Annotated in this window: 56 protein-coding genes and 1 pseudogene (2 of these 57 only partly in view); 22 read left to right on the top strand and 35 right to left on the bottom strand. The window is 63.0% G+C overall.

All coding sequences use genetic code 11. From position 1 onward, the window contains the following. On the bottom strand, positions 1-1512 hold the 5' portion of the coding sequence (locus AC07NV_RS12080; RefSeq protein WP_495166593.1) for a M48 family metalloprotease. The gene continues 465 nt to the left of window position 1, outside the view; 1512 of the gene's 1977 nt are visible here — the first part of the coding sequence; it begins with the start codon at positions 1510-1512; the stop codon falls past the left edge of the window. A 24-nt stretch (positions 1513-1536) separates the two neighbouring features. Then, positions 1537-2121: a LemA family protein gene (locus AC07NV_RS12085; RefSeq protein ID WP_495166594.1), complete on the bottom strand. Its 585-nt coding sequence runs from the start codon at positions 2119-2121 to the stop codon at positions 1537-1539. Between the two features lie 138 nt (positions 2122-2259). Here AC07NV_RS12085 and AC07NV_RS12090 point away from each other — a divergent pair, with 138 nt between their 5' ends. The 4 genes from AC07NV_RS12090 to AC07NV_RS12105 all read left to right on the top strand — a co-directional run bounded on the left by AC07NV_RS12090 (position 2260) and on the right by AC07NV_RS12105 (position 5316). Beyond that, entirely contained in the window at positions 2260-2937 is a 678-nt protein-coding gene (locus AC07NV_RS12090) for a PspA/IM30 family protein (RefSeq protein ID WP_495166595.1), read from the top strand. A gap of 104 nt (positions 2938-3041) precedes the next feature. After that, positions 3042-3434, top strand: a complete 393-nt coding sequence (locus AC07NV_RS12095) for a hypothetical protein (protein WP_495166596.1) — start codon at positions 3042-3044, stop codon at positions 3432-3434. Continuing rightward, positions 3431-4474, top strand: a complete 1044-nt coding sequence (locus AC07NV_RS12100) for a hypothetical protein (protein WP_495166597.1) — start codon at positions 3431-3433, stop codon at positions 4472-4474. Before AC07NV_RS12095 ends, AC07NV_RS12100 begins: the two co-directional genes overlap by 4 nt. Continuing rightward, positions 4471-5316 (top strand): hypothetical protein, encoded by an 846-nt coding sequence (locus AC07NV_RS12105; RefSeq protein WP_495166598.1) that lies wholly within the window; start codon positions 4471-4473, stop codon positions 5314-5316. The genes AC07NV_RS12100 and AC07NV_RS12105 overlap by 4 nt, the downstream gene beginning before the upstream one ends. A 433-nt stretch (positions 5317-5749) precedes the next feature. On the opposite strand, the gene AC07NV_RS12110 is transcribed toward AC07NV_RS12105, so the two are convergent. Further along, the gene (locus AC07NV_RS12110; RefSeq protein ID WP_495166712.1) at positions 5750-6394 is read right to left on the bottom strand and encodes an alpha/beta hydrolase; all 645 of its coding nucleotides are present in this window, start codon (positions 6392-6394) and stop codon (positions 5750-5752) included. A 178-nt stretch (positions 6395-6572) separates the two neighbouring features. Here AC07NV_RS12110 and AC07NV_RS12115 point away from each other — a divergent pair, with 178 nt between their 5' ends. Then, the gene (locus AC07NV_RS12115; RefSeq protein ID WP_495166599.1) at positions 6573-6776 is read left to right on the top strand and encodes a hypothetical protein; all 204 of its coding nucleotides are present in this window, start codon (positions 6573-6575) and stop codon (positions 6774-6776) included. Between the two features lie 113 nt (positions 6777-6889). Here the strand turns inward: AC07NV_RS12115 and AC07NV_RS12120 are convergent, their stop codons facing one another. Further along, positions 6890-7201 carry a hypothetical protein gene (locus tag AC07NV_RS12120; protein ID WP_495166600.1) on the bottom strand — a complete coding sequence of 104 codons (312 nt, stop codon included), beginning with the start codon at positions 7199-7201 and terminating at the stop codon, positions 6890-6892. Between the two features lie 214 nt (positions 7202-7415). Here AC07NV_RS12120 and AC07NV_RS12125 point away from each other — a divergent pair, with 214 nt between their 5' ends. From AC07NV_RS12125 to AC07NV_RS12135, 3 genes are read left to right on the top strand one after another with little or no spacing between them, the layout of a single operon-like run. Continuing rightward, positions 7416-7502, top strand: coding sequence for a zinc-ribbon domain-containing protein (locus tag AC07NV_RS12125; RefSeq protein WP_495166713.1), 87 nt, complete (start codon positions 7416-7418; stop codon positions 7500-7502). Continuing rightward, on the top strand, positions 7499-8320 hold the full coding sequence (locus AC07NV_RS12130) for an SH3 domain-containing protein (protein WP_495166601.1): 822 nt from the start codon (positions 7499-7501) through the stop codon (positions 8318-8320). Before AC07NV_RS12125 ends, AC07NV_RS12130 begins: the two co-directional genes overlap by 4 nt. After that, positions 8302-8520 carry a hypothetical protein gene (locus tag AC07NV_RS12135; protein ID WP_495166602.1) on the top strand — a complete coding sequence of 73 codons (219 nt, stop codon included), beginning with the start codon at positions 8302-8304 and terminating at the stop codon, positions 8518-8520. The genes AC07NV_RS12130 and AC07NV_RS12135 overlap by 19 nt, the downstream gene beginning before the upstream one ends. A 263-nt stretch (positions 8521-8783) precedes the next feature. Here the strand turns inward: AC07NV_RS12135 and AC07NV_RS12140 are convergent, their stop codons facing one another. Then, a complete protein-coding gene (locus AC07NV_RS12140) occupies positions 8784-9272 on the bottom strand; it encodes a hypothetical protein (RefSeq protein ID WP_495166603.1) in 489 nt (162 codons plus the stop codon). Between the two features lie 423 nt (positions 9273-9695). Then, positions 9696-10739 (bottom strand): SEL1-like repeat protein, encoded by a 1044-nt coding sequence (locus tag AC07NV_RS12145; protein ID WP_495166604.1) that lies wholly within the window; start codon positions 10737-10739, stop codon positions 9696-9698. 202 nt (positions 10740-10941) lie between these two features. On the opposite strand from AC07NV_RS12145, the gene AC07NV_RS12150 reads away from it, so the two are divergent. Next, positions 10942-11163 (top strand): hypothetical protein, encoded by a 222-nt coding sequence (locus AC07NV_RS12150; RefSeq protein ID WP_495166605.1) that lies wholly within the window; start codon positions 10942-10944, stop codon positions 11161-11163. A gap of 67 nt (positions 11164-11230) precedes the next feature. After that, positions 11231-11710 (top strand): hypothetical protein, encoded by a 480-nt coding sequence (locus AC07NV_RS12155; RefSeq protein ID WP_495166606.1) that lies wholly within the window; start codon positions 11231-11233, stop codon positions 11708-11710. Positions 11711-12324: 614 nt separating this feature from the next. Here the strand turns inward: AC07NV_RS12155 and AC07NV_RS12160 are convergent. Genes AC07NV_RS12160 through AC07NV_RS12175 form a run of 4 tightly spaced genes read right to left on the bottom strand, consistent with a single transcriptional unit; the run spans position 12325 to position 15564 of the window. Next, a complete protein-coding gene (locus AC07NV_RS12160; protein WP_495166607.1) occupies positions 12325-12828 on the bottom strand; it encodes a DedA family protein in 504 nt (167 codons plus the stop codon). Next, positions 12825-13454: a class I SAM-dependent methyltransferase gene (locus AC07NV_RS12165; RefSeq protein ID WP_495166608.1), complete on the bottom strand. Its 630-nt coding sequence runs from the start codon at positions 13452-13454 to the stop codon at positions 12825-12827. Before AC07NV_RS12165 ends, AC07NV_RS12160 begins: the two co-directional genes overlap by 4 nt. A 38-nt stretch (positions 13455-13492) precedes the next feature. Continuing rightward, complete coding sequence (locus AC07NV_RS12170; protein WP_495166609.1) at positions 13493-14896, bottom strand: sensor histidine kinase; 1404 nt, start codon at positions 14894-14896, stop codon at positions 13493-13495. Beyond that, a complete protein-coding gene (locus AC07NV_RS12175) occupies positions 14893-15564 on the bottom strand; it encodes a response regulator (RefSeq protein WP_495166610.1) in 672 nt (223 codons plus the stop codon). The genes AC07NV_RS12170 and AC07NV_RS12175 overlap by 4 nt, the downstream gene beginning before the upstream one ends. A gap of 307 nt (positions 15565-15871) precedes the next feature. On the opposite strand from AC07NV_RS12175, the gene AC07NV_RS12180 reads away from it, so the two are divergent. Together AC07NV_RS12180 and AC07NV_RS12185 are read left to right on the top strand one after the other, a co-directional pair. Beyond that, the gene (locus AC07NV_RS12180) at positions 15872-16147 is read left to right on the top strand and encodes a hypothetical protein (protein WP_495166611.1); all 276 of its coding nucleotides are present in this window, start codon (positions 15872-15874) and stop codon (positions 16145-16147) included. Between the two features lie 17 nt (positions 16148-16164). After that, on the top strand, positions 16165-16773 hold the full coding sequence (locus AC07NV_RS12185) for an outer membrane protein (protein WP_495166612.1): 609 nt from the start codon (positions 16165-16167) through the stop codon (positions 16771-16773). 61 nt (positions 16774-16834) lie between these two features. On the opposite strand, the gene AC07NV_RS12190 is transcribed toward AC07NV_RS12185, so the two are convergent. The 5 genes from AC07NV_RS12190 to AC07NV_RS12210 all read right to left on the bottom strand — a co-directional run bounded on the left by AC07NV_RS12190 (position 16835) and on the right by AC07NV_RS12210 (position 22196). Further along, the gene (locus AC07NV_RS12190) at positions 16835-18289 is read right to left on the bottom strand and encodes a serine hydrolase domain-containing protein (protein ID WP_495166613.1); all 1455 of its coding nucleotides are present in this window, start codon (positions 18287-18289) and stop codon (positions 16835-16837) included. 37 nt (positions 18290-18326) lie between these two features. Continuing rightward, positions 18327-19553 carry a serine hydrolase domain-containing protein gene (locus AC07NV_RS12195; protein WP_495166614.1) on the bottom strand — a complete coding sequence of 409 codons (1227 nt, stop codon included), beginning with the start codon at positions 19551-19553 and terminating at the stop codon, positions 18327-18329. 112 nt (positions 19554-19665) lie between these two features. After that, the gene (locus AC07NV_RS12200) at positions 19666-20052 is read right to left on the bottom strand and encodes a hypothetical protein (RefSeq protein ID WP_495166615.1); all 387 of its coding nucleotides are present in this window, start codon (positions 20050-20052) and stop codon (positions 19666-19668) included. A gap of 123 nt (positions 20053-20175) precedes the next feature. Next, positions 20176-21495: a sensor histidine kinase gene (locus AC07NV_RS12205; protein WP_495166616.1), complete on the bottom strand. Its 1320-nt coding sequence runs from the start codon at positions 21493-21495 to the stop codon at positions 20176-20178. A 23-nt stretch (positions 21496-21518) separates the two neighbouring features. Beyond that, positions 21519-22196 (bottom strand): response regulator transcription factor, encoded by a 678-nt coding sequence (locus AC07NV_RS12210; RefSeq protein ID WP_495166617.1) that lies wholly within the window; start codon positions 22194-22196, stop codon positions 21519-21521. 536 nt (positions 22197-22732) lie between these two features. Here AC07NV_RS12210 and AC07NV_RS12215 point away from each other — a divergent pair. From AC07NV_RS12215 to AC07NV_RS12225, 3 genes are all read left to right on the top strand, one after another. Continuing rightward, the gene (locus AC07NV_RS12215; RefSeq protein ID WP_495166618.1) at positions 22733-24121 is read left to right on the top strand and encodes a S41 family peptidase; all 1389 of its coding nucleotides are present in this window, start codon (positions 22733-22735) and stop codon (positions 24119-24121) included. Between the two features lie 214 nt (positions 24122-24335). Further along, on the top strand, positions 24336-24974 hold the full coding sequence (locus tag AC07NV_RS12220; RefSeq protein ID WP_495166619.1) for a class I SAM-dependent methyltransferase: 639 nt from the start codon (positions 24336-24338) through the stop codon (positions 24972-24974). A 222-nt stretch (positions 24975-25196) separates the two neighbouring features. Next, positions 25197-25865 carry an HNH endonuclease gene (locus AC07NV_RS12225; RefSeq protein ID WP_495166620.1) on the top strand — a complete coding sequence of 223 codons (669 nt, stop codon included), beginning with the start codon at positions 25197-25199 and terminating at the stop codon, positions 25863-25865. Here AC07NV_RS12225 and AC07NV_RS12230 read toward each other — a convergent pair. From AC07NV_RS12230 to AC07NV_RS12305, 16 genes are all read right to left on the bottom strand, one after another. Continuing rightward, entirely contained in the window at positions 25833-26219 is a 387-nt protein-coding gene (locus tag AC07NV_RS12230; RefSeq protein WP_495166621.1) for a hypothetical protein, read from the bottom strand. The genes AC07NV_RS12225 and AC07NV_RS12230 overlap by 33 nt on opposite strands. Positions 26220-26420: 201 nt before the next feature. Further along, positions 26421-26648: a helix-turn-helix domain-containing protein gene (locus AC07NV_RS12235; RefSeq protein ID WP_495166622.1), complete on the bottom strand. Its 228-nt coding sequence runs from the start codon at positions 26646-26648 to the stop codon at positions 26421-26423. Then, on the bottom strand, positions 26645-26860 hold the full coding sequence (locus AC07NV_RS12240; RefSeq protein ID WP_495166623.1) for a DUF2274 domain-containing protein: 216 nt from the start codon (positions 26858-26860) through the stop codon (positions 26645-26647). Before AC07NV_RS12240 ends, AC07NV_RS12235 begins: the two co-directional genes overlap by 4 nt. A gap of 1 nt (position 26861) precedes the next feature. Next, positions 26862-28091 (bottom strand): TraB/TrbI/VirB10 family type IV secretion system protein, encoded by a 1230-nt coding sequence (locus AC07NV_RS12245; protein ID WP_495166624.1) that lies wholly within the window; start codon positions 28089-28091, stop codon positions 26862-26864. Next, positions 28088-28933, bottom strand: a complete 846-nt coding sequence (gene trbG / locus AC07NV_RS12250; protein WP_495166625.1) for a P-type conjugative transfer protein TrbG — start codon at positions 28931-28933, stop codon at positions 28088-28090. Before trbG ends, AC07NV_RS12245 begins: the two co-directional genes overlap by 4 nt. Continuing rightward, a complete protein-coding gene (trbF, locus tag AC07NV_RS12255; protein WP_495166626.1) occupies positions 28930-29763 on the bottom strand; it encodes a conjugal transfer protein TrbF in 834 nt (277 codons plus the stop codon). Before trbF ends, trbG begins: the two co-directional genes overlap by 4 nt. 3 nt (positions 29764-29766) lie before the next feature. Next, a complete protein-coding gene (gene trbL / locus AC07NV_RS12260; RefSeq protein ID WP_495166714.1) occupies positions 29767-31056 on the bottom strand; it encodes a P-type conjugative transfer protein TrbL in 1290 nt (429 codons plus the stop codon). 132 nt (positions 31057-31188) lie between these two features. Then, positions 31189-31908, bottom strand: a complete 720-nt coding sequence (gene trbJ / locus AC07NV_RS12265) for a P-type conjugative transfer protein TrbJ (RefSeq protein ID WP_495166627.1) — start codon at positions 31906-31908, stop codon at positions 31189-31191. Further along, positions 31905-34382: a conjugal transfer protein TrbE gene (gene trbE / locus AC07NV_RS12270; protein ID WP_495166628.1), complete on the bottom strand. Its 2478-nt coding sequence runs from the start codon at positions 34380-34382 to the stop codon at positions 31905-31907. Before trbE ends, trbJ begins: the two co-directional genes overlap by 4 nt. Beyond that, complete coding sequence (locus tag AC07NV_RS12275; RefSeq protein ID WP_495166629.1) at positions 34376-34660, bottom strand: VirB3 family type IV secretion system protein; 285 nt, start codon at positions 34658-34660, stop codon at positions 34376-34378. Before AC07NV_RS12275 ends, trbE begins: the two co-directional genes overlap by 7 nt. After that, positions 34657-34992 (bottom strand): TrbC/VirB2 family type IV secretion system protein, encoded by a 336-nt coding sequence (locus AC07NV_RS12280; protein ID WP_495166630.1) that lies wholly within the window; start codon positions 34990-34992, stop codon positions 34657-34659. The genes AC07NV_RS12275 and AC07NV_RS12280 overlap by 4 nt, the downstream gene beginning before the upstream one ends. Positions 34993-34995: 3 nt before the next feature. Continuing rightward, the gene (gene trbB / locus AC07NV_RS12285; protein WP_495166715.1) at positions 34996-35967 is read right to left on the bottom strand and encodes a P-type conjugative transfer ATPase TrbB; all 972 of its coding nucleotides are present in this window, start codon (positions 35965-35967) and stop codon (positions 34996-34998) included. A 32-nt stretch (positions 35968-35999) separates the two neighbouring features. After that, positions 36000-36404, bottom strand: a complete 405-nt coding sequence (locus AC07NV_RS12290; RefSeq protein ID WP_495166631.1) for a CopG family transcriptional regulator — start codon at positions 36402-36404, stop codon at positions 36000-36002. 2 nt (positions 36405-36406) lie between these two features. Beyond that, a complete protein-coding gene (locus tag AC07NV_RS12295) occupies positions 36407-38437 on the bottom strand; it encodes a conjugal transfer protein TraG (protein WP_495166632.1) in 2031 nt (676 codons plus the stop codon). Between the two features lie 436 nt (positions 38438-38873). Then, positions 38874-39041, bottom strand: coding sequence for a hypothetical protein (locus AC07NV_RS12300; RefSeq protein ID WP_495166633.1), 168 nt, complete (start codon positions 39039-39041; stop codon positions 38874-38876). Then, positions 39017-39682 carry a hypothetical protein gene (locus tag AC07NV_RS12305; protein WP_495166634.1) on the bottom strand — a complete coding sequence of 222 codons (666 nt, stop codon included), beginning with the start codon at positions 39680-39682 and terminating at the stop codon, positions 39017-39019. Before AC07NV_RS12305 ends, AC07NV_RS12300 begins: the two co-directional genes overlap by 25 nt. A gap of 119 nt (positions 39683-39801) precedes the next feature. Here AC07NV_RS12305 and AC07NV_RS12310 point away from each other — a divergent pair, with 119 nt between their 5' ends. Both AC07NV_RS12310 and AC07NV_RS12315 read left to right on the top strand, forming a co-directional pair. Further along, entirely contained in the window at positions 39802-45009 is a 5208-nt protein-coding gene (locus AC07NV_RS12310; RefSeq protein ID WP_495166635.1) for an NACHT domain-containing protein, read from the top strand. A 343-nt stretch (positions 45010-45352) separates the two neighbouring features. Further along, complete coding sequence (locus AC07NV_RS12315) at positions 45353-45709, top strand: hypothetical protein (protein ID WP_495166636.1); 357 nt, start codon at positions 45353-45355, stop codon at positions 45707-45709. 64 nt (positions 45710-45773) lie between these two features. Here AC07NV_RS12315 and AC07NV_RS12320 read toward each other — a convergent pair whose 3' ends face one another. Then, positions 45774-49289 carry a hypothetical protein gene (locus AC07NV_RS12320; RefSeq protein WP_495166637.1) on the bottom strand — a complete coding sequence of 1172 codons (3516 nt, stop codon included), beginning with the start codon at positions 49287-49289 and terminating at the stop codon, positions 45774-45776. A 199-nt stretch (positions 49290-49488) separates the two neighbouring features. On the opposite strand from AC07NV_RS12320, the pseudogene AC07NV_RS12325 reads away from it, so the two are divergent. After that, positions 49489-49776: pseudogene (locus AC07NV_RS12325) on the top strand (tyrosine-type recombinase/integrase); the annotation flags it as partial. Between the two features lie 195 nt (positions 49777-49971). Continuing rightward, positions 49972-50655 (top strand): type 1 glutamine amidotransferase domain-containing protein, encoded by a 684-nt coding sequence (locus AC07NV_RS12330; protein WP_495166638.1) that lies wholly within the window; start codon positions 49972-49974, stop codon positions 50653-50655. 4 nt (positions 50656-50659) lie between these two features. Here AC07NV_RS12330 and AC07NV_RS12335 read toward each other — a convergent pair whose 3' ends face one another. Next, positions 50660-51118 (bottom strand): MerR family transcriptional regulator, encoded by a 459-nt coding sequence (locus AC07NV_RS12335; RefSeq protein ID WP_495166639.1) that lies wholly within the window; start codon positions 51116-51118, stop codon positions 50660-50662. 89 nt (positions 51119-51207) lie between these two features. Between AC07NV_RS12335 and AC07NV_RS12340 the strand changes: the two genes are divergently transcribed. From AC07NV_RS12340 to AC07NV_RS12350, 3 genes are all read left to right on the top strand, one after another. After that, positions 51208-52452 (top strand): NADH:flavin oxidoreductase/NADH oxidase family protein, encoded by a 1245-nt coding sequence (locus tag AC07NV_RS12340; protein WP_495166640.1) that lies wholly within the window; start codon positions 51208-51210, stop codon positions 52450-52452. Between the two features lie 111 nt (positions 52453-52563). After that, a complete protein-coding gene (locus AC07NV_RS12345) occupies positions 52564-53472 on the top strand; it encodes a hypothetical protein (protein WP_495166641.1) in 909 nt (302 codons plus the stop codon). 35 nt (positions 53473-53507) lie between these two features. Beyond that, positions 53508-54344: an alpha/beta fold hydrolase gene (locus AC07NV_RS12350; protein ID WP_495166642.1), complete on the top strand. Its 837-nt coding sequence runs from the start codon at positions 53508-53510 to the stop codon at positions 54342-54344. Positions 54345-54380: 36 nt separating this feature from the next. Here AC07NV_RS12350 and AC07NV_RS12355 read toward each other — a convergent pair whose 3' ends face one another. Continuing rightward, the gene (locus tag AC07NV_RS12355; RefSeq protein ID WP_495166643.1) at positions 54381-55658 is read right to left on the bottom strand and encodes an alanine racemase; all 1278 of its coding nucleotides are present in this window, start codon (positions 55656-55658) and stop codon (positions 54381-54383) included. After that, on the bottom strand, positions 55651-55916 hold the final stretch of the coding sequence (locus tag AC07NV_RS12360) for a D-arabinono-1,4-lactone oxidase (RefSeq protein ID WP_495166644.1). 1150 nt of this gene lie beyond the right edge of the window; the window shows 266 of its 1416 coding nt (coding positions 1151-1416); its start codon lies beyond the right edge, outside the window — the gene reads right to left on this strand; the stop codon is at positions 55651-55653. The genes AC07NV_RS12355 and AC07NV_RS12360 overlap by 8 nt, the downstream gene beginning before the upstream one ends.

Below are 55916 nucleotides of genomic sequence, written 5' to 3' on the forward strand. Positions count from 1 at the left end.
GGTAAAGGTGCCCGGGGACGAAGCGTACATGCCATTGCCGTCAACCTCGTGATAAACGCCCTTAAGCTGGCCGCTCTGCCCCGAGTAGCGCTCGCGCGTGACACCGGGCGCGCCCATCGCGGCAATAATTCCCGGATCGGCCTCGCCGCGTTCGCGCCGACTGCGAAAGCCATCGGCAAGCCAGCCGGCCAGCGTATTCTTCTGTCCCTCGAAGGCGCGATAGGCGCCGCCACTCGTGCGCTCGTGGCACAACTTGCCGTTGTCGACGAGCGGGCCGACCTGACAGGAGATCGGGGCGCCAAGCATCAGCGCGACGGGCCGCACGTCGAACTTCGCCGCGATGACGCGCGGATTGTCCATCTCACCCCAATGGATGCCGACAAGCGCCGCGACCGTCACCGCCAGCATCGCGAGGCCCGCACGAGTCAGGCCGAACATATTCTCGTCCGATCCGACCCCGACGCGCGGGAGCACTTCGGCTGCGGGCAACTGCCGCAGCAAGGCAGCGGAGCGTGCTTCGCTCAATGTCCTTGAGGTGCTCCAGGCCGCCTCGGGCAACGCCCCCGGCGCATTGAACACCATCGATCCGGTCGTGCGCGCAAGCGCCGCGATCCGCTGCGCGACGGTCGGGTGAGTTGCGTCTTCGCCTTCGGTCTCGCCAGCGATCATCATCGCGTCGTCCTCGCCTCGCGCATTTTCGACGCGATAATTCTTCTCCACCTTGACCAGCGCGGAGGCCATCGCGGCGGGATTGCGGGTGATCTGTACCGCTTCGGCGTCGGCGATGAACTCGCGCGCCGACGAGATGATCAGGCGCGATACCTGACCCGTGCGGACGGCAAGATGGGCGATGAAGCCGCCCGCCAGCGTCAGCGGCAGGACCGCCGGTACCGCGACGGACAACACGATATGGATCGGCGTGAATTTGAGCGGATTGTTCCGGTGAAGGCGCGTGAGCGCAGACATGAAGATATTGGCCGCGGCCATCAGGCGGATATCGCCATTGCGGATGTGGATCAGTTCATGTGCCAGGACGCACGACAGTTCGGCGTCGTCTAGGTCGTCGATCAGGCCGCGCGTCACCACGACTACCGCTTTCTTCCGTGCGATGCCGCAGGCGAAGGCGTTACGCGCCGGGTCCTCGATCACGCCGACGAAGGGAACGGGCAGCCCCATCGTCACGATCAAAGGCTCGATGATCCGGCAAAGCCGCTGTTCATCGGCATTGTCGACAAAGCGGAAACCGACGGCGCGCTTCACCGATTCGATGTGCCAGAACATCTGCCAGCCAAACCACAGCACCGACGCGGCGAGCACCAGGGACACGTAGCGCAGGGCGTAGCCGCCTGTATTCAGGAGCGGCGCATGGTCGGGGTCGAGCACCGCCAGCGGCAAGAACAGCACGACCGTCGCGATCGCCTGGACCGCGATCAGAAAGCCCAGAAACAGGGCACCGGACCGTGCATCATTGCTTCGGACCCAGCCATATAGACCGGTCGGTTGGTCCCGCATCGCCTGCCGCCCCCGCCCGCCGGATCAGAAAGCGATGGCGACCGGTTCGTCGACGAGCACCCGCTCGACACCCAGGTCGAACGGCTGACGGCTGTTCAGCCGCAGCTTTTGGGCGACCAGATTGCCCGGAAACTGGCGCAGTGACGTATTATATTCCTCTATCGCAAGATTGTGGAACCGGCGCGCGGCGGTGATCCGGTTCTCGCAATCGGTCAGTTCCTGCCGAAGCTTTGCAAATTCGGGCAGCGCCTTGATATCGGGAAATTTGTCGATCGACGCCATCAGCGTGCTCAGATGCGCGGTCAGATTGCCCTCGGCCTTGAGCTTGATTTCGGCGGACATGGTACGCAGCGCCTCGGTACGCGCCTCCATGACGCCAAGAACCATGTCCTTCTCGTGACCGGCGACGCCCTTGAGCAGTCCGAGCAACCCAGGGATCAGATTGTGCCGGTGCTTCAGATGCACGTCGATATCTGAAAACGCCGTTTCGCAACGCTGATCGAGCGCGACGAGCAGATTGTGCGTCGATTTGATCCGGACATAGAGTGCAATCGCGACAAGCAGCACCGCTACAATCACGCCCAGAATAACCCACAATATCGTTTCCATGACAACCCCCGTCGCTTCGGTGCGGCCATCAATAGCAAAGTTGTTGTTAAGAAGGATTTACTGAACCGGAATTTCCGATGATTTACACATCCTTAAACAAGAAATGCGACATGAGGCGACTTCAACTGAGGGGGTTTTATGGCTGAAACCATTTTCGTTCGCGTCCGCCGTCTTTTGTCCGCCCGGATCGAGGACAGCGTCGACGCCATGGAGCGCGCGAATTCCGACGGCACGATGCGCGAGGCGATCCGCGAGGTCGATCGCGCGATCGACGAAGTTCGCGCCGACCAGGAACGCGCCATGACCCGCCGATTGCAGGCCGCGCGCCAGCAGGGCATGATCGCCAAGAAGGTCGAAGAACTGACCGGCAAGGCACGCTTCGCCCTTCAGGAAGGCCGCGAGGATCTCGCCGAGGGCGCACTCAAGCGGCAGGTCGACCTCGAAGAACAGTCGGCCAATCTTGACCAGGTTCAGACGGTCGCTCGCGCCGAAGAAGAGAAGCTCGAAGATAGCCTCTCCGCGCTGCGCGCCCGCAAGAAGCAGATGGAAGAGGCGCTCGCCGCCTATAGCATCGCCAAATCGGATGCCTCGATGGGCGGCGATGGCGGGTTCGAGAACAGCCGCAGCGTCGAACGCAAGGTCGAAGGCGCCGAAGCCGCGTTCGACCGCGCGATGACCGGTGCGGGCGGCGTGGGCTTCTCGCGCGGCGACGCCGAGGCGATCAATCGCGTCGCCGAGATCGATACGCTTCAGAAAAGCGCGACGGTCGCAGAACGGCTCGCCGCGCTCAAGAAGGAAACCGGCCAGGCGGCCTGACCTCGTCCCCGACCTGGCGCGGGGAAATGCCCCTGCGCCAGCGAGAGGCGGCGAGTCTCCCTTCCGCCAGCAAAAGGCGGCAGTCTGCAACTGATGGTGCGGCCATGATCGACAAACCCGGAGCCGGCGAGTTTCGCGACCGCAAGGCCATTGGCTGCCTGCGCGACGTCGGGCAGGCCACCGAACGGTCGACACGCGGCCTGCGCCGGTCCGGCCGCGAAGCGGCGAGCCTGGCATGGTGGGGCCATGCCGTGCCCTTTGCCCTGATGGCGGCCCAATATGTGCTGGGCCAGCGCTGGCCGGAGATATTCCAGACCTTCTGGGCCAATCTCGCGCTCATCGCTGTCTTCGCTTGGTATGCCTGGCAGCATCTTGGCACCCCCCGCGCCCAAGGGCAGGTACGCGAGCGGCTCCAGCGCGCCGAGGGGTTTGAATACGTCGCCGCGATGCGTGCCGATCTTGAGGCGCGGTGGCGGGCGCAAGAGGACAAGCCATGATCCGCAAACCCACCGAAAGGGATTTCCGCGAAGGCACCGCGGTCACCGTCTTGCGCGAGACCGGGCGCACCGCCGTCGAAACGCACAAAGGCGTGGGCCGCGGGCTCCGTGGTGTTGCGCGGCTTTGGCTCTATGGCGTCTTCTGGTTCGGTGCGCTGGCGACAGCCCTGCCGCAGATGGCGGCAGGCCATGTCTGGCAGGGCTTGGTCTTCCTCGGCGTGCTTTATGGCGCCCAACAACTTGTGCGTACCGGCTTCAAGAAATCGCTGCCTTTTCTTTCGCGCGGACAGCCGCTGGCACCCGAATTGACCACGCCCGACGAGATCGTCGCGGAGGCGCGCGAACGCCAGCACTCCGTCGCGCCCACGGGCGAGCGCAGGCAATCGGGCGACTTCAAGCTCTCGATTCCGATATCGATGCGGCAGGCAACGACACTCGCGATCCCGGGCCTACTGCTTCTCGTCCTTTCGCTAGCGCTCGGCGTCTTCGCGCTCGTGCCGGGGATCGCGTTGATCGCAACGGCGGCGCTGATCCTGCTCAAGACCTTTTCCGATCGCGATCTTCTGTGGTTTGATCACCGCTCGATCAAGGTCAACACGCTGCTCGGCACGGGCACGCTCGATTGGCCGCGCGTCGACGCCATCGAGGCCACGGTCTTTTCGCTGTTCAATATCAAGGCGCTCGTATTGCTCGGCACCCGGCGCGCGATCGCCGTGACCGGGCGCGATGCCGACGGAAGCGCGATACGGCTTCTGATCCCGATCGACCTGCTCGACCTCGACAATGAGGGGCTCACCGCATTGGTCGCCGACCTCTTGTGCTGCCGGGCAGCAGCGGGTGAAATGGTTCCGGCGTGGCAACCCCTGCCGAAGGCCGCCCCGCAATATGCGCCAACGCCCGCCAGCGACCCGCGCGAAAGCTTCGATCCCGATGCCATCATGGCGCGTTACATCGCCGAGCGCACGCAGATGGTTGCCGAAGCGAGTCCCGACCTGAGCGCGATGCCGCCGCGCCCAACCTTCGGCCGAAAGACCGTATGATGATCCAGAAACCGTCGAGCCGCGATTTCCAAAGGGAAACGTCAAGCGCTGCGGCCGCAAGCAAGTTTGTAAAACTTCTCAAATGGTTGGGCACCACGCTGCTGGTGCTGTTCCTGTGGCTGTTCATCGCGGGCGAATTCTATCTTCGCGTCGACGATCGCGATCGCGCCGATGTCTATGTGATGATCGAGACCGGCCTGTTCATCGTCGCCATCGCTTTCCTGTTGCGTCGGCGGTCCCGGGGCGCGCGCATCGCCCCGCATTCGCCCGCGCAGAGTATCGTGGGCTTCGAAGGCGACGAAAAAGGTCCTCGACCGCGTTCGATGCTGCTGTTCGACCGACTGCTGCTGCTGACGCTCGCGATCAATCTGGTCACGCTGTTCCAGGCGTTCCCGCTTCTGAAATCAATGACCGAAAACGAGCCGGCGTTCGCGCAGGCGGGATTGACGTTCGAGGCGCTGTTTGGTGGGTTGGTATTCAGTTTTCTGCTCATGATCGGCTTGTGGTTTTGCGCATCGCGGCTGCGCAGCAATATCGCGCGCTGGATATTGGCCATCGCGAGTGCCCACACCTTTCTGACCTGCCTAGTCAATGCGCCGCAAAACGTCGCGCTGTCGCCGGCCTATTTCGTGACCGGCCTATTCGGCGTGCTCGTGAGCCTCGCCGCGATCTGGTTCCTGTTCACACCAGAGTCGCGCGTCTGGTTCTCAGCGAAACGCAAAGCCAAACTCAGAGCGATCAACGAAAGCGACGCCGCGAGGCGCGATCCTGCTCCAGTTCGGTCCGAAATCCCTTATCGCCCGCCATTCGGCAAAAAGGTCGGTAAACCCGCGTCTAATTGAGGTGCGAGCACGCAACCTCAACCGTTCGAAGTTTGGCCGATGGCGGACAGTCGGCTCTTGGGATGCGGGTAATCCAAAGCCGTCAGCCGAGCGAGCATTTCGAACGCTTTGGCCAGCATGGGCCGATGCAACGGAACGATCGTTGCGAAGGTCCGTAGTCTCCAATGGCGGGCAGTTCGCTCGCCGCGGGAGAAAGACGATGAAAAGGCTTCTGACTATTTTCGTACTTGGCAGCTCGATGCTGGCACTGTCTGCTTGCAACACGGTTGACGGCGCAGCGAAGGATGTCGACTCGGTTGGCGACTGTGCTGATGGCGTTAAGGGCAACTGCTAAGGCGGCGCGGACTGATTGGCGTCGCCCGACATTCGGGGTTCAACCGAAAGTCGCGGCACCGAGGCAGTTCCGTTTAATGCCCGGACGGCGAGAAGCCATCTAGCGAGCGAAGGCCTCGGCCAGGAAATCGCGGCCGAGGCGAAGTCCGACGGGATCCACGGTGTGCGCCACGCCGTGGGAGACGTGCGTCGTAACGTCGACGCCGAGACGCTTGAGCTCGCTCTCCGACATGTGCAGCGCGGCGATCGGGACGACCGGATCGGCCGTGCCGTGCACCAGGAGCACGGGGGGCTTTGGAAGTTCTCCGTGACTCAGGCCGAGCGTCCCTGCCAACATTCCGGAATAGCCAACGACGGCAGCTACCGCCCGCGGTCGCCGCAGCGCGACATGCAGCGCCATCATCGTCCCCTGACTGAAACCAACAATGGCCAGGTCAGCCTCGCTCAGACCATATTGTGCGAGCTTGCGGTCAATGAAGGCGTCGATCGCCGGTGCGGCCGAGGCCGCGCCGGCAGCGAGCGCGGACGGCGCAAAGCCGGAAAGTCCCCACCATTGATAGCCCGCGCCCATCATGCTGCAGCGCTGCGGCGCGTGCGGGGCAAGAAACAAGGTGTCGGGAAGCGTGTCTTGCCACTGCGGCGCGAGCGAGATCATGTCCGTCCCGCTCGACCCGAAGCCATGCAGCAACAAGACGAGGCTCTTCGGCGCAGCCCCGGACCGGGGCTGCAAACTTGCTCCATTCACGATCTTCAAAACTCTGTCTCTTTCATGTCTGCCCCGGGCCATTTGGGCATGAACAGCCAACCCGGCAACCGCGCCGCACGTTAGCGAGCTTTTGTGATATTCTCCCGGGATGAAGACTGGCTTGGAACGAGTCGCCCGTGCGCTTTGCGAGCTGGATGCCAATCCACCCGACGCGACGATGGACGGCAATCCGCTTTGGCAGGATTATCTGCCCGAGGCTTGGGCAGCAATCATGACGCTGCGCGAACCAGATCCCGCCATGATCGGCGCAGGCGCCCGTAAAGTGGCCAATGGCCTGAGCGAAGACATCGGCGGGATTTATCGAGCCATGATCGATGCGGCAATGGAAGGACAGCCCAACGCGCCGCCGACCGGGGCGTAGTGGCGGATTCGTTTGTGGCCGATGGCGGACAGGCTGTTTTTCGGCGCGGATCGCAAGAAGCGGACACCAGCGGCGACCTAGATCGAGGGACGGAGAGGGATGCTAAATCCTATCTAGTTCAATGCCCGGCACTTCGATTTCGCATCATTCATCGCCGGGTCGATCAAAAAGCAGATGACGTACTTGTTGCCACTCGCGAGCACGAACGCGTGAGAGGTGATGTTGTCGGAAAACATCTCGGTCTGATAATCGTTGAAGCCGACGATTTTCCATCCTTCGTTGAGCAACTCGCTCATCGATTTCTGGACCGGCACCCAATCGGTCACCCGCTCATATGTGTCTACAGGCTCCTGCTTGCGGGCTTCGGCTTGGCCACCGACAAACAGGCTGAAAAGAAGCGCCATAATCAGGAACAGGCGTTGCATGAACATCTCCGGGAAAGTGAATCGGACGAGCCGGGACCGGCCTCGGCCCGACGGGCAAGCGCCTACTCTCCCGGCATGTTCCGATGCAACTATCCGGTACAAAACTTGCCAAACATATTGATTTATCACGCAATGTTCTGTCGGTCACATCGTTCGAAGTACGGCCCGGTTAGCGCGGGTCCGGACATAATTCGAAAGATCAAAGGATAAGACCATGGCAAATTTCTGCTCCGAATGCGGATCGGCACTTTCCCCCGGAACGCGCTTTTGCGCCACCTGCGGGGCGCGACCTCTCCCGTGATCGGCGATGCTCTCGCCGCTGCGGCGCCCCCGCCCGAGCAACCGCAAACCGAACCGGTGCAGGACGATGCCCCGCCCTCCCGGCGCCCGACCGGGCTCCTTCTTGGCGGTGCGGCCCTTCTCGCGGTCGCGATCGGCGGCGGCGCCTGGCTGGGCCTGTCGAGTTCGGGCGCCGGGGCGACCGATGAGCCGACCGCCGAGACCGGACAGGGAACTGCCACCGAACGCGCGATGCTCTATGCCGTCGCCGAGGCCAATCTGCGCGATCGGGCGTCGCTCGAGGGCTCGAAGATCGTTGGATCGTTAAAGCGCGGCGAAAAGGTTGGCGGCACTCTGCTGACGGACGAACGCGGCAAGCCCTGGCTCAGGATCGACGGTAAGGATCAATATGTGAGCCTTGCCAATCTCTTGAAAACCGCGCCGCCTACCCTCGCGAGCCTCGATGGCAGCGACCGCATCACGTCCGGCCCCTGCACGATGGCCGAGGCGCCCTCTGCGGGATCATTGCCCAAAGCAATCAAGCCGGGGGCGGCCGTCCGGCTGATCGGCGTAACCGCCGACGGCTTCACCGAATATGGCCTGCCTGGCGGCGGTGTCGGCTATGTGGCGGCATCATCGACCTGCGAGACCAGACCTTGGGCGCGGTTGCAAACAATCTCATCCAATTCGACGCGCGGACTTGCGAGCTTGGCAACGAACTGCAGCCCTATTTCGAAGAGGCCCGGGCGTCGCGCACCAAGCAGGCCGGCGACGAGACGGACGAAGAATTTGACTATCCGGTCGACAAGAGATTCCGGGGCTTGCGCGTCACGACCGTAATAGTCGGCTATGAATGGCAGGGCGTCGCGTTCGGCGATCCCGCCGACAAGGTGCGCGACATCTTCCGGCAGATGGGGTTCAAGATCGACAAGCAAGGCGATTTTGCCGTTGAGGACGATGTCGTGGTCTCGGCAAGCATACGCCCGACCGATCCGGGCTCGAAGAACCGCGGCAAGAGCGAACTCACCTGCGGCGTCTGAACGAAAATGTCTGCGGGTAGTGTCGTCCCGGTCGCGCCCGCTAGGCGTTCTTGAAGGGCCGGCCCATCGTCCGACTGAGATGACTGCCTATGATCTCCTAAGCCAATATGCAGAATGGCTGCCAAGGTCCAGCGACAGGAAGCGAGCGCGCCTGTTGCAGCAGAAAGGGCAGGAACGGAGCGGGATGCGGTCAGTTCCCACTTCTATCCAATTTATGACGCTTGATCAGATCCCGCCCTGATTACCGAGGTCTGGCCTATCGCCTATTCCGCTCCGTTTTTCCGCACCCGAAATGTCAAACTTCCCGCCTCGACAGCATCGATTTCGAGGGTGAAATCGCGCAATTCGATCACCGTTTGATTGACCGGAAAGCTGAAGCGCTGGCTGCTTGCCGGTCGCGCCAAATCTGCGGCTGCATAGCCACGAACGTCAAACTGCATGCTTCCGCCTTTGATGCCTTCAAAGAGAATATCGTAGACGCGGCCCGTTTCGATGGGACCATGCGCGTCCTCCCTTGGATATCCAGCATTTTTGGAATAATTCCCCGGCGGAATGACGGGATCGCCGCTCAAGATGAATTGCGTTTTACCGAAGCTTTCGATTCCGGGCGCTGGATTTGTAACGACCTGAGCGTCGTCAGCGGAAACTTCGGCATCTGCGGCAGCCTGCCCATCGTCGGCCCAGCTGTTAGTCGCGGCGGTGTAGAGCGCGAGCGCGGCGCCGGATACGAGCAAGGGCCCGAGCCTTTTCATATCATTCCCTTTCCAGCGGGTCTGGCCGGTTCGCCTGCCTGCCAAACCAGTTTTCGAGCAGACATTTGATCGCCGATACCCACATGAGCAAAATGAATAAACATCTACGTTCAGTCGTCATCGGCGCGATGACCAAGTCTGCTATCTTAGGCGCCCAAATCAATGTCCAGCGGTCGGCCGCAAATCTGACACGAGCCTTCCAACTTCAGCTGCCGACAGCAGTCCGATCGACAATGCCATTCGAAGCAGTTTGACGCTGACTCGACTTCGGAGCGAATAGGCCTAGTGTTACCGGGCAATGGCCTTTTTAGCGACCCGGAAAGCTGATGGGGCTGCTTTCAAACGTTGCCCCCATAATGCAGACATCGACAGACTTCCAAGCCGCTTTACTGGCTCGCCAGATCGTCGTCGAGCTTGCGAGCCTTAGTCCGACGTTGTCGACACGGCGCGGAACATCGACGCAAGCTGCCGCCGGGCGGACTGCGCAGCATCATAATCCTCCCCGCTTATGGCAAGTTCAGCGCACGTGCCGATCGCGCCATGTTCCCCGACATCGCTGTCGCACAATTTTATCCAGCTGGCGGCGCGTGCAGCCTCGCGACGATATAGTGCGCGGGCTTCATCGCACACGGTCTTGGCGTTGTCCGTGCAGCCCTGTGCGAAGGCGATGTAAGCGAGATGGTCTGCCCTAGCCGCATCGCGCGGCGAACGACCGCGCAGTTCGAGCGCCGTCCTGCCCAGAAAGTGGCAACCCTCCGGGTCGATGAGAATTGCGTCATTGTGGAAGAAGCATGCCTTCGCGAGCTTACCAAACGCCTCATCAAGATTGCGCGGGACTCCGGTCCCAGTGAAGGACATCCAGCCGAGATATTTGCAGGCATAAGGTCCCTGGCCGGGATCGTCGCCGGAGCAGGTGCGGGCGAGCCTCTCCTTCGCGCGAGTGTAATCGCGCAGCTGCCGAATATGGAGGTAGAGCTTGCCTGCCTCATAGCAGCCCATGGTCCCGATGCGGGCGTCGCAGGACATATCATAATGTTCGAGCGCGCCGCGCAGGTCGCCCCGCCGTGCAGCGCCGACGCCGCGGCTCCAGCAGGTATCGACATTGTTCTCCGGCTTGCAGGCGAGCGCGGCGGAGGCGCGGATCGGCGGGTCGATCGGATAGTTCGGAAAGGTCGCGCCGTCAGACGTGCGCTCGCGGCCGGCGTTGCGCATGCGCGCCAGCAGGCGGTCTGGATTCCTCTCAATGCTCTCCGGAACGCAGACCAGCTTGGCGAGCGCCTTGCCAGCCCGGCTCACGGTCAACAGCCCGAACGGGTGCAGGGCGGACGGATCAGCTTGCGCGCCATTCTTGAAGCCGGCGGCAAAGCGGTAGGCGGTGTCACCGTTCGCGAAGGTCGCAATCTCGTCGATCGTGTCGCCCGCACCGTCTTCGCGCCGATAGTCGAGTTCGGCCAGCGGACTGGACAAAGTCAGTTCTGGCTTTCGCCCGGGGCGGCCATAGCGATAGATCGCCCGAGTGCCCGCAAGCGAAATGGACGCCACCCGGCCCTGCGCCTCGAACCGGCAGTTCAGGACGGTTTCCTCGGCGTGCCATTGAGCCGAGGCCGGCGCCGCGGTCCAGAGACACGCCGCGATCATGGCGGCGCGCAACAACATTAGGCCATCAACTATGCGCGTCATCATCGTGCTGGACATCTCTCATGGTTTGCTCGCCGGAGTGGCCTCCGGATATTTGGCTGACGGCCGAGCGAGCGCCAAGGCTTTTTCGGCTTTGGCGGCGGACGGCGTCTTCGGGTCGGGCATGAGAACCCGCTCCAGCAGCGAGATGGTGCGCGGCGGTCCTTTGGGCCAGTCCGCCGCATATCGGTATCTATCCTATGAAATTCATTGATTATTCGATCCATGTGCGGTCGATCACATTGACGATGCGCAATCGCTGACTAAGCCGAGCGCGCGATATGCGCTTCAACGAATCAAAGGACGACCCCATGCCCCTATTGTCACGGCGCCCCGGCCCCGCATCCCGCGTGGTTCTGACGATCGCGTTGCTGCTGGTACCTCAGATATCGTTCGCACAGAGCTGCAAGGTGGACTTTGCCGCGGTCGAAAAGAGCATAGCCAGGTTGGAACCGTCCTATGCGAACATCCTGTCCGATATCAGCTGCGATGCCCCAACCGTGAAAGCACATCAGCTGATGTGCGACTCGTTGGACGAATATCCTGCCGGACTCTGGCACATGGGCCGCCTCGACGATCTTGCCTGGGTCTATGCCACCGAGAATGCAACCAAGCAGGAAGTCGACCAGAGCAATCCCCCGCGCGATGCCGCTTTCATCGCAAAGCGCGACGCCTGTTCCGATGCTGCCTGTCTGTGCGATCTTCTGATCCGTCATACGAACAACAGCCTCGGCGGAGAATCGCCATATTCGGCGCCTTGAAACGACTGCCCCGAATGGCTCCGGCGATTTTTGATTGCTCGATGATATCCCGTTCCCTCGGCTTGTTCGCATAATCCAGGCTCCATGCCGGCAATGGCCGCGATCTTGCGAACCGCCATTCCAACCGAATCCGGGTGTGCCCGCAAGTGGACCGACTGCTTTTGGTACGAATAGGAGGGAATGCGGACATTGGATCGCCCTAAACCGATCTCGGCTCGCGGCAGGTTTGATGGGCGGATTCATGGCTCAAGGGCTGCACGAGCGGTGACTGCGGCGACATTTGCGGGGTTGGAGTACGAAACCCTACAGGGCCCCAAAGAATAAAAGGGCCATGTGCGCGATGCCGGCATTGTTGGCCGCGCCTGTCCCTGCACTGATTTCGATCTCGCAAGACCCTGGCCTAACGTTGTGAACGAATCCGTCGAACAGGGCCTTCGGATCCCGGATGAGGCTGACGCGAGCCAACTGTCAGCCCAGGACCGATTGTCTCTACAAGGCAGTGGGTTGCCCAACCCGATACGGTGCGAGTTAGCTCTAGGACACGAAAAGGATATTTTCTTGTTAGCAACACAAGCGAAAATGGCGCGGCGGCATAGTACCGAAACCAAATGGAATTATAGTGCAAGGCGCAAGATGTAGCCGATAGTCAGGAAGCCTCCATTCCAGATCGATGCTCCAAGCCCGACGGCCAGCATGAACCAGCCGGGTGCCATCCCGAATATGCCCGCTGACAGAGGAAGGATCGCACGTGCCGCGGGCACGGTTTGGCCAAGGAGGGTTACCGGAAAGTGATGACCGCGATACCTCTTGACCAATCGGTCATAGCGCACGGGACTTAGAAGCAGACAGCGGCCATAGCGCGCCACAACGGCTGCGCACCCAGCCTCGCCCAGATTTCTTCCAACTGCATAGAGGCAGAGACTGCCCAGGCTGGAACCGAGCGTCGTCGCAGCGAAGACAAGAAAGAGATCGCCCGGGCCAGCCACGACCTTCATGCCGAGAAAAATGAGCAGCGCCGATGATGGCAGAATTGGCATGAATTTTTCCGCCAGCGCAATCAGGCATGCCACCAGAATGGTTGGTCCCGCCATTAGGCCGAACAAGGTCTCGACGGTCACGGCGTGCGCCTCGTGGCGGATAACGGCGCGCGACGCGTGATGCGATAAACCGTCGCCGGGGGCAGATTGTAAAGAGTGCGGCCCACAACAACGGCCTTCAGGTCGAGCCGGTCGAGAATCCGGCGCGGGATGGGGCAGTTTCGACCGTAGGTGAACTGATACAAAGCTCCCCCCTCGCAGAGATGGCCACAGGCCGCTGCGACAATTGCGAATATCTTGCGGAGCGGCATATTGAGCAGTGGCAGGCCGCTGACAACCGCGCGAACCGGGCCGAAGGTCCCGAGATCGCTCGCTGCCAGCCGGGCCGCATCGCATTGAAGCAGTCGCGCCTCGGGGAAGTTTCGGTGCAACGCCGGCGCAAAACGTTCGTTCGCTTCGACAAGTGTCAAATCCCGTTCGTGGACGCCGCGATCAATCAAGGCTCTCGTGAACACACCGGTGCCCGGGCCTAACTCCAGAACCTTGCCGGTCGAGGGTCCGATCTCGCTGGTAATTAATCGGGCGAGCGCAGCTCCCGAAGGGAGCAGCGCACCGACCTGGCGCGGCCTCAGCAGACCCGCACGGATGAATCTGATAGCGTCCGCGACGCCATTCGAAGCTCGCAAACCCTCCGCTCTCTGTTTCATTATATTTCCTCGGGTGGGGATCACCTACCCTTGGCGACCTACGCGCGCTGGATTACGGGAGGCTTGCATGAACCGGGTACCGAAACCGGCAATTCGATACGCATGCACAGGCCGCCAAGCAGGCCTTCAAGCGCCAGGATATGCCCGTCATGCAGAGCGACGACTTCGGCAACGAGATAAAGGCCCAGCCCGGCCCCCGTCGCACCGCCGCCCAGACGACAGAATGGTTCGAAGACACGCGCCCTGTCTTGTTCGGCTATTCCGGTTCCTTGATCATGGACTTCTATGCCGCCGCTCATGTCTACACGCAGCAGGATCGCGCCGCGCCGTCCCCCATGTTGAATGGCATTTTGAACGAGATTGACCAACGCCCGTTCAAGGGACGCGTGGTCGCCCATCACCTCGATGCGTTCGATCGCGGTTTCAACCGCCAACGTATAGCCGGCATTTATCGCCACGGGCGCAAGGTCCGCCGCCACATCGCGTACCAGCGCGACGAGGTCGACCTCGGACATGTCCGCACGCCAGTCTCGGCGCAAGCGCTCGAGATCGAGCAGCTGCTCCGCCAAGGTCGCGAGCCGCCCGACATCCTCAAGCAGCGTCGAGCGGCTGTAACCCAGCGGCAGCAGGCCGAGCCGTGTCGTAAGGACGGCGATGGGCGTCCGCAATTCATGGGCAGCGTTCGCTAGGAAGCGACGATGACGCTCGTGTCCGTCGTCGAGGCGTTCCAGCGTCATATTGATGGCATCAACGAGCGGTCGAACTTCCTGCGGCACAGTTGCAACAGGCAATCGTAGCCCGTGCTGATCGACGTCGATTCTTCCAGCCTCTTCGATCACTTCATTCAGACCGCCGAGCGCCGAGCGTATGACGGCGGGCGTCGCGAGCCAGGTCGCGAGAATCATGATTGCAAGCATCGGCAAAAGGGAAGCAAGCGCGGCGAGGAGACCCGCACCTAGCGCGCGATCCCACGACACTTGTGCTCCAGGCCCCGTGACGATCTGGACCTCTCCGATGGCAGTCCCTACCCATTGCATGCGAGCGCCAAGTCGCGGTGGGTCGGCGATATTCCATCCCAGCCGCGCCTGACCAACGCCATCCAGAGATGCACCGATGCTTGCGAACTCCGGAGGCACCGAACCCTCAGACAGGCGGTGCCCGGCACGATCCCGAACGATGAACCAGAGCCCGTGCATTTCTACCCGCAGTTTTTCGAGCGCCGGGGTCGGGCGCAGGGCCAACTCGCCATTCTGTTGCCGCGTAGATGCGTCGCGAACGACGGCAATGACTTCGTCAGCCGGTTCACCCGGATGATATTCGCCCGCCAGGATCAAGATCATAACCAGCGTCGTTACGACGATCGACAGGATAATCGCTTGGAGTATCGCCAGCCGCCAGCGGAACTGCCCTCGAAGGGATGGTATCGTGCGACGGCCGATCACGATGGTTTCAGTAGATAGCCCACACCGCGGATGCCGTGAATCTCGACCCCGGCGCCGCCTTTGTTGAGCTTCCCGCGGAGCCGCGATACATGGGCGTCGAGCGAGTTGGACTGGATTTCGTCGTCGAAACCGTAAACCGCCTCTTCAATGAATGCGCGTTGCACCGTCCGGCCAAGCCTCCGTACGAGAATTTCAAGAAGCAATAGTTCACGGCGCGGCAAACTAAGCGGCAGCTCATCGATCATGGCCACGCGCTCGCCCATATCGAAAACGAGTCGCCCCGCCCGGATGATCGAAGGGGAAAGTGTGGACGGACGCCGCTGTACCGCGCGCAGCCGCGCCAGTAATTCCTCAGTCGAAAAAGGCTTCGTCATATAATCGTCCGCACCGGCATCGAGGCCGTCGATTCTGTCAGCGACGTCGCCTTTCGCAGTCAAAAGGATAACCGGCGTATCGCAGTTCATACTTCGCAGATGCGCCAGAAACGCCAGTCCGTCCCCGTCAGGCAAGCCACGGTCGAGAATGATCGCGTCATGGGAAGCCATCGCCACCGCCGATGTCGCGACGTCCAACGTCGGCGCGAAATCGACGACGATATCTGCCAAGGCCAGCGCCCTGCGGAGCGCGGCGGCCATCTGCGGGTCATCTTCTACCAGCAATATACGCATAGCTTCCTCAATATCTGCGCGACGAGCGCTATGCGCGAATGGTTGCGCAAACATTGCGGTCAACTCCGATCGCCCGGCGGCCTAGCCGATTGGCTTCACCTCAAGGGCGAATTAAAGGAGATCGGAAGTGTCGTTTCAGCATTGGACGACCAGCCGGTCTATCAGGGCCAAATCATCGGAAAGGTCCGGATAGGCCCCGGTCACGCTGGACGGCCACCTTCTTCGATTCATCAAGGACCGGCTTCCGCACGTTGGCCTTCCGAACTGCAGCAGGTGAATCTCGCCTTCGATCCCACTGACGGCGAAGATGCGCATCGACATTCCAATGCACGCTATCGCCGCGGCGGCGGCCTTGGCAACCAGCTTTACAAATGGCGGCCACACCTGGTCCGATCCGCACAACCGCATCTTCGGCAAGGGCATGTTGCCCGACGTCCATAAAAAAGGCTCGGTGAACCCACCCCCCGGACGTCGACGCCACAAAACCCACTACCAACGTCCTCAATCGCGAGCGCCGCAATGCTCGCACAAGGTTCGGCTTCCAACGCAAAAGCGTCCGCTCCTCACCGGGCGGTCGATGTAACGAAAAAGGAATTCTTGATGATGCGTACTCTCCTTTTGGCCGGCGCACTCGCGTCGATGCCCGGCGCTGCGTTCGCCCAATCCCATGACGAACCCACCTTCAGCGGCGTGAAGATCGGCACGTCGATCGATTATCGTTGGCACGACGGCGATTTTGCGGTGCCTCGCATCGCTGGCAAGGTTGACGAGAAAGAGGGCGGCATCGGCTTTCGCGGCCATGCGGGCTATGACCTTCAACTCGGCTCGGCGTTTCTGGTGGGCGTTGAAGGCGGTATCGGGCGCGGAGGCAAAAAGCTCACCGCGTCGAACACGACGGGCGATTACACGCTGAAGCCGCGTTGGACATGGGATGTCTCGGGCCGTGTCGGGGTGCTGCCGACCTCCAATGTTCTGCTCTATGGCCGCGCCGGATACAGCTGGCTGCGGGGTCGCGAAACAACCGACTTTCACGCGTCCAACCTCAATGACCTAAAATCGAGCGGAACCGAAAAAGGTTTCCTTTGGGGAGCCGGGGCGGAAGCTGCGCTTGCATCGGGGTTCTATGCCCGCGCCGAATATGACCGGGTAAATTATCGCGATGGGCTGACCTCGTCCAAGGTTCTCCTCGGAATTTCAATGGGGTTCTGAACCGGACCGGTTTCGACGGACGGCCAATTCCACGGTCGTCCGTCGGGGCTGCAAGGCGAAATCAATATTGCTCCAGCTCCGTAAGCTTCCGCTTGGCATTTTCATTTGCCGGATCAAGGACAAGGACGCGCTTGTATGCGGTGATGGAGGACCGGGTATCGCCATTTACCCGATATGCCTGCGCAAGGCTGTCATGGGCATTCGCGCTCGCCGGAAATTTAGCCGCCGCCAACTTGAAAATGTCGAGCGCGTCGCCGGCCCGCCCCGTGCTGAGCAATCGATATCCCCAATCGTTCAACTCCATTTCCGGCCAGGAAAAGCCCGGTCCGCGCGCCTCGATATCCGCCGCAGCGAGCGCAGCGCGGTGGTAACCCCACTCCTCAAGCTCGATGCGCAGGGCCGGTATCCCAGACAGATCGAGCGTCGGAGCGAAGAGCGACGCGACCTTGTCCACCATGTCTTCCGGGTAGCTGCCTGAAAGATTTGTAAGGATGACGATGCCGAGGCGATGCTCGGGATAATAAAACACTGCTGCCCGTCCCCCGCCTGTCATTGCCACGGCGCGTTGGCTACCACGAGCGAAGACCTGCCAGCCAAGTCCCCATTGCCCCTTCTCACCGCTTGCGAAGGCTGTCGGGGTCCACATCGTCTCGCGCGCCGCGACCGACAGAATCGTACCGCGATCGATCGCAGCGAGCCATGCTGCCATGTCGAGCGCGGTGCTGTTGAGACCGGAGGATGCCCGGCGAATGGGAAGGAAGCGCTCCGAGGTCGCTTTCAGTTCGCGTCCATCCGGGGCGGGCGCCCCATAACCATCGATGAGCGGTCCGGCGGCGACCCAGCGATAGGTCGGCGCCCGGTGCGGGATCACGTCATAGGCATCGCCATAAGCCGTGTGTTTCATCCCTGCCAGCCGGATCTGATCCAGCGCCAGCGGTGCGTCGAGTGCTCGTTTCTCCAGCGTATTGAGCACTCGCTGGATCAGGGAGTAGTTGGTCTGGCAGTAATGAAACCGCGCGCCGGGCGCGAAAATCGTCGGCTGCTCCAGCACCCATGCCCAAGCCGCCGCAGCGTTGGTCTCGACGGTGGGCGCACGCATGATATCGGGAATGCCCGACATGTGGCTCAGCAATTGCCGGATCGTGACATCGCGCCAGCCCAGAGGTAGATCGGCGAGGTATCGCCCCACCGGTGCGATCGGATCCAGCCGCCCTTGTTCGGCCAGCCGCATCGCCGCTATCCCGGTAAACGCCTTGGTGATCGAGTTGACGGCGAACACGGTATCGGCGCGGACCGGTTGCGCGAACTCGACGCTCGCGGTGCCATAGTTGCGGGCTAGGACAACATGCCCCTCACGAACGACGGCGAGCGCCAAGCCCGGGATGCGCAGCTTGCGTATCTGGGCACCGAGATAACGATCGACCTCGGCTCCGGTGTCGCCCGCCCCCGCCCTAGCTAAAACGGATGGCGGACGAAGCAGGGTCGTCAGCCCGATCGCAGGCGCGTAGCGAAGCAAGGATCTGCGCGTACCGGCCCAGAAAACCCTGTTCATCTCAGTCTCCGTGGCTGACGGACGCGGAGAGGCCTGCAGCATGATCCGCGGGCGCGCCTTCCGTCATCGAATCCGGTCTGCGGGCGAGCCGCTTTGCCAATAGTCCCCGATAATAGCCGGCCAGTTCGGGCTCGTCGCCGATGATCTCGAGCGCGCGGACGATGGCGACCCAACCGTTTGCGCCATTGACGAAGATCGCGGCGCCGGTGCGGCGATCGGGCGAGAAATAGACGAGATCGGTTTCGCCCTCGTCGTTTCCGGTGTGGTGAAGGACCATATGACGACCATATCGGTGCACCTGCCAACCGAAGGAATAGCCGTAGCGATCGGGACAACGATGCGTATATCGCCTGGAGCAGTCATAGACGGGGTCGCCCGCGAGCGGGGTCAATATCGTCTCGCGCTTCGCGCGGGCCTGCGAGCGCTTCGACGATTCCGTGATCAGTCGTTCGAGAAATCCGCCGTAGGCGCTCGTCGTCGTGATGAGATCGAAAGCGGCGCCGATTCCTGTGCCCTCACGCAGCCCCGGATATATCTTGCCTACTTCGAGATATTCGCCGTTGGCATCGACCGGCATCGCGAGCCGCCCGTCCGTCCATGCCGGCAATTCTCCCACCGCCATATTGTCGAGGCGCCATGGCTTGAACAGCATCGCGCCGGCGAGCACGCGCAGCTTTTCTCCTGTCTTCGCCTCGGCATAACGTGCCGCGATTTCGACGCCGGCGCCTGAATAGCGATAGCGGGCACCGGGTGTCCAATCGAATGCGAGCTTGCGGTCCGCATAGTCGTCCGGCCAGTTACGCAGGCCCGAGCGATGCGACAGCAGGATCCGGGCCGTCAAAAGCCTGTAGCGAGGGTCGCGATCAATCTCTGGCGAGCGGACAAGGTCTACGATCGGCTCGTCAAGGTCTATCTTACCGGCGGCAGCAAGCGCGAGCAGCGTTTCGGCGGTGACCGTTTTCGCGATCGAGGCGGTATTGAAGGCGGTATATTCGGTAACCGGAACACCCGGGCTTTGCTCGCCATAATGCCCCGACCAGATAATCCGGCCATCGCGGATCACCGCTACACCGATGCCGCCGATCTTCTCTTCGCGCACGATGGCCGGCATCTGCCGTTCCATCATGGCATCCAGCTTTGCCACGGCAGGCATCACGTCGCGGGCCAGTGCCGGCTGCGCGACGGCGGTGGCCGCGAGCGTGGTGAGAAAGAATGTCCACTTCTTCACGGTCGATTAGCTCACTTGCCCGGAGTCCGGCCGGCTCGCCCTGGGGATTTCGGGTTCGCGCCGGCGGACCTACGCATCGACCTTGTCGAGGGATGAGCCCGCCGGCGCAACGTCAACAGCCGAACTCTGGCTTCGCAAAATCGTCAATCCGCCATCCCGCCGGGGTGCGGTGCGCATACATTGTATAGAAACAACGCTTCTCTTCGGTTGTCGTCGGAGAAATTTCGGTGCGCGTCCGCGGGCGACGGCGCTTTTCGATAACGGTGGTCTCGGTGCCCCCTGACGTCGTCGTCGAGGTCTCCAACCATTGATATGCGCGCCGTCCATCGGGCAGATCGCGCACGTCGTAGGGCGGACCGTATCGCGCCATGACGTCTTCTGGCGAGCGCCCCACATAGCCGCGCATGATATCGGTCGCACAGCCTGACAGGGCCGAGGCGAGAATGATGCCGGACATCGCCGGAAAGAAGAGGGACAGCACGCGCAACCGGGATTTCATGGGGGACTCCTCTGTAAGAACAGGGTCGCCATGACAGTCGAGGATTGCGTCAACCTGACGTTGTTACGGAATTTGGGTCTGGCGCATGAGAATGCGCTGACCGCGAGTCGCCCAGATAGCGGGTCAGACCGTGCCGTCGCCCGCGCCGGGTACAAATTCAAGCCGCATGATCGTCCCGCCGCCACGGGCTTCCAGCGCCGACACGCTGCCACCGTGGCGATCCATCACCTGCCGAACGAGATTGAGTCCCAGCCCCGTTCCGGTCTGCCGTGCGCGAAGACGATAGAATGGCTCAAACACCTGCTCGCGCTCCACGATGGGAATTCCGGGACCATCGTCCTCGACGTCGATGACGGCGCCCGCCACGCGGACGATGACCCGCCCTCCGCCATGGTCGAATGCATTCTGTACAAGATTGGCTATCGCACGTTCCAGTGAGGGCCTGTCTCCCCGCACGCAGTCGGCGCCGAGATCGACCACCGCGAGATCGCCGCCGGTTGCGATCGCGAGCGGCGCCAGGTCGGCGACGACATGCCGAGCCAGATCGGCAAGATCGATGACATCGTCCATTCGCGTAAGGCGGTCGATCCGCTGAAGGTCCAGAAGCTGTTCGGCCAAGGTCGCTAGCCGGCCGATATCGGGCCCGAACCGTCGAAAGAGATCCGGATCGTCCGATGCCTCGACCTTCGCCTGCAGGACGGCGATGGGCGTGCGCAGTTCGTGCGCCGCATCGACGATGAAGCGCTGGTGCCGCTCATAGCCTTCGTCCAGCCGGCGAAGCGCACCATTGAAGGCTTCGACCAGAGGTTCAACCTCGGCGGGGACCTGATCGGTGGGCAGGCGGGCGCCGCGACGCTCGATGTCGATCCGCCCTGCGACGCCGGACACGGTGGATAGACCGGCAAACGCACGCCGGACTATCAGAGGCGTAGCGATCATCGTAACCAATGCGAGTACGGCGAGGAGCGGGATCATCAGCAAGTTCGACAGGAACAGGACGACGAATGTCGGGCTGAACAAATTGCCCTTGGTCAGGATCGTGAGATCGCCCGCCGGGCCGGAGACCTGGCGGATAATGGCGAGATAGGTATAAGGTTTGCGCGCATCGCGGATGTCTGCGAAGGACATCCGGTCGAGATTCGCAGCAAGCCCACGATAAATGTCAGGAACCTTGCCGCTCGTGACGATCTCCCCCTTGTCGCTGCGCGCGACGAACCAGAAATCGGCATCATTGCGGCGCAGCGCGAATAATTCCCCGGTTTCCTTGAGGTGGATGGCCCCGTCGGGCGATCGTTCGATGGCGCGCGCCGCGACTTCCGCATATTCCGGGCTCACGAGGACGCCCCCCTCATCGGCCTGAACGAGCCAGGCGATAAAGACGATGCCGAACAAGAACAGCGTTCCGACATGGAATATCAACAAACGCGCGATCAGGCGCCGCATCAGGGATTGTGAACGCCGCGGCATCAGGAAATTTGCCGTATGAGGTATCCCACACCCCTGATGGCATGGATTTCAACATCGGCGGCGGCATAGGCTAATCGCCGCCGCAGCCGCGAGACATGGGAGTCGAGGGTGTTGGACTGAATTTCGTCATCGAAGCCATAGACAGCTTCCTCGAGCGACCGGCGCACTACCGTGCGCCCGCGTCGGCGCATCAGCGTGCCGAGGACCAACAGTTCGCGGCGCGGAAGGTCAAGGCGCTCTCCACTCACGCTCGCTTCTTCGTTCTCGAGGTCATAGGCCAGCAGTCCCAGTTTGATCTGTTGCAGAAGCAAACTGGCCGGCCGCCGCCGCACCGCACGAATACGCGCGAGCATCTCTTCCATCGCGAACGGCTTCGCCAGGTAATCGTCGGCGCCGGTATCAAGCCCCGTCACACGATCCGTTACGTTCCCAAGTGCGGTGATGACGATGATCGGGACACCGGGATTGTGTTCGCGCAAGTCCGCTACAATCGACAGACCGTCGCCGTCGGAGAGCGTCCGATCGAGCAAGACGAGGTCGCTGTTTCCACAACGGGCGGCTTCTCGCGCAAGGGCGACGCCAGACACATGATCGACGACATAGCCTTCCCGTTCAAGGACGTTTCGTAAGGCGGCCGCCATCGCGGCTTCGTCCTCAACCAACAATATTCGCACCATACCCCCTGTCTATATCTCGAATCCGGCCCACAGGATTTCGCCGGCCCAGCCAATTCCCTCCGCTGTCGTGGCAGAATCGTGACCGATCTTGACTGAACCGCCGCCGAACGACCGCAGAATCTGCCGGCGCGAAGCGTCTCTGCTTGTAGGAGCGATTTCGCTCATGTTGTTCGGCGAGGGAGAATCGCATGAATTGGTCCCTGCGGTGGCCGCCATGGCAGCGCGCTATCGCATGAATTGGTCCCTGCGGTGGCCGCCATGGCAGCGCGCTAGCGCCAAAGGCGCTGAAGCGCCCTACCCTGTGTCCATTTACGGCGGCCCCGATACCGGGTCAGGTCTGCGCAGCAAGCGGCGTGCTGCCGACGTCCATGCGAAGCTCGGAGAAGCCCTGCCCGACGTCGATGCCACAAGAGGCTCGACGGATGGATTCAATCGCAAACCACGCAATGCTCGCGCAAGGTCCGGTGTCCATCGAACGCCGTCCGCTCGTCGTCGAGCAGTGATTTAACGAAGAAGAAATTCATGATCACGCGGATTTGGCGTCCAGTTCGCGATTTTTTTGGAGAACAGACTTGAAAAGGCTCCTTACGATTGCCGCGATTGCCATGTGCCAAGGTATCACGTCGCCCGCGCAAGCTCAGTTACGCCCTGCACCAGCGTACAGCGACAACGCCGTGCTCTCGCCGGCACAGAAGACCGAAGCGGTCGAAGCGATCATTTCCGCAATCGAGCGCCAATATGTTTTTCCCGATCGTGTACCGGCCATCGTCGAGGCCTTGCGGTCCAGCAATGCCGCAGGCCGATATGAAACGACCGACCCCGCCACATTCGCCACGCGGATCAGCGAGGACATCACTCGCGCCGGGAAGGACACGCATCTTTATCTGCAGTATGATCCCCAATATTTCGGAGCCTTGACCCGGCCGCCGTCGAGCGCGACAGCGCCGGATGGCGATAGCCAGGCACTGTTGACGGCCCGGGCTCGCCGGACCCACTACGGACTGGGGGACAGCCGGCTTCTACCGGGAAACATTCGCTATCTTCGCATTTCAGGTTTCGACTGGATCGAGGATGAGACGGGTGAGGCCTATGACGACGCGATGCGGTTTCTCAGGGATGGCGATGCCGTTATCATCGACATTCGCGGGAATGGAGGCGGGTCGCATGATGCGGTGCGCTATGCGCTCAGCCATTTTCTGCCTTCGAACCGCCTGCTGATGACTTTTTACGAAGCCGGCAAGGATCCGGAGCAATCCCATACATTGAGTAACCTTCCCGCCGCCCGGATGATCGGCAAGCCACTCTATGTGCTGATGGACGGCAGCACCGCTTCGGCCGCCGAAGATTTCGCTTACAGCGTCCAGCAATTCAAGATCGGCCGCCTGATCGGCGAGGCCACCGCAGGGGGCGCCAATAACAACCGCTACGTGCCCATCTCGTCGGGTTTTCTCCTGAGCGTGTCGTTCGGTCGGCCCGTCCATGCGGTGAGCAAGGCCAATTGGGAGGGAACGGGCGTCGCGCCGGATATCCAGACGGCTGCAGCGAGTGCGCTCGACCGGGCAGAGCTGGAAGCGCTGAACGTACTTGTCACCGGCGCCGGCGATGATGCTGCACGCCGGGCCGAATATGATTGGGCACGCGTCGCCGTCGAGGCGCGGCTTCACCCGGTCATGATCGCAGGCACGTCGCTCCGCGCCAGGGCGGGGCAATATGGCGACGCGACCATTGAATATCGCGATGGAGCTATCTGGATGCGAACACGGGCGGGCGCGCCCATGCGGCGGATGTTGCCGCTAACACCGGACGGACTTCTGTTTGCGCTGGAAGGACGTGAAATGCTCCGCGCACGCTTCAAAGGCGCCAACCTGGAAACGCTGTGGCGAGGGGTTCCGACGCCCATTGTTTATACGCGGTCACTACGTTGACCAGACTGATGCGTAGGGCTGGAAGTTACCGCAGACGTATGGCGTCCCCGGGCGAGCGCCATCTTGGACCGATTGACGGGCATTGCATTCTCGGGTCGGCCCGAGGCTCGTCACCTCCGAGTCGGGCTGAAACCCCGCCGGCGATCATGCGCATACGTCCATCTTTTCGATTTGGCTCCGGGCCTCAGCCCCGGCCTGCAACGGAGCACTGATTATGAGTACAGCCAGCGACAACCGTTTCTGGAGCAATAATGCCAAGAAATATGCCAAAGGCAGCATATCGGATCCGGCCGGCTACGAGCGCACGCTGGAACGGACTCGCCGTTTGATGAAGCCGAACCATCGGGTGCTCGAACTCGGGTGCGGCACCAGAGCGACGGCCTTGCGGCTGGCTGGCGATGCCAGCACCTATGGCGCAACTGACATTTCGCCCGAGATGATTGCGATCGCCGAAGACAAGCATATGAGCACTCCGATGGTTGGCCTCACCTTTCGCACCGCGACCGTCGATGCACTTCCGCTCGACGACGGGCAAGCCGACTTGATCTTGGGTTTCAATTATCTCCATCTGGTCCGCGATGTGCCTGGAGCGCTGCGCCATATCCACGCCTTGCTCGCACCTCGTGGGCTGTTTATTTCGAAGACGCCGTGTCTTGGAGATATGAACCCGCTCATCGGGCTCGTCCTTTTGCCCCTGATGCGGACGTTTGGGAAAGCGCCCCATGCGAGCATCTTCAGTGCATTGGAGCTCAGCCAGCTCATAGAGGCAGCAGGCTTCACCATCTTGGCGATGGAAAACCACGCAAGCAGAGGAGATGATAACCGGCCGTATATCATCGCGCGCAAGCAATGATCCGATGCCTGGCCGCATATGTGACTTGCGGTCAGGCGCGTAGCTGGCACTCGTGACTCACATATTGGACGACTGCTTTCGGGCAACGATAAAGTATGCTGAAATGGCTGGGATCAGGCGCAAGTCGGCCACTCGATAAGAGGCAAGCGCACGAGAGGATACCCGATCGGTTGAGCCCTATCGTGAATATGAGGATTGCCCCCACGCTCCTGCCCTCCCAAGATGATTACCCGCTTCGAGAGACGGAGGCTTTATGGGCCGAAGAATGAGGAAGGCAGCGGCGCGGCGCCAGACGCCATGAGCGTCAGCGCGCTGCTTGAGCAGATGGAGACCCCGCCGGATTCGCATGACGAGGGGTTCTACGCCTTCACGCTAACCGCCAACGCGGAGGGTTGTATCTCCTGGCACATACATTCGATGTGGGTAGGTTATGCCGATCCAGATCAGCGGGTGGAATTGCGTGAAGCGAGCCTCGTCACGACGCAGATGGCCGACAATTGGCGTACATTGGGTCGGCCCTTTTATTTCGTGAATAATGTCCATCATTTCATGATCTATTTCCGGAACGGCGGGCATGCCCTCATCGCCCCGGCAGTGGCCGAAGCCTTCGTTCCCGATATGCTAAAGCCAAAGCAGGCCTGCCAGATCGGCGAATTGGGCTTTGTGTCTAGAAAGCTGGTTGCCGATTCCGCCTTCAAACGTGCGCCAACGCCGAAACTGCGGATGAAGATTTTGAAACGCGACGGAGGGCGTTGCCGAATCTGTGGTCGGAGCCCGGACGATCACAGTGATCTGTTTCTCATAGTTCACCACATCCGCCCATGGGCGAAGAAAGGTCTTACGGACATGGCCAACTCATCACGCTCTGCCACACCTGCCATAGAGGCTTAGATCCACATCATGACCCGAGCTTGTTCCGCTATATCCGCGATCCGAAAAACTGCCGGGACCGGAGCTTTTCCGAAGATGTGGAGAATTATCGCCGAGCTTTTGCCGCATATGGAGAAGGCGAAACTTCGCCGCGACCAGCAGGTCGATCGGATAGCAGGGGACGAACCACGACAGCGAGACCGTGAGCAGGATCTCAGCCTCGAGGTAGGGGACATCATCCTCCAGAACTAGTTGATGGCGCAGCGCCATCGCAAGACACCCACCCCCCACGCTGCGCAAATCCGCTTTAAAATCTATATGGCGCGGATCGAGCGAAAAGATCTCGATTCCCGCCGCGACCGTCCGCTCAGTCAAAATCGCGATGCGATGAGTGTACTCTCACGCACTGCGTCCATCCTTGCCCCCCCTAATCCAGCCGGCGACTGAGCGGAGCGAGCCCAGATGGCACAGTGGGGTCGGATCACCACCACGAGTTGCAGGGGACGCAACGTCATTCATGTCGATTTTCGCCCGTGACAGTCGTCCAGTCGCTCCAACTAGCGGGCGCGCCTCATTTCATTGCTTTTCGAACAATCGCTTGAGACTCTCAAAGCGAATGAAGGTCGAGCGTCCGACCTTCACCGTTTCGATTTCGCCGGCGTTGATCAATTCATAAAGGGTTGACCGGCCAATACCGGTGAGCTTGACTGCGGCTGCGATCCGGACGCAGATCGGTTCGGCAGGCAGAGTTTCGGACGCTTCCTGCTCCGACGAAGCGTCCGCGAGGAAAGCATTGTCCTTCATGGCTTGGGCCGCGAACGCGCGAAAACACGATCGCTCTCGAGAAATGCCATGAGCATGGGCGGAATGAGGTCGGCGACCGCTTCTGCTCTTCCATATGCCACCTCATAGGCTGCGGCATAGTCACGCAGCGCCTGGTCGAGATCGGGCATGATCTGGACAGTTATCTTGACTGGCGTCCGATCGGGCAGTTTCGCCAATTTGAGGTCGGGCATCTCAGTTTCTCCAAGGCTTCATGACAAGATCTCTGTGCACGACAATCCGCAGCGACCAGCCCGGACGCACTTTGAGGGTTGGCTGTACGTCGAGATTCTTCATCACGACCTGATCGCCGGCGCGAGCGGCTCCCTGCTGCGTGGACTCGCGGAGCGCCCGAACGAGGTCACTCTCGCTGCTTCCGAAACCCCGTTCGGTGCCGACCCCGAGCAACGTCGAGAGCGCGACTCCTTTCAGCAATTGCCAGGTATGCCGGTCGATCCGGTCGGACAGGCCGGCATAGCCCTGCGTATCGGTCGCCGGCACATTGTCGATGCGGATCGAGGAGCCATCGGGGAAGATGATCCGCTGCCACACCACGAGCGCCCGGCTTTGCCCGAAGGCGACAACGCTATCGTAGCTGCCGATCAGCCGCGCGCCCTGCGGGATCAGCAATATCCTCCCCGTAACACTGTCATAGGCATTTTCCGTCACTTGCGCCGTGACCAGACCAGGCAGGTCCGAATTCAGCCCGGTGATCAGGCTCGCGGCGATAACGCTGCCCGCGGTCAATGTGTGGGGCGACGGGGCCGGCATCAATGCGTGCGGATTGATGTCGTCTGCGCTGTTCCCGCGACCGACCAGTTCATTCTTTCGGTCCTGCCCGTTTGGATCCGGCTCGGGATCGACGCCTGATCGCGTCGCAGCTATTTCCCGGGCAGTGCCGGGCGCGGCCATTTCCGAACCCGGCACTGCCGCCGCGGCTCGCTGCGCGGTCCCGCCGACCTGCACCATCACACCCGATTCTCGCGCGGCGCGCTGCTCCGCGGCGATGCGCTGACGCTCCGCTTCGGCCTGCTGCGCAGCGCGCTGGGCAGCGTCAGCCGCGGGATCGGCCTGAGCGGCCGAGCCGATGCTCCGCTGATGGTTCAGGATCGGCCGCCCGAGATCGCCAGGGAGCGGCACCCCGAGCCGGGGGACATCGCCGTAGCTTTTCGGCGCGCCGGCGAGCGCATCGGGCGGCGCCTTCGCAGCAACCTCCTTGTCATCGCTCGACGCGACCAAGCTCAAGGTCGTCGGCTTCAGTGCCAGCCATGCGACGCCAACGAGTGCCGTCGAGCCGACTGCGGCAATGGCGACAATCGCACCGCGCCGGAACCGCGTGACACGGCCCGGCGCGGCGCGCATCACCAAGGTTTCCGGATCCACCTTGGCTGGCGCCGCAGCGGGCGGGACAACCGCGTCGGTCATGACGCGCTCCGTCGCGAAGCGCGCGCGGGGTCGATGCGTATGATACGAACGACCTTCTGGCGCTTCCCGCCAAGCCGCAGCTCGGCGGCGCCGAACAGGCGATCGACGACATAATAGCGGCCGGCGACGCGGTAATTGACGAGTTGAGCTTCGCCATTGTCACCGGTCACGAACAACGGGGGAGCCTCGCCCACGGCGATGCTGGCCGGGAACTCGATGAACGTCTGGCGCCCGTCGTCGAACGCGCGCAGCGGTCGCCATGCGGGCTTGTCGCCGGAAATGGCATAATTGAAGTTGAGGCGTTCGATGGCGAGGCCGGATACGATCGGTACAGCGGCCTCGGCCGCTGCCTGACTGCGGCGCAGCGCGACCAGCTCATCCTGCGGATAGGTCCAGGAAAGCGCCGCCATTGCCGTCGTGGCCGTGCTTTCCAGCGCCAGATGATAGGCGCGACGATCGGTGGTGAGGACAAGGTTCGTCCGCAGCCCGGCGGAAAAGGGCTTCACCAAGATGTGCGTGCGCTGGGTCTCACCGCTCCCGCTGGTCGTATCGCCGACGGTCCAGCGCACCGTATCGCCGGCGGCAACCGATGTGACGGTCTCGCCCGGCTGCAAGGCGATGTCGGTCACGCGCTCGGGTGCGGCAAAGAGCCGGTAGAGCACGCCTTCCGCGTAGGGGTAGACCTGCACCGCGTGGATATAGCCGGTGCTCGACGGTTCGCGCAGCGCCGCCCGATTGGCCGCGATGACACGAGCCGTCGGCGATGAGGTCTCGCGCGTCTGCGCGGCGGTGGGTATGGCGAGCGCAATCAGGCTCGCCGACAGGAAAAGCGGTCGGATCATTGGGCGTTCCTTTCCGAGGTCAGCTCGGGCTCAAGCGGCTGTCCAAGGCCGGGATTGAGCGGCGAGCCGAGGGGGAGATTGGCGGACGGTGAAAGCATGGACGGCGGCACCGACGCGGGGATCGGCTGGGACGGCCGATCTGCGGGCGTCTCCAGCTCGCGGCTCCAGTCGATCGCATCGACGTAGAGGCCGAGCGGATTCTTGCGGAGGATATCCGCCGAGCGCGGCGGGCGCAGCTTGACCGTCGCCATAGCAGTCCAGCGTGAGGTGCCAGCGAGACTGCCGCGCTCATATTCGCGTTCAGTCCAGCCGATCCGGAACGAAGTGTCAGACGCGCGGACGACGCTATTGATCTGCACCGAGACCGTCCGCCTGCCGACCTCGGCGAATGGATCGGCAGCGCGGGCATATTCACCGAGGAACAGCGCGCCGCGCTCCGTCGCAAAATCATAGGCCGAGAGCCAATTCTCGCGCATCAGCACTGCGTCGAGCGAGCGCCCGCGGATGTTGGTTATGAAGCGGCCGAGATGCCAGGCGATCTGCGGATCGGTTGGCTTGTACGCCGCATCGGCGGGCGCGATGGCCTGCGCCACGCCGAGCCGATCAACCTCGACCACATAGGGAACGACGCGGCTCTGCATCGACTGCCAGATGAGTGCAGCAGACAGGCCGGTCGTCAGGAATAGGCCGCCGAACGCCATCAGCCGCCAGTTGCGGGCTTGGACGCGCGCCGAGCCGATACGCTCGTCCCACAATTGCCCGGCACGCTGATAGGGTGTCTCGGGTTCAGGCGTCTGCCCATAGCGCTGCACGGCGCGTTTCCATCGCATAGCTCAATCCTTCTCTTTGATGTCAGGGGTAGCGGAGGCGCCGCCGCGATCGCCGGACTGGATGGCGTGGACTGCCATCTGCCGGCGCTGGCGCGCATTCTGGCTTGCATGAAGCTGGCGCGCCCAGGCCGGGGCACCGTCGGTGCCGGCAGCGGCACTGCCCTGCCCCGCCGCCGCTGGCGGAGATCCTGCAGCCCAGGCCGCCTGACGGCCTTTTTCGGCGGCGTCACCAAGGCCGGACGCGGATTTCAGGCGATTGGCGGCGGCGCCCTTGGCGGCGGTCGCCATGCCGCCGAGGCCGGCAGCGATCGTCGAAGATCCGGAGGTTTCTTGTCCGAGCTTGTAGGCGGTCGATGCCGCGCTACCCATTGACGTGCCTGCACGGATCGCGCCCATGCCAGCACCTGCGAGACCGCGGGCCGCCGCAACGGCGCCGGCCCCTCCTGCGACAGCGAGCGCCGTGGTGGCAACGACCGAACCGGCGCCGAGCTGCGGAGCCCCCGCCACAAGGCCCGATGCGATGCCGGGCCCGAAGATGGCGAGCCCGAAGATCGCGAGGCTCGCCAGCATCAGCGATACCGCCTGCTCGATCGATACCTCGTCGCCGGTGATGGCATTCGTGAAGTTCGCGAAATAGTTCGAGCCGATGCCGACGATGACGGCAAGTACCATCACCTTGATGCCCGAGCTGATCACGTTGCCGAGCACGCGTTCGGCAAGGAAACTCGTGCGGTTCCAGAGTGCGAAGGGCACAAGAACGAAGCCGGCAAGACTGGTGAGCTTGAATTCGAGGATCGTAATGAAGAGCTGGATCGCGAGGATGAAGAAAGCGACGATCACGATCACCCAGGCGATCATCAGCACCGCGATCTGTACGAAATTATCGAAGAAGGCGATCGGGCCGACCAGTTCGGCCGCCTGATCGAGCAAAGGCGCGGCGGCTTCGAAGCCCGTGCCGGCGAGCCGTCCCGGCATGAGCAGATCCTGCGCGGTGATCGCGCCGCCGCCCGCGGTCAGGCCAAGCCCGGCGAACGAGCGGAAGATGATTTCCGACAAGGTCGAGAAGCTGTTCAGGATCAGCGCGAATACGCCGACGTAGAGGATCTTCTTGAGAAACTTGGCGATAACGTCGTCTTCGCCGCCCAGTGCCCAAAACAATCCGGCAAGCGTGATGTCGATGCCGATCAGGATCGTGGTCAGAAAGCCGACGTCCCCGCCCAGCAGCCCGAAGCCGCTGTCGATGTAGGCGATGAACGCCTCCATGAATTGATCGATTATGTTGAGATCGTCCATATCGGGCTTCTTCATGAATTTTGTCGCGGGGACCGGCGGCTGGAGAGGGGCTGCCGCGGCAGCCCCCGCGACGGGACAGGCGTGGGCGGGGGAGCTGTGCGGCCCGTCCTGCCCCAAGCAGTTACGCTGGGATCAACGGGGGGGCGTCCACGCCTTGCCGTCGCCGAGGAACCGGCGCGTGGATTCACGCGCCTCGCGCTCGATCTGACCGCGCCGCGCCGCATCGAGCGACTGGCTGCGGTATTGCGCCGCCATCAGCTGCTGAATCTGGAACTGCTGCTTGGTCGCAAGGGCGAGCAACTGGTTGGTAGCCTGCTGCGCTTGCAGGCCTCCTTCGGCGCCCTGGCTCCTGTCGACGATCGATTTGAGCGCTTGAGCATCGTTGCGGACATTCTCGACGATCTCGCTCTGGACGCCCATCGTCTGGCGGAACATGGCCATCTCGGTATCGAGACGCTGCTTGGCGGTCGCAAGCCGCTGGTCTCGGCGAAGAAGTTGGTCGAAGCTTGTCGGGAACGCCTTGCGGAATTGCTCGTCGAGTTGGTCGATCCTGAAGTCGACACCCTGCGCCTGCCCCATCAGCCGGTCGATCTGCTGAAGGCGCTGTTGCAGCCTATCGAGTTCGGGAAAATCGATCTTCGACAGATTCCTGCGCTGATTGGCAAGCATCTGCGCCTCGTTCTGGAGCGACTGAATCTGCTGGTTGATCTGCTGAAGGGTCCGCGCCGCGGTGAGCAGATTCTGCGAATAGTTGGCGCTGTCGAACACGGGCACTGCGAGCGCCGGCGGCGCGAACGCAATCGCGATCGGCGCGAGCGATGCGGTGAGCACGGCAAAAGCTATCATCTTCATGCGTCTTCTCCTTCTTCGGGGGGCAAGGGGACTGGGAAATCGGCGAGCAATCGGGCGGCCCATGCGAGATCGGCCTGACCGAGGAAGCGGGCGGCGAAACCCTCCGGCTCGCGTTCCGCGAGGATCGCATCGATGCGCTTCTGGCTGTCGGGATCGGATGCACCGCACAGCGCGAGCGCGATCGGCCCGAGCCCCAGCTCGAAAAGCCGGTTGCCGCGCGCGGACTGGAGATAATAGTGGCGCTTGGGCGTTGCGCGGCTGACCAGCTCGATCTGACGGTCGTTGAGCCCGAAGCGCTCGTAGGCCCCGCGCGATGGCGGCTCGATGGCGCGGTCGTTGGGCAACAATATGCGCTGCGGGCAGCTTTCGATGATCGCGGGCGCGATCATGCTATCCGCAATGTCGGCGAGCGACTGGGTCGCGAACACCACCGCGACGTTGCGCTTACGCAGCACTTTCAACCATTCGCGGATGCGTGCGGCGAACAGCGGATGGTCGAGGAATACCCAAGCCTCATCGAGGATGAGCAGGGTCGGCTTGCCGGTGAACCGCTCCTCCAGCCGGTGGAACAGATAGGTGAGCACCGGGGCGACCACGCCCGCCTGCCCCATCAGCGCCTCGGTCTCGAAGCATTGGATATCCGCGATGGCGAGATCGTCTTCGGCCGCATCGAGCAACCGCCCGAACGGTCCTTCCAGCGTGTAGGGCGCGAGCGCCGAGCGCAGCGTCGCCGATTGGAGCAGCAGCGACAGGCCGGTGAGCGTTCTCTCCTCGATCGGCGCGGTCGCAAGGCTGGTCAGCGCCGACCAGAGCGCCTCCTTGACTTCGGGCGTGACGAGCAGCTTCTCGTGCGCGAGCAGGGCGGCGATCCATTCGGCAGCCCAGGCGCGTTCGTCGGTGCGGTCGATGTGGCGAAGCGGCTGGAAAGCAATCGAACGGCCGCCCTCGTCGTCAACGGCATGGCCGCTGTCGCCGCCGAGCCCGAGCGCATGATGCGCGCCGCCCATTGCGAGCACCGCGGCACGCGCCGAATAGCCCTTGTCGAAGATGTAGATCTGGGAGTCCGGATAGCGGCGGAATTGGAGCGCCAGCAGTGCGAGCAATACCGACTTGCCCGTGCCGGTCGGGCCGACGATCAGCATGTGGCCGACATCGCCGACATGGGTGGAGAGCCGGAACGGCGTCGAACCGCTGGTTTCGGCATAAAGCAACGGCGGTCCACCGAGATGCTTGTTGGCTGCCGGCCCCGCCCACACCGATGACAGCGGCATCAGATGTGCGAGATTGAGCGTGTGTACAAGCGGCTGACGGACATTGGCGTAGACCTGTCCCGGCAGCGATCCGAGCCACGCTTCGACGGCGTTCATGCCCTCGCGGATGCAGGTGAAGCCAAGGCCGTTGATAATCCGCTCGACGGCCCGGACCTTCTCTTCGACGCGGGCGCGATCGGTATCGCTGACCGTAATCGTCGTTGTGAGATGGCCGAAGGCGACATGATCGCCGCCGAGCGCCTGGAGCGCGAGATCGGCATCGACCATCTTGTTGTCCGCATCGCTGTCGAGCAGTTGCGCGGGCTGATTATACATGACCTCGCGCAGCAGCGCGGTGATCGACTTCCTTTTGTTGAACCATTGCCGACGGAGCTTGGTCAGCGCCTTGGTCGCTTGCGTTTTGTCGAGCGCGATGAAGCGGGTGACCCAGCGGTAGCCAAAATCCTGATGGTTGAGCGCATCGAGGATTCCGGGTCGGCTGAGGTTCGGGAAACCCAATATGGTGAGTGTACGGATATGTTCGTCGCCCAGCATGGGCTCGAGTCCGCCGGTGAGCGGCGTGTCGGCGAGCAGACCATCGAGATAGAGCGGGGTTTCGGGCGCGGCGACGTCATGTCGGCGCGTCGAGATCGTCCTGTGGAGGAAGGTCAGTGTTTCGCCATCGTCGAGCGCGCGGACCTCGGACATGAAGCCGGCGAAGAGATCGAGCACGCGCGCGGTCTCGGCGACGAAAGCGACAAGCGCCTGCCGCCAGTCGCGGCCCTTGGCATCGTCGCTGCGCTCGACCAGCGCCCGCCCCGCGGTATCGGCCTGATCGGGCGGCGGGAGGAAGGTGAGCGTCAGATAATAGAGGCTTTCGAAATGCGCCTCGGCACTTTCGAACCCGGCGCGGCGTTCCTCATCGACCAGCCAGGAGGCGGAATCAGGGAAGTCGCTGGCCGGATAGCCGAGCGCCTCGCGCCGCTCGGCCTCGATATGCAGCGCCCAGCCCGAGCCGAAGCGCTTCAGCACATTGTTCGCCCGCGCGCAGACCGAGAGAAGCTCGGCTTCGGTCGCGGATTCGAGGTCGGGACCGCGAAAACGCAGGACGCGCATGAAACTGCCATCCTTGTTCAGGATGACGCCAGGCGCGACCAGCGCCGCCCAGGGCAGATGATCGGCGAGCCGGTCGGCGCGGCGACGATATTCGTGCAACATCAGCATGCGAGATGCCCCCGCTGCCGAAGATGCCGGACCAGCACGGGTGCGAAGTCGGGGTCGCGCTTCGCCGCCATCACCGCGACCGTGTGACCGACCGACCACATCGCGATGCCGGCGATCCATTGTTGCAAACCCAGCCCCAGCGCCGCGGCGACCGTCCCGTTGACGATCGCGATCGCGCGTGGGGCTCCACCGAGCAGGATCGGCTCGGCAAGCGAGCGGTGCAGCGGGGCTTCGAACCCCTCGATATGGCTGGCGCTGTAGGAATTTGAGCCGGTCATGCGATCAGCGCCCCGCCGCCGAAGCTGAAGAAGCTGAGAAAGAAGCTCGACGCGGCGAAGGCGATCGACAGACCGAAGACGATCTGGATCAGGCGGCGAAAGCCCCCAGCCGTCTCGCCGAACGCAAGCGTCAGGCCGGTCGTGATGATAATGATCACCGCGACGATCTTGGCGACCGGGCCCTGCACCGATTCCAGCACTTGCTGGAGTGGCTCTTCCCACGGCATGCCCGAGCCCGCTGCCTGCGCGGTGGCGACGATGGCCATGCCGAACCCGGTGACGGCGAGGACAAGCAAGGGTTTGCGATCGTCGGGCAAGCGAATGGCACGCATAATTCAGTCTCCTTGGAAAGTGCCGGTTGGGTCGGGCGTGAGATCGATAACGGCGTAGTCGCCTTGCGGATCGACGCCGGCGACGCGCACCACACGCTCGACGCGGCGGGCCAGGCCGCGCCCGGAAATGAAGACGATGATATCGATCGCCTCGGCGATCAGGCGCCGGGGCACGGTGACCACCGCTTCCTGGATCAGCTGCTCGATACGATAGAGCGCGGAGGTCGCGCTGTTGGCATGGACGGTCGCGATCCCGCCGGGATGGCCAGTGTTCCATGCCTTGAGCATGTCGAGGGCTTCCTTGCCCCGCACCTCGCCGACGATGATGCGGTCCGGCCGGAGGCGGAGCGTCGAGCGGACCAGATCGGCCATGGTGACGCCGCCGGTCATCGACGCGCCGGAAGACCGTGTCCGCAGCGCGACGACGTCGGGGGCCGCGCATTGGAGCTCGCGGGTATCCTCGATCAGGATCACCCGCTCATCGAGATGCGCCATCTCGGCGAGTAGCGCGTTGGCGAGCGTGGTCTTGCCCGAGCTGGTCCCGCCGGCGACGAGAATATTCTTCCGCTCGACGACGGCGAGGCTGACCAGCCGCGCGGTCTCGGCCGGCATGATGCCGTCCTTCACATAGTCGAGAAGGGTGTAGATCTTCGCGGCGGGCTTGCGGATCGAGAAGCAGGGCGCGAGGCTCACCGGCGGCAGCACGCCTTCGAACCGCTCCCCTGCCCCTTCGCCATGTGGCGGCAACTCGGCCGAAACGATCGGCGCTGCGGCATGGACCTCGGTGCGCGCATGGCTGGCGACGAGACGGATGATCCGCTCGATCTGCGTCGGCTCATATCGCGTGCCGGTATCGCAGCGGCCTTCGCCGAGCCGGTCGAGGCGGAGCACGCCGTCGGGATTGACCATGATCTCGATGACCACCGGATCGGCGAGCGCAGCGGCGATGGCTGGTCCCATTGCGCTCCGGAGCATCGCGCGGCTACGTTCGGCCGAAATGCGTTCGCTCACGACCGTGCTTCCTGCTCATCGGAGGCACCGATCGAGCGCTTTCCGCCAGCGATCTGGCGCCCCACCTGAGCGACAAAGGCTTCGAAGCGCTCGCGCCCGACCGCGCGCGCCGCATGATCGGCTTCGGGCAGCGGCGCGGTTACGGTCAGCTGGTAGCGGATGAACAGCGACAGGCTCTCAAGGAGCACATCGATATCGCGTGCGATGCGGCCGATGTCGCGCGACATACGGTCGAGCCGCACCTTCAGAAGATCGTCGATCTCCTTCGACCCGCGCCGCGCAAGGTAGGCGGCGAGCGCATCGCTGACGATCCCGCTCTTGGTCGCACCGGGTTTGGCCGCCAGTGCATCGAGCGCGTCGCTCAATTGCCGGTCGATATAGAGATTCTGTCGGAACTTCATGGTCAGAGCCCCAGCGGCAGTTGCGGGCTGTTGCCCTGGTCGATGCCGTAGGCGCGCGCGGCAGGCGTCAACCCGCGGGCACGGTCCATGGCGCGCTGGTCGGCGGCGGTATCGCCATCGTCCTGATCCGGAGCCAGCTGCTCGGCCTGCCTGGGCTGTTCAGGCTTCGTCGCGGCGTCTTCCCCGAACCCGGGATGACGCTGCCGTTCGAGGCCGCCTTCCTCCGCCTCGACATCCACGGCTTCGACCGCGCGTACGAGCCGGGCATCCTGTTTGCGGATGAAGCTGCCCCATTCGTTGGAGCGGGCCTGCGGTCGATCGGCGTAGCGACCGTCGGCAAGCACCGGCGGTGACGCCAGGCGATCGCTAAAATTGCGATCTTCATAATAGCGCAGCTTCTTGGCCCGGATCGGCGCGAGTCCGGAAACCAGCACCAGTTCATCGGACGCGGGGAGTTGCATCACCTCGCCCGGCGTCAGCAGCGCGCGTGCGGTCTCCTGCCGACTGACCATGACATGTGCGAGCCAGGGCGCGAGCCGGTGACCGGCATAGTTGCGCATCGCGCGTTGCTCGGTCGCGGTGCCGAGCGCATCGGAGATGCGGCGCGCGGTTCGTTCGTCGTTGGTCGCGAACGCGACGCGGACATGGCAATTGTCGAGGATCGAATTGTGCTCGCCATAGGCGCGTTCGATCTGGTTGAGGCTCTGCGCGATCAGAAATGCGCGAATGCCGTATCCGGCCATGAAAGCGAGCGCCGTCTCGAAGAAGTCAAGCCGCCCGAGTGCCGGAAACTCGTCGAGCATCATCAGGAGCTGGTGCTTGCCCCTGCCCTGCCCCGTGGCGTCGAGCTGCTCGGTGAGGCGGCGTCCGATTTGGTTGAGAATGAGCCGGATCAGCGGCTTGGTGCGGCTGATGTCCGACGGGGGAACCACGAGATAGAGCGATACGGGGCGCCCGGCCTCGACGAGGTCGGCGATGCGCCAGTCGCAGCGCGACGTGACCTCGGCGACCGTAGGATCGCGATAGAGGCCAAGAAACGACATCGCGGTCGACAGGACGCCGCTGCGTTCATTGTCCGATTTGTTCAGCACCTCGCGTGCGGCAGATGCAACGACGGGATGGACCTGCGGCGTATCCTTTGTGCCGATATGATTGGTCGACATCATCCGTTTGAGCGTCGCGACGAACGGACGCTGCGGGTCGGACAGGAAAGTGGCAACGCGGGCGAGCGTCTTTTCCTCTTCCGCATAAAGGACGTGCAGGATGGCGCCCACAAGCAGCGAATGGCTGGTTTTTTCCCAGTGGTTGCGACGCTCGAGCGCGCCTTCGGGATCGACCAGGATATCGGCGATATTCTGGACGTCGCGGACTTCATGCTCGCCGCGGCGGACTTCGATCAGCGGATTATAATGTGCCGATCGAACGTCGGTCGGATTGAACAGCAGCGCATGACTGAACCGCGACCGCCAGCCAGCGGTCAGTTCCCAATTCTCGCCCTTGATGTCGTGGATGACCGCCGAGCCGGTCCAGCTCAGCAGGGTGGGAACGACGAGCCCAACGCCCTTGCCCGACCGGGTCGGAGCAAAGGCCATCACATGTTCCGGGCCATCGTGGCGCAGGTAATGGCTGTGATGACGTCCAAGGAAGACGCCCGCGTTGCCCGTCAGTCCGGCACGGTCGATTTCGCGGGCCGTTGCCCAGCGCGCCGAGCCGTAGGTCGTGATGTGCCGCTGCTGGCGGGCGCGCCATAGCGATCCGAAGATGGCGGCAGCGCATCCCAGAAAGCCGCTGGCGCCGGCCAGTGTTCCGGCCTTGTCGAAGACTTCCGGGGCATAGGCGTCGAAATGATACCACCAGGCGAATATCTGCCAGGGCCGGTAGACGGGCACATCGAACAGGATGAACCATGCCGGCCCGAGCTCCGGCTGATAGGCAAGCATCACGGCCGCCCATTGCGTGGCCGCCCAGATGCCCGCGACGACGATCGCGAACACGACGAGGATCTGGCCTATGAGAAGTTTGGTCGGGGTCATGATGGGCTCCGCCGGCAGGCGGACAGCCGCCCCGGTTCATGCCCGAAGGATCAGCGAATAGGGGCTCGAGGAAAATTGCGGCCTTGGCGCGCCATTACGCGCCACACCGCGCTGAATTCAGCACTGAGCCCAATCACCCCTCGTTTGTTGCTACTCATTTCCTGATTTGGCGGAGTTCACCGTATAGGTTGAAGGTCGGATTCGCGCCTCATGTCGGTCGTTCAGCGACCCAACGGTACCGTCCCGCAAGCGGACAGGCATCGTCGCTCGCAGATTGGCTGACCTATATGCGCTCGCGTTGCGGACGAGTGACCTTTATCACGGCCTCGTCAAGGGCGAAGGCCGTGCCGGCCCGTGCCGCGCCGCCTTCTCCAACGGTCGACCGTGGAAGTCGATATCGCGATCGCGGTCCATGACAGTGAAGTCTGATGAATGCTCAGCCCTTCGGTATCGCTACATTCTCGAGGATCGGGATGCCGAGCCGATTCGCGACCGAAATGACTTCGCCGGTCGCGGCACCGCCCAGGACGAGCAGCACGCGTGTCGCTATGCGCTCGCCGTCGAGCGCGGCTTCGGCGGTCAGACGGCGCGATACTTGAGGCACTGGAAGACGCCGCGCAGCATGTCGCCGTCGCTGGCGCGGGACGGCTTGATCTCGACCGCGAGGCGCAGGCCGCGCCGTTCGAACAGAATGTCGACACAGTCGCCCGCGGCGGTCCGTTTTTCGACCTCGCCGGCGGGGCTGCCAAAGGCGAGCCCGACAACTTGCGGATTTTGGCTGACATAAGTCTTGAGCGCCAAATGATGCGGCCCTTCTCCGCCCCGACCCTTGGCGCGCCGGGCCTTCTCGACGGCGCCGGCTAGCGCGCCTTCATCGAGAGGAACGTCGAGGAGCGAGCAGAGTTCGGGCCAATGCGCATAATGCTGGGCATCATAATAGACCGCCGCGAGCAGGGCGCGCTTCTCCTGGTTCGACCCAGCCTCCTGATAAGGCTTGGAGAGGAAGCCATCGATGCCATGTCCGGGCAGCTGCGTGATGTCGTTCACGATCAGCGCATGGATCGGCGGCGGACGGCGGCGGGTCCAACCGCGCCGCGCTCCCACCGCGCGCAGCGTGAAGCCGATATAGCCGGCAATATGGTGGACGGCGCGGTGGTGAACGCCAAGTTCTCGGGCGACACCTCCATAGGTCAGTGGCTTGCCTATTGTTGCTTGCCGGATAAGGATCGGGAGAAGCTCAACCATCCTGGCCGAAGATTTGTCGCCCCGGTCGAGCCATTCGCGAATACCCGCCACGCCTTGTCGCCCCCGTCTCCGTCTCGTCTTGGCGGGAATACGCAAATCGGCGGCGAAAACCAGTCGAGTTGCATCCGCGATCGGGCTATCCGAGAGACTTGGCGGCAAGGCAGCTACGGAGACGATCGCAGGCGATGGACCAAGAGCCGGAACAACAGTCGAAGGAAAAGAAGCCGAGCGGCTCCAGCCCTGTCGGGCGCGGAGGCGCGGGCACCTACATTGAGGGCGAACTCGGCGCCTATTATCTGCTGCAGATGCTCGCTGGTAGCGATGCGCGCGGACTGCCCGGTGCCCGGATCGAGCGGGTGCAGTTTCAGGGTGAGGCCGACGGCTATGCACTCGATGACCTGATCATCCATGGCGTGTCAGACAAGGGAAGCGCGATCCTCGAGATTCAGTCGAAGCGCACCGCGACCTTCGCTCCCAAGGATCCCGTATTCGTCAGCATCTGCGAGCAGATCGGGCGAAGTAATCCAGCGCAAAATCCGACCGACCGACATCTTATGGCGGCGGCGGTCCAGCGGACGAGTTATGCGATTTCCGGGCCCTATCAGGATGTGCTGGAATGGGCGCGCAAGGCGGAGAGCGGGGCGCAATTCTTCGCACGGCTGGAACGCAAGGGCGTCGCCAGTCCGGCAATGCGCGCTTTCGCGGAGGCGTTCCGCACGCACCTCGTCGTCAATGGCGTGACCGACGATGACGAGGTAACATGGACCATCATCCGGCGGTTCCTGATCCTTGAGTTCGATTTCGAATCCGGGGCGCCGCAGGCGAAGGCGCACGCGATGACATTGGCCGGCCAGGTCCTCGCACCAGAGGATGTGAACCGCGTCGAGGCGCTGTGGACGAGCCTTATCGAGCTCGTCATCGAGACCGGTAAGGCGGGCGGCGCGATCACGCGCGAGGCGCTCGTCGATACGCTGAAGTTGCGCGGCTTCCGCCTCGCGGGCGACCGGAACTTCGCGCTGGCCCGGGCAAAACTCAAGGAGATGTCCAGACACGCGTTGAAGGAGATCGGCACCTTGGTGAGCGGCGTCAATCTGCCGCGCCTCGGCGCGCTTGAGGCTGTCGAGAAGGCACGCGATGCGCACCGTTTGATCGAAATCTCGGGAAAGCCGGGCGTCGGCAAGTCTGGCGTCTTGCGTCATCTTGCCGAACGCCAGGGGCGTGAGGGTCATGTGATCGTCCTCGATCCGATCGGCACGCCCGATGGTGGTTGGTCGGCGCTTGCGCAGCGCCTTGACGTTCTGGGAACAGCCAAGGATTTCCTCGGCGACCTTGCCGCCAGCGGCGGCGGCATTCTGTTCATCGACGGCGTCGAGATGTTCACCTCGGCTGAGCGGCGTCGCACGGTCAACGATCTGCTGTACGAGATCGCGGATATGCGGGACTTTTCCGTGGTGGTGTCGCGGCGACTAGACGAGGCATCAAACGAGAGCGACTGGCTTGCGTCAGACGCGTTGGCGAAGCTCGGCAAACCGCACCTGGTGGTAGTGGGAGAGCTCGACGATGACGAGGTCGCAGCGCTGAGCGAAGTGGCGCCTGAACTGCGCGTACTGCTCGCGCCCGGGCACCCGGCTGCGAGCATCGCCCGCAATCTCTATCGGCTGACCCAATTGCTCAAGGTGCCGAGCGCGGTCGACATCCGAACGGAAGCCGCGCTCGCCGATCATTGGTGGAACCGCGCGGACGGTGCGAAGCCCGACGAGACCCGCCCCGCGCAGCAACTCCTCGCCGATCTCGGTGACGCAGCTCTCACCGGCCAAAACCTCATCGAGGACAGGAGCTATACGCCCGCGCGCGCGCATTTGCTGCGGAGCCTGACGCTCTCTGAACCCCGGCGCGACCAACTCGCCTTCTACCATGACGTGCTGCGCGACTGGGCAATCGGCGCGCGACTTCACGAAAACCGGTCGCTGCTGAACGGCATCGACCTCACTGTGCCCCCTTCGCCGCGCGTGGCCCGCGGCATCGAATTTGCGGGTCGGTTCGCGCTTGAGAAGGGCGCGGATGGAGCCAATTGGCAAGCGCTTCTCGGCGCGCTGTCTCCACCAGACGCGCATGATGCGTGGCGCCGCCAAGCCCTCGTGGCCATCTTGCGATCGGAGCTGTCGCCCGAACTCCTGAACCGTTGCCGTGTCGAGTTGCTTGGCAGGGGCGGCGCGCTGCTGGTCGAGATCTGCACGGTGATCGCGGCAACCGAGACCATTTCCGCCGCGACGGCTTTCGCCCGCGCTACGGCAAAGGGCGCCGAACTTCCCTTGGCGCCGCCAGGATCGATGCGCATCGCCACGACCATATCTGCCCCTACGGTTCTGGCTTGGTGCACCGCGAATGCCGCCCATATCCCGATCCAGGCGATCGGCGCGATCGTGAAGCTGGTCGAAATCCAGTTCTTTACGATGATGGGCTATCGCGAGCTCGGTCAGGCGACCGCGCGGATGCTGTTTGGATGGCTCATGCAGCTCGATCTGCGCGAGAGCGCGATCACGATTCCGACCGCTGGGGATGCGCCGCGGCTCGACGGCGAAGCGCGTCGGACGATGGTCGAGGATCTTCGAACCATGGCGCTCCTCGTAGCAGCCCATGCACCGGAGGCGGCAAAGGCCTATCTGACCGCCGCCACACTGGATAACGACCCTTACAAAACCAAGGCGATCCGTCCGTTCAGCACGACCTTGGCAGGGATTGCGCCGGTCGAGATTGCGGCCCTCATCGAGGCGCAGCTGATCGAGAAGACGTCGCGCGCGCGCTCGCGGCGCGATGCCATGAGCCGCGCCTTTGGCTTTGCGGATAGCGACTATATGCCCGCTTCGCCGGCGCAGCCGCCCTTTCTCGACCTTCTCACCGCTGACGCGGAGGTTGGGCTCGGCCTCATCCGCAAGCTCGTCGATGCAGCTTTGACGTTCCGCACGGAGGGCCGGACAGACGACACCGACGGCTACATTATCCTTGTCAACGGGAGTCTGCGGTTCTTCCCGTGGGTACGGACCTATTTCTGGTCCCGTCAGATGCAGGCGCCCGAATCCGCGGTTGGGTCGGCGCTGATGGCACTCGAGGCTTGGTCGCACGAGCGTTTCGACCGGGGCGATGAAGTCGATGCGGTTCTCAAGGACATCCTCGGGCCGGAGGGTAGCTGCGCCGCCTATCTCGTGATCGCAATCGACGTGCTCTTGTCGCACTGGCCGAAAACACGCGAAGCGCTCGTTCCGTTCATGGCCAATCCACATCTCCTCGCAGCCGATCGCCAGCGGGCTTCGGTCGAGACGCTGGTCGGCGGCCTGCTCATGGGTCAGAAGGAGCCGACCGGCCGCGTGCGGCTTGCCGATCTCGCCAAGCGACCCTCGCGCGGTGTTACGCTCGAGAATGCGATACCCCGCTATCTCGCCGACGATGAGACGGGGCGCAGCCTTCGCACCTTACTAAACAAGGCCGTCGAGGACATCGGGCCGTATGAGGACGGCGCCAGCTTCGGCGACCCCGCTTTCATGGGATGCTATGCGCTGAACATGCTTGACCAAGCGAACTGGGTCGAGGGCCAAGGTGGCCGCGGCTACCGGTCCCCGCCTTTGGAAGCCAAGCATTTGGAGCGTCTTGAGACGCGCCGGCAAGCCCACCTACACTCCACCGAGATCGAGGCGCGGATCCAGCTCGCGACCAATGATGCAGGCAAGGGTTCGCCTGAACTAGCACGTGACGCGGCCGAATATGCCGCCGGCGACTTGCCTGACGATAGCGACACCGATCATCTGAAGGCGCGGTCCACACGGTTGATCGCCACAGCCATGCTGGTCACGCGCGATGGCGACGACGCCCTGCTCAAGATGCATGAAAGCTGGGTCCGCACCGTCATCGGCCGAGCGCTAGAGGAAGAGGTCGATCCTTACGGTTCGAGTGACAGGCTGGGGTTCAACCGTCCAGCACAGGGTCTTTGCGCACTGATTCATCTCTGGCGCCGCCGGGGGCGGGCTGCCGATCGCGATCAGCTCCTCCGGTCGACAACGCGGAAGGATCGAGCGGCGGTTCCCGCCTTTGCCGCGGCGCTTGCGAGCATCGGCACGACCGATCGGCGCTTGCTCAAGGCCGCGATCCGCATCGCGTTCGCCAGCTCTCGTTGGCGTTGGGCGCCCCATGATGAGGCTCCAGAGGCGCAGGAGGCCTATGCTGCCGAGAAGGTGCGGCAGGATGCGGAGGCGGTCGCGGCCGAAATTGACTGGCTCGATGGCGGAACGGAGCCGGCCTGGCCAACGCTCATCGACGAAATGCCGTCCTTTTCGAGGCGGCCACGCGCGATCCTGTCGCCCGATGGAAAGCGCGTCGAGTTCGAGCGCGACGAGGAGCCGTTTCAGCGCCGCTCCGACGAAGCATCCGTTCATGTGAATCCCCAAGGGTTGGCGCACTGGCTGGGACTGCTCAACATCGACACGAGCGCACCGCCCGAGTGGTATGGCGAGATTGTCGACGCCTATGCCACCTGGTCGGCGCGGTTGAACGGTCATGGCTATTCGGCGGAAGCTGAGCTCGACCGGACGCCGAACGAATGGAACCACCAATTCTATATTCTGGTCGCCTCAGCCGTGATGGACGCGGCGTCGGACCGATACGAGGCATTGTTGAGGCCGATTGTCGAGCTGCCAGACCGGTCCTTCTGCGATGTAGTCGATACAGTCATCCACGCGGCCGACGTCCGCTATTTCAACGAGGGCAGCCGCACGGCCGAGCGCGCCTGCGATTTGCGGCGCCAGCTGGTCACGCGAACGATGGCACTCGACCGATGGTCCGCGGACCGGCGGCGGGGTGAGAACCGGATCGATCTTGAGACTGGGCCGCCGATCGCAAAGCTGCTGATGAACATCTACAACGGGTTCGGGAATACGGAGAGCTATCTGGTCACCGGGGTGTTTGAGCGGGTCGATCCGCTGCTCGAGACGCTGCGACCGATGATGCCGGGCGGCCCGACTGCCTTCGTCGCGTTGTGCACGATGAACAGTCTGTCCGTGGCGCCGACGGCGCGGCACCTCGATTTCTTGCTGTTCGCGGTTGAGAGCTGGCTCGATGCCACGGCAAGTGACCCGTCGATGTGGCATGATCTGGGTATCGGCCGAAAGGTCGCGAAATGGTTTGACATCGCGGCGATAAAGGACCGGTCCCTCTTTGACCGTGAGCACCCGTTACGTGGCCGGATCGACGTCCTGCTCAGTCGGTTAGTTAGCCTCGGTGTAGCTGAGGCTCATGAGATTGAGGTGCAAATCGAAACTCGGGAGAATGCCCGTTAATGTGATCGCCTCTACGGTAATCCCCGGCCTTTCAGCTAGAGTGCGACATAGGCGCTGAGGCCTTCGGGCTAATTGAACAAATCGCGACTATCTCGAAATCGCCCCCCAAACCTGCCAATCCGCTCCCGGGTCGCGGGCTCGCTCCCCGACAATCTTGTCGGCCTTATGGACCTTCTGCCAGTGCTGCGCACGGGGGGCTATCGTGGCGGGCGCCTCGCGTGCAGATATGGTCGCGCGATTGCACCGCCGATATCGAGAAGCGCGACGTCCCTGAAATGCAGCGGCGCGAGCGGGTATCCGTATGGCGACCGGGAGGAGCGAGGCGACAAGCCACGCGCGCTTCGTGTTCGCCGAAATTTCCTTCCCTAGCGCGGCGTTCGGTCCATCAAGCGTCGATGAGCCCGCGCGCAGACCGGAAGATAGGGCCGAGGGCGCCGTCCCCCGCCATGTCGGCGACGGAACTGCCGACCCGGCAATCGGGGCGGGCCGGGACTATAACGAAATCGGCGAGTTCCGGATTGCCGGCGATCTGATCTTCTTCTATCCCCACGGCCGATCTGGGCCAGCCAAACCAGCCCTGTTCATCCCAACGACCGAATATATGATCGGTGAAATGCAGCGATACCGGGTGACGGGCCGCTGTTTTGCGATGCCCGGTGACTATGACGTGATCGCGGGCAACGACACTTTTCTACTATGACGCGGCCGGGCCACCTGTTGGACCGTCGCTTTGACCGAGGCAGCACGCCACGTTTCGTTGCGGGTTAAGGAGCCGTGGCTACAACCACTTCCGGCTCAATCAGATCGAGCCCGGCCTCGGTTCTTACGACCATCAGATTCAGCCGGCCCGCGAGCCTTTCGGCGTTCTGAAAGATCGACGACCAGTCGTCGTCGTTGCTCCGGCTGAGCTCCAGCAGATAGTCGAGCGCCGCCCGCGTGCCGATCGCGCCGATCATATAGATGGCGCCAATCCGGGCGTTGGAGTCGCTAGTTTCGACGAGCCGGCGCAGCATGTCGAGCGGTAGCGTGACACCGCGGTCCTGCAACGCGCTCAGCGCGCTGCGGACCGGGTTGTTATAGGGTTCGGCGTAGCCCCCCACCTTTTCCTCGGAGATGATCATCTGTGTCAGGTCGCGTAGCGCGGCCGTGGCGCCCTCCAGCCCGGCTTCGGTCGCGACCGTCTCCATGCGAAGCGCCTCTAAGCGGTTGAACTTCGTTGAAATCCGCCAATGATCGATGAGGCCGAGGATAGCGTCGATGGCGGCATGCGGCGGGCGACTTTCGAGCCCAGCGCTTCCCAGCCCATGGCGATCTAACTTGTACCGGGCGCCGAGCATGAGCGCGCGCGCTATGTCGATCTTCTCGCCCGGCTTGAAGCGCCTTTGGCCGAGCGCATCGACTAGCAGCAAGCCATGGTGGCGCGACGGATATTCCGATAGGGTCTCGGCCAGCACGACAATATCTGGGCAGCCGAGCGTCGCTACCTGCGCGGCCAGCGCATCGAACAGTTCGGCATCCCCGATGATTGCGCCCCAGAGCGCTAGCCTGGTCCGTATCGCGACGCTCAGCCGTTCATTGGCGAGTGCGCCGTGGATGAAGGCCGTGCAGCGCTCTCCTTTGCCGAAAATTGTCTGGATATGATCGACAATATCGTCGCGTGACGCGCGTGGCATGCTTGGATCGGACAGATAGCGTGTGACCGCCTCTTCGCGGTCTGGCGCCGCAGCCAGCGCGTCGCGGGCGGCCCAGCGCCGATAAAAGTTCCGCGACCGAAGTCCGCGCTCGATTATCTTCCAGAAATCTGGGGGGTAGCCCTCATCAAGCAGTTCGCAAGCGGCGAGCCGGATGATGTCTGGCATCTGGAAATCATTCGCGACCGCGCCGATCCGCTCAGCCCCGATCCGCCGCGCATCAAGCCGCCCGATCAACACGCCGATTGCCCAAAGCTGATCAATGTTGCGGCGATGCTTGTCGGCAGCCACCAGATAATCCTCGAAGACAGCTGCGGAGAGCCGCATCACCAACGACTGGATATCGCCAAGTTGGGGCTGGATCTTCCCTGCCAGATAGCCACGAACTACGCTCAAGGTCAGATTGTCATCGGCTAGCCGCACGAGGATCGAACCGGCTCCGTCATGAAGAAGATATCGGTTGTGCAACGCCTTGCGCAGCTCGGGGAGCAAAGGCTTGGTCCAGCGGTCGAGCAGCAAGTGGCCAATGCGTCGGCCCGTCCAGAAGCTGGCGCGGGGCCAGGCGGCCACGAGCCGCCGTCCGATTATCAGGACAAGAGCGGGATCGCAGCGCATACCATTGTTGATGCAGCGGCCGAGCAACCGCGCCATGCTGGCGAAGGCATCATCCTGTCGATCGAGCAGGGCCCGCACGATGTCGGTCGCGTCGGGCATCTGTTCAAGCGCGAACTGGATGACCTGCGCCCAAGGCCGCTCGGCGGCGCGGGCAGCGCGAACACCAATCTCATCGCCATGACGCTCGATCAGCTCGCGGGCAGCGAGATATTCCTGGACGATCGGAAAGGGGAAGGCGAGCCGTCCACTGCCTTGTCGGCGCAGCAAGCCACAGCGGATCGCATCGTCGTAGAGACGGTCCGCCGAAACCGAGTCGCCGGCGTGCTCCGCCATCACCTTGCGAACGTCCCGCTCGCTGGCTCCGATCTCGCCGCGCTCGAGCAGCGTGAAAGACAGCGCCTGTGTTGCGGCACGGAGCCGTTCAGGGTCGGCCGAGCGGATCGTGTCCTTATGCTCTTCGGGCCGGAACAGCGTCTTTAGATAGACCTCAATCAGTCCGGCGCGATCGCGCGGAAGGTCGGCATCGCCGTCCCAGGTTGCGACCAGAAGCGACAGAAAGAGGGGAATGCGGATGAGGCTTGCGAGATCCTGATGGGCATCAATACGCTCGACCAGCGCCTTCGCTCCCGCGAGGCCGAGAGTGGGCTTCCAAGCGAGGATGAACGCTTCGACCTCATCGTCAGAGAGGGGCATAATTTCATAGCTGGGGGCATCGAACCCCGCCGGAATGACGGCAGGATCGCGCACAGTCATGATCCAGGCCATGTTCGGGAAGCGTGCGGTGAACAATTGCACTTGCCGCACGAGGCCGATTCTTTTGTCCGGTGCAACCTCGTCGAGCCCGTCGAACAAGAGGGCGAGTGATCCGTCCTCGGCGAGCTGTCCCCAATCCAGCTGCACGCTGAACTCGGGGTTTGTCACTGCGCCGAGGTAGCCCAGCACATCATGCCCAGACGATGACAGCGAAGCGAGCGGGATCGTGACGGGTACGACTGCCGTATCGACAAGACGCGCCGACAGCGCGAGCAGCAAGGTCGATTTCCCGAATCCTGGCCCGGCATGGATGATCAGTGCTTTGCGTTCGGCGCTCGGGAACTGGCGCAGGTCGATCTGATCCTTGTCGAAACTGCGGCTGCGCGGGCTAAACTCATCCTCGATCTGGGAACGCTCTGCATCGCTCGAACAGATTTGCGGCCAGAGGAACAGCGCCTCGCAGTTTCCGCCAGCAGCGGTTCCGGGCACCGAAATCCTTGCTGTAGCGCGCACCGTATCCAGATAGGCATCGAGCCCCCAAGCGCCGGGTGGACGCGCGCGGAGGCCATGGGTGCGCTCGAGCATTTGGCGAAGGCGCACGCCGGTGAAGATACCGCGCACGCGGGCATCGCCGCCGGCAAAGTCGCGCAGATAGGCGAGCAGTTGAGCGGATGTCGCCGAAACGGACGGCAGGCGATGGGGCGCGAAATCGCGCGCAATGCGCTCGGCTTCGATGCGGTCGACTCGCAGTCGCGCGAAGACCCGATGCGGATGTCGCAGAAATGGTGGGAGCTTGGTCACTAACGCGCGCTGATCGTCGGTGAGCCTGCCGAGCCATTCGTCCGAAGTGCCATGCTGCGCGCGCTCGGCGAGTTCAACCAATATATTGGCTAACGGCGAGGGGGTCCCCAAGACGAGCACCAACCGGTCCTCGGCCCCGAACTGATCGTCGTCGCGCTGGTTGGCAAGATTCGCCCAAAGCCTCTCCCAAGCCTTGCCGCGCGGCTCGATGTCGAGTTTGACTTGGACCCATTCGCGATGCCCGTCCGCGAATCGCACGACGATGTCGTCGATGTCGGCGGGCGCTTCCTGCCGCACCTCGACGATCCTCTCCGCAACATGGACGATGTCCCAGCGCAGCAGATCTCCCAGATAAAGGGCCGCCACACTGTTCTGATAATGGATTCCGGCGTGCGCCGCAGGACCTCCCCGTTCTGCCATGATCAACCCTCAATCGCGCACGGTAGCGACAAATGCGTCAGCTGGCTTGGCACGTCGCGATTGGGCATCAACTCCAAATATCCCCCAAAACAACAAGAGTTATGGATCCTTACTACTCCATACACCACTGAGCGGCCAAAGCTTCGTTTCTCGCTAGCAGAGTGAGAAAGAGCAAGACAGTTCGCGGACTGCTAGCTGATCGATGGAGGACTATGCGTTCCCGAGCCGCGTCGATCATTCAGCGCATATGAGCACGCGGCAATACGCGCGTCTCGTTGACGAATGGGTCACCGCGGTTGGACTCCGAAGCGAAGACTACGGGACGCATTCGTTGCGCAGAACAAAGGCGTCAATCATTTACAAGGCGACCGGGAACTTGCGTGCCGTGTAGATTCTGCTCGGGCACACCAAGATTGAAAATACGGTGCGATACCTCGGCGTCGATGTTGAAGATGCGCTTACCCTGGCGGAAGGCGTCGAAGTCTAACCAGCAATTCTCGATATCCTAGAGAGCGAGCGCTCTGGCTCGTGGCGGAACGTCCGCTCTCTTTGTTTGATACCTAAAAGCTGACCGTCTCAAACCGGCCAGTCCGCACCCACTGCTTGACCTTCAAGTTGAGGTGAGGGTTAACATTGGTTAGCCGCAGCGATATTCGCGCGGGATATCGTCGGAACACCCGGAATGACCAAGCGTATCCTTCATGTCGTCAGCAACGTCTCCCATTATGCCGATCCATCGCACCCCACGGGCCTTTGGCTCTCGGAACTCACCCACGCTTACGACATCTTCGCCGCCAGAGGATTTGAGCAGCAGATCGTGAGCCCGTTAGGCGGTATATCGCCACTCGAGCCGCGCGCACTCAAATGGCCGCTTCTCGACGCATCGGCGAAGGCATGGCTTGCCGACGACGCGCGTATGGCGCTGCTGCGATCGACGCGTCCGCCCGATGAGATTGACCCTGGAGATTTCGACGCGATCTATTTCACCGGCGGGCATGCGGTCATGTGGGATTTTCCCGATAGCGAGGGATTGCAGATGCTGACGCGGGCCATCTGGGAGCAGGGCGGTATCGTATCCGCCGTTTGCCACGGCTATTGCGGTCTTCTCAACACGCGGCTGTCGAACGGATCGCTGCTCGTCGCGGATCGGACTGTCACGGGCTTCTCCTGGAACGAAGAGGTGCTGGCAGGCGTCGCTTCGAAAATGCCTTACAACGCCGAAGCCGAGATGAAGCGGCGCGGGGCGCGCTATCGCAAGGCACTTATTCCCTTCGCGCCCTATGTGGTCGCCGACGGACGGCTGGTGACGGGCCAGAATCCTTTCTCGGCGAAAGCCACCGCCGAAAAGGTCGCGACCTTGCTCTGATCGTTCAGCCCCCGGGAGCCTTGGCGCGACGCGTCTTGTCGCCCGCCATGGCGCCGATCTCGCTGCCGAGCATGCGCGTCAGAACGCGGCGGGCGTTGACCGCGCAATCGACGTCATCCGGCTTCGCCTCGATATCCTTGATCAGCGCGATCAACTGAAGCTTGCTGTTCGCGAGCCGCGCCTCGAGCTCCTCGATCTCGCCGACCTTCCGGCGAAGGGCCGGCACGAGCGATCCATGGTCCCATTGATCGAGATCGCCCGGGACGAGCGTGCGGATCTCGTCGAGACTGAAGCCGGCCTTTTGCGCCGTGTCGATAAGCTCAAGCACGACGAGCGCGTCGGGCGGATAGATGCGATAGCCGTTCGGCCGCCGGTCGACCATCTTCAGGAGGTCGATGCTTTCGTAGAAGCGAATGCGCGACTGGGTCAGGCCGCTGCGCTTTGCGAGTTCGCCGATTTTCATGGGATCACGCGCTTTCGAAAATAGAGCTTGACCTTAAATTTAACTTAAAGGTTAGAAGGTGTCAAATCCCAACTCCCGGAGACGTTTTCATGTCGCTCTTTTCGTCCCTCGTGCTGCCCAATGGCGCCATTGTTCCCAACCGCATCGCCAAGGCGGCAATGGAAGAAAATATGGCCGATGGCGATCACGCGCCATCGGACGAACTCATTAATCTCTATCGTGCCTGGGCCGATGGCGAGGCGGGGCTGATCATCACCGGCAACGTCATGGTCGATGCGCGCGCGATGACCGGACCGGCGGGCGTCGTGCTCGAGGATGATCGCCAGCTCTCGCGTTTCCGGACCTGGGCCGAGGTGTCGCGGTCGCGCGGCGCGCAGGTCTGGATGCAGATCAACCATCCAGGACGCCAGATGCCGGCGGGATTGGGCCAAGAGACCCTCGCACCATCGGCGATCGCGCTCGACCTCGGCGCCCAATCGAACCGTTTTCCGATGCCGCGCGAAATGACCGGGGCGGAAATCGCCGACGTGCAACGGCGTTTCGTCGCAACCGCGCTGCTGGCCGAGCGGGCCGGCTTCACCGGAGTCGAGGTCCATGCCGCGCACGGCTATCTTCTCAGCCAGTTCCTCTCGCCGCTGTCGAACCGGCGCGCGGATCGGTGGGGCGGCAGCCTCGAGAACCGGGCGCGCCTGCTCCTCGACATCGTGCGCGATATACGCGCGGCGGTCGCGCCGGGCTTCGCGGTTGCGGTCAAGCTCAACTCGGCCGACTTCCAGCGCGGCGGCTTTTCGCCGGAGGACGCGCGCGCGGTCGTGGCGATGCTGGCGCCGCTTGGCGTCGATCTCGTCGAACTGTCGGGCGGGAGCTACGAGGCTCCCGCGATGATGGGCTCAGCGCGCGACGACCGTACGCTCGCGCGCGAAGCCTATTTCCTCGAATTCGCCAAGGAGATCGCGGCGGTCGCAACGATGCCGTTGATGGTGACAGGCGGCATCCGCCGCCGCGCGGTTGCCGAGGCGGTGATCGACAGCGGCGTCGCCATGGCAGGGATAGCGACCGCGCTTGCGATCGAACCCGGCTTGCCGCGGGCGTGGAAGATGGGGCGCGACGATGCGCCGACGTTGAAGCCGATCGAGTGGAAGAACAAGCCCGTCGCCTCGTCGGCACATATGGCGGCGGTGCGTTACCAACTCGTTCGCCTTGGCCGCAATCGCCGGACCAATCCGCGCGTCTCGCCGGTGTGGGCACTCCTGACATCGCAGTTCGATGCCAAGCGCAATGCGCGGGCCTATCGCCGCTGGATGGCTGAGCGCGCGAACGGCGCGGCGCGATGACGCCGGTGCATGTCATCTTTCCAGCGCTTGACCTTCAACCGGGGTTTAAGCCTACCATCGGCAACTTGATCGGCGTGGCGTGCGCCGTCGGTGCTTCGCGGGAGGCCGGTCATGGCTGAGCGGCATACGGAGGTCGATTTCGCCGGGTACAAGGTGGCGGTGCCCGCGGGCGGCTATTACGACCGTTTCCGGATGAACCCCGATCTCGACGAGGTCGCAAAGGATCCGGCAGTCAGGAACGTCGATTTCTTCCGGCGCATCCCCAAAGTGATGGCGGCCTCGCGCGTCGGCCCGACCTGGGCCCCCAATTTCTATTATCGAACCAGTCACGTGCAGGCGCTGATGCTGGCACCGGTGAAGAAGCTGCGTTCGATGCTGCCGGCGCCGCTCGAACCCTTGCGCGCATTCCCCGGCTATGGACTCGTGGCTTTGATCTTCTTCTCCTACGCCGTGTGCGACAATGATCCGTATAACGAGGTGTCGGTCGCCGTCGTGGTGCGGCGCCCGGGCGTGTGGGGACCGCACATTCTCGAGCTCATGAAGTCGATGCGCCGGCAGAGCTTCTTCGCCCATGTGCTCGCGCTCCCGGTGAACACCGAGATCGCGCGGGTTCGGGGCGTTTACGGCTATCAATTGCCGAAATGGCTGACCGGCATCGAGCTCGATATCTCGCCGAGCGGCGTGACGGCGAGCATTGCGGCGACGGATGGCGCCTCCGATGTGACGCTGACCGCGCCGCTCCCGGTGCTCCAGCGCGTTCCATCGCAGTCGCGTCTTTCGACCAACACCTCGCTGGGACTGGTGGATGGCGAATGGCGCCAGACGCAGTTCGTGACCAACCCGATCGAGTTCGCGCAAAAGCTGTTCCCGCGCGACGTGAAACTGTCACGCAGCGGTGGTCCGATCAGCCAGCTGCTGGGTGGCTTGGGTGCGCGGAACATCCTGCGGCTCGACGTCGTTAAGGAAGCGCAGATGGTGCTTTATCTGCCGCGACCGCTGCAGCCGCTACCCGCAGTGTGAACCGATATCGCCAGATTTGTCTGAGGAGAACGACCATGCCCTATGTGACGACGAGCGACGGCACCGAAATTTTCTACAAGGATTGGGGGCCGAAGGACGCGCAGCCGATCCATTTTCACCATGGCTGGCCATTGAGCGCCGACGATTGGGACAACCAGATGCTCTTCTTCCTGAAAGAAGGCTTTCGCGTCGTCGCGCACGACCGGCGCGGGCATGGACGTTCGGCCCAGGTCAGCGACGGTCACGACATGGACCATTATGCCGCCGACGCCTCGGCGGTCGCCGAGCATCTCGACCTTCGCAATGCGATCCACATCGGTCACTCGACCGGCGGTGGGCAGGTCGCGCGCTATGTCGCGCAGCACGGGCAGCCGCAGGGCCGCGTCGCCAAGGCGGTGCTCGTCAGCGCGGTGCCGCCGCTGATGGTCAAGACCGACGGCAATCCCGACGGCACGCCGATCGAGGTCTTCGACGGCTTTCGCGACGCGCTCGCCGCCAACCGTGCGCAATTCTTCCTCGACGTGCCCTCGGGTCCGTTTTACGGCTATAATCGCGAAGGCGCCGAGCCTTCGCAGGGTGTGATCGAGAATTGGTGGCGCCAGGGCATGATGGGCAGCGCCAAGGCGCATTACGAAGGCATCAAGGCCTTCTCGGAAACTGATCAGACCGAGGATCTGAAAGCGATCACCGTGCCGACGCTGGTGCTCGCGGGCGATGACGATCAGGTCGTGCCGAACAAGACCGGCGCCCTGATGCAGGACAAGCTGCTCCAGAACAGCCAGCTCATCATCTACCCCGGCTTCTCGCACGGGATGCTGACGGTCAACGCCGATGTCGTGAACGCCGACATCTTGAAATTCATTCGCGAATGACGTTGGGGGCGCCGGACCCGCGTCCGGCGCGCCCGCTCAGGCCGATGCCGGAAAGACGGGCCAGGTGCCGGTGATCGCCTCGCCGTCGAAAAGCGCGATATCGCCGAACTGCAGGAAGACCGCTTCGCTCTGGTTCGGGCGCAAGAAGACGTGATCGTCGGGGTTCAGCACGACGCTGGTCGATCCCGTGAGCATCTCCTGATTGCTCGAGCGACCGTAGAGACCGCTATACTGGAGGCCCGGCGGCGACACCGGGCTGGCGAGCCAGTGGCCGCCATAAATGAAGAAAGCACGCGCGGCATTGGCGTCCATGAAGGTTAGTGGCCCGGTCAGCCATTCATTGCCGGGAAGCTCCATGCGTCCCGCCTTGATCACCGGGGTCGCGATGAAGCTCGCCGGCACGTGGCGCGCAAGCGAGGGCAGGTCGAAATCGACCGGCTTCACGAAGGCCGAACCGACCGACACCTCGTTCGCCGCGGTCCCCTGCGCGTGCCGCGCATAGGTCGGGCTGCCCGCGCCGTTGAGTGTCAATGTGGCGGGATCGACGCCGAGCTGTTCGCGCAGCACGCCGATCGCGGTGCGATAGCGTTTCTGCGACGCCCCAAAGGCCTCGTCGGGATCGCTCATCTTCGGGACATGCGCGTCATAGCCCATCAACCCGCCGACGGCGACGTGGGAGAAGGCGCGGGCGAGATCGACCGCCTCGGCCAGCGATTTGCCGTTCGTGAAGCCGCCGCGATGGAGGCCCACGTCGATCTCCATATTGGCGCGCAGCTTGACGCCCCGCGCGGCGGCGATGTCGGCATATTGTTTCAGCCGCGCGGGCGTATCGATCAGCCACTGGATGCGGCCCGCGGCTTCCACGCCGACCTTGTCGACGAAGGAAGCGAACTCGCCTTCAGGAAGCGGCTTGCCGAGCAGCAGGTCGGCGTCGGGGCGCGCCGCCATCATTTCGAGCATCGCGCCGTTGAAGACCATGAAACGGTTCGTCGCCATGCCGCGTGCCACATGGTCGATCAGGCCTGCGGCGGGCAGCGACTTGACGACGACGCGGAGCGGCAGGCCGGAGGGTCCCAGCGTCGCGCGCGCGGCGGCGATGTTGCGGTCGAGCCGCGCCTGGTCGACGACGAGCACCGGATGCGCGATCCCCGCCTTGCGTAGCGCCGCCGACAGACTGGTGAAATAGCGGTCGTGCGCGCCGCCATGGTCGCCCTTGCGCGAAGCGAGCACGCCCACGCCGCCGGCCACCGCGAGTCCGCCGCCGATGATCGCCGCGCGGCGCGTCCAGCGCCGTCTCTTCGTCGCCTCAGCCATCGAGGAATATCCCTTTCAGATAATCGTTGAGCATCCGGCCTTCGGGGTCGAGCGCGCGCCTCACCTCGCCCGCTTCCTTCCAGCGCGGATAGAGCGCGGCGAGATCGCGCGCCTTCAGGCTGTGCAGCTTGCCCCAGTGCGGTCGTCCGCCGTGGCGACGGAAGATCGGCTCGACGATGCTGAAGAAGAAATCATGATCCTCTCGGTAATAGGCGTGGACCGCGATCGACCCGCTCTCGCGCCCGTAAAAGGGGGAGA

The sequence above is a fragment of the Sphingopyxis sp. GW821-FHT10B01 genome (assembly GCF_059415685.1).

Bases quoted from the DNA above. Each gene is read 5' to 3' on its own strand.
- AC07NV_RS12085 (WP_495166594.1), bottom strand. From the start codon at position 2,121: ATGGAAACGATATTGTGGGTTATTCTGGGCGTGATTGTAGCGGTGCTG.
- AC07NV_RS12090 (WP_495166595.1), top strand. From the start codon at position 2,260: ATGGCTGAAACCATTTTCGTTCGCGTCCGCCGTCTTTTGTCCGCCCGG.
- AC07NV_RS12095 (WP_495166596.1), top strand. From the start codon at position 3,042: ATGATCGACAAACCCGGAGCCGGCGAGTTTCGCGACCGCAAGGCCATT.
- AC07NV_RS12100 (WP_495166597.1), top strand. From the start codon at position 3,431: ATGATCCGCAAACCCACCGAAAGGGATTTCCGCGAAGGCACCGCGGTC.
- AC07NV_RS12105 (WP_495166598.1), top strand. From the start codon at position 4,471: ATGATGATCCAGAAACCGTCGAGCCGCGATTTCCAAAGGGAAACGTCA.
- AC07NV_RS12115 (WP_495166599.1), top strand. From the start codon at position 6,573: ATGGACGGCAATCCGCTTTGGCAGGATTATCTGCCCGAGGCTTGGGCA.
- AC07NV_RS12120 (WP_495166600.1), bottom strand. From the start codon at position 7,201: ATGCAACGCCTGTTCCTGATTATGGCGCTTCTTTTCAGCCTGTTTGTC.
- AC07NV_RS12125 (WP_495166713.1), top strand. From the start codon at position 7,416: ATGGCAAATTTCTGCTCCGAATGCGGATCGGCACTTTCCCCCGGAACG.
- AC07NV_RS12140 (WP_495166603.1), bottom strand. From the start codon at position 9,272: ATGAAAAGGCTCGGGCCCTTGCTCGTATCCGGCGCCGCGCTCGCGCTC.
- AC07NV_RS12150 (WP_495166605.1), top strand. From the start codon at position 10,942: ATGCGCGTCATCATCGTGCTGGACATCTCTCATGGTTTGCTCGCCGGA.
- AC07NV_RS12155 (WP_495166606.1), top strand. From the start codon at position 11,231: ATGCGCTTCAACGAATCAAAGGACGACCCCATGCCCCTATTGTCACGG.
- AC07NV_RS12165 (WP_495166608.1), bottom strand. From the start codon at position 13,454: ATGAAACAGAGAGCGGAGGGTTTGCGAGCTTCGAATGGCGTCGCGGAC.
- AC07NV_RS12175 (WP_495166610.1), bottom strand. From the start codon at position 15,564: ATGCGTATATTGCTGGTAGAAGATGACCCGCAGATGGCCGCCGCGCTC.
- AC07NV_RS12180 (WP_495166611.1), top strand. From the start codon at position 15,872: ATGCGCATCGACATTCCAATGCACGCTATCGCCGCGGCGGCGGCCTTG.
- AC07NV_RS12185 (WP_495166612.1), top strand. From the start codon at position 16,165: ATGATGCGTACTCTCCTTTTGGCCGGCGCACTCGCGTCGATGCCCGGC.
- AC07NV_RS12200 (WP_495166615.1), bottom strand. From the start codon at position 20,052: ATGAAATCCCGGTTGCGCGTGCTGTCCCTCTTCTTTCCGGCGATGTCC.
- AC07NV_RS12205 (WP_495166616.1), bottom strand. From the start codon at position 21,495: ATGCGGCGCCTGATCGCGCGTTTGTTGATATTCCATGTCGGAACGCTG.
- AC07NV_RS12210 (WP_495166617.1), bottom strand. From the start codon at position 22,196: ATGGTGCGAATATTGTTGGTTGAGGACGAAGCCGCGATGGCGGCCGCC.
- AC07NV_RS12220 (WP_495166619.1), top strand. From the start codon at position 24,336: ATGAGTACAGCCAGCGACAACCGTTTCTGGAGCAATAATGCCAAGAAA.
- AC07NV_RS12225 (WP_495166620.1), top strand. From the start codon at position 25,197: ATGATTACCCGCTTCGAGAGACGGAGGCTTTATGGGCCGAAGAATGAG.
- AC07NV_RS12235 (WP_495166622.1), bottom strand. From the start codon at position 26,648: ATGAAGGACAATGCTTTCCTCGCGGACGCTTCGTCGGAGCAGGAAGCG.
- AC07NV_RS12240 (WP_495166623.1), bottom strand. From the start codon at position 26,860: ATGCCCGACCTCAAATTGGCGAAACTGCCCGATCGGACGCCAGTCAAG.
- AC07NV_RS12245 (WP_495166624.1), bottom strand. From the start codon at position 28,091: ATGACCGACGCGGTTGTCCCGCCCGCTGCGGCGCCAGCCAAGGTGGAT.
- trbG (WP_495166625.1), bottom strand. From the start codon at position 28,933: ATGATCCGACCGCTTTTCCTGTCGGCGAGCCTGATTGCGCTCGCCATA.
- trbF (WP_495166626.1), bottom strand. From the start codon at position 29,763: ATGCGATGGAAACGCGCCGTGCAGCGCTATGGGCAGACGCCTGAACCC.
- trbL (WP_495166714.1), bottom strand. From the start codon at position 31,056: ATGGACGATCTCAACATAATCGATCAATTCATGGAGGCGTTCATCGCC.
- trbJ (WP_495166627.1), bottom strand. From the start codon at position 31,908: ATGAAGATGATAGCTTTTGCCGTGCTCACCGCATCGCTCGCGCCGATC.
- trbE (WP_495166628.1), bottom strand. From the start codon at position 34,382: ATGCTGATGTTGCACGAATATCGTCGCCGCGCCGACCGGCTCGCCGAT.
- AC07NV_RS12275 (WP_495166629.1), bottom strand. From the start codon at position 34,660: ATGACCGGCTCAAATTCCTACAGCGCCAGCCATATCGAGGGGTTCGAA.
- AC07NV_RS12280 (WP_495166630.1), bottom strand. From the start codon at position 34,992: ATGCGTGCCATTCGCTTGCCCGACGATCGCAAACCCTTGCTTGTCCTC.
- trbB (WP_495166715.1), bottom strand. From the start codon at position 35,967: ATGCTCCGGAGCGCAATGGGACCAGCCATCGCCGCTGCGCTCGCCGAT.
- AC07NV_RS12290 (WP_495166631.1), bottom strand. From the start codon at position 36,404: ATGAAGTTCCGACAGAATCTCTATATCGACCGGCAATTGAGCGACGCG.
- AC07NV_RS12295 (WP_495166632.1), bottom strand. From the start codon at position 38,437: ATGACCCCGACCAAACTTCTCATAGGCCAGATCCTCGTCGTGTTCGCG.
- AC07NV_RS12305 (WP_495166634.1), bottom strand. From the start codon at position 39,682: ATGGTTGAGCTTCTCCCGATCCTTATCCGGCAAGCAACAATAGGCAAG.
- AC07NV_RS12320 (WP_495166637.1), bottom strand. From the start codon at position 49,289: ATGGCAGAACGGGGAGGTCCTGCGGCGCACGCCGGAATCCATTATCAG.
- AC07NV_RS12330 (WP_495166638.1), top strand. From the start codon at position 49,972: ATGACCAAGCGTATCCTTCATGTCGTCAGCAACGTCTCCCATTATGCC.
- AC07NV_RS12335 (WP_495166639.1), bottom strand. From the start codon at position 51,118: ATGAAAATCGGCGAACTCGCAAAGCGCAGCGGCCTGACCCAGTCGCGC.
- AC07NV_RS12340 (WP_495166640.1), top strand. From the start codon at position 51,208: ATGTCGCTCTTTTCGTCCCTCGTGCTGCCCAATGGCGCCATTGTTCCC.
- AC07NV_RS12345 (WP_495166641.1), top strand. From the start codon at position 52,564: ATGGCTGAGCGGCATACGGAGGTCGATTTCGCCGGGTACAAGGTGGCG.
- AC07NV_RS12350 (WP_495166642.1), top strand. From the start codon at position 53,508: ATGCCCTATGTGACGACGAGCGACGGCACCGAAATTTTCTACAAGGAT.
- AC07NV_RS12355 (WP_495166643.1), bottom strand. From the start codon at position 55,658: ATGGCTGAGGCGACGAAGAGACGGCGCTGGACGCGCCGCGCGGCGATC.